Origin of the sequence: Pseudomonas sp. ERMR1:02 (assembly GCF_002277815.1) — a bacterium.
Classification (GTDB): Bacteria; Pseudomonadota; Gammaproteobacteria; order Pseudomonadales; family Pseudomonadaceae; genus Aquipseudomonas.
Genome location: NZ_NKJI01000003.1, coordinates 459,272 through 516,942 on the forward strand (window position 1 = coordinate 459,272; position 57,671 = coordinate 516,942).

Annotated in this window: 51 protein-coding genes and 7 pseudogenes (2 of these 58 running past the window's edge); 48 read left to right on the forward strand and 10 right to left on the reverse strand. The window is 58.8% G+C overall.

Translation table 11 applies throughout. From position 1 onward, the window contains the following. The 3 genes from CES87_RS08250 to phhA all read right to left on the reverse strand — a co-directional run. Positions 1-431: the beginning of an amino acid aminotransferase gene (locus CES87_RS08250; RefSeq protein WP_128605745.1), read on the reverse strand. It extends 763 nt beyond the left edge of the window; the window shows 431 of its 1,194 coding nt (coding positions 1-431); it begins with the start codon at positions 429-431; its stop codon lies off the left edge, out of view. After that, entirely contained in the window at positions 431-787 is a 357-nt protein-coding gene (locus CES87_RS08255; protein WP_128605746.1) for a 4a-hydroxytetrahydrobiopterin dehydratase, read from the reverse strand. The genes CES87_RS08250 and CES87_RS08255 overlap by 1 nt, the downstream gene beginning before the upstream one ends. 118 nt (positions 788-905) lie before the next feature. Next, positions 906-1,697, reverse strand: coding sequence for a phenylalanine 4-monooxygenase (phhA, locus tag CES87_RS08260; protein ID WP_128605747.1), 792 nt, complete (start codon positions 1,695-1,697; stop codon positions 906-908). Between the two features lie 361 nt (positions 1,698-2,058). Here phhA and CES87_RS08265 point away from each other — a divergent pair, with 361 nt between their 5' ends. From CES87_RS08265 to flhB, 35 genes and pseudogenes are all read left to right on the forward strand, one after another. Continuing rightward, on the forward strand, positions 2,059-3,624 hold the full coding sequence (locus CES87_RS08265) for a sigma-54-dependent transcriptional regulator (protein ID WP_128605748.1): 1,566 nt from the start codon (positions 2,059-2,061) through the stop codon (positions 3,622-3,624). A 366-nt stretch (positions 3,625-3,990) separates the two neighbouring features. Continuing rightward, positions 3,991-4,731, forward strand: coding sequence for a flagellar basal body rod protein FlgF (locus CES87_RS08270; protein ID WP_128605749.1), 741 nt, complete (start codon positions 3,991-3,993; stop codon positions 4,729-4,731). Positions 4,732-4,776: 45 nt separating this feature from the next. Next, a complete protein-coding gene (gene flgG / locus CES87_RS08275) occupies positions 4,777-5,562 on the forward strand; it encodes a flagellar basal-body rod protein FlgG (protein ID WP_128605750.1) in 786 nt (261 codons plus the stop codon). A 52-nt stretch (positions 5,563-5,614) separates the two neighbouring features. Further along, a pseudogene (gene flgH / locus CES87_RS08280) lies at positions 5,615-6,309 on the forward strand (flagellar basal body L-ring protein FlgH). Between the two features lie 18 nt (positions 6,310-6,327). Then, positions 6,328-7,437 (forward strand): flagellar basal body P-ring protein FlgI, encoded by a 1,110-nt coding sequence (locus CES87_RS08285; RefSeq protein ID WP_128605798.1) that lies wholly within the window; start codon positions 6,328-6,330, stop codon positions 7,435-7,437. 11 nt (positions 7,438-7,448) lie between these two features. Next, a pseudogene (flgJ, locus tag CES87_RS08290) lies at positions 7,449-8,740 on the forward strand (flagellar assembly peptidoglycan hydrolase FlgJ). 23 nt (positions 8,741-8,763) lie between these two features. Further along, positions 8,764-10,776 (forward strand): flagellar hook-associated protein FlgK, encoded by a 2,013-nt coding sequence (gene flgK / locus CES87_RS08295; RefSeq protein WP_128605751.1) that lies wholly within the window; start codon positions 8,764-8,766, stop codon positions 10,774-10,776. Positions 10,777-10,789: 13 nt separating this feature from the next. Continuing rightward, a pseudogene (locus CES87_RS08300) lies at positions 10,790-12,372 on the forward strand (flagellar hook-associated protein 3). 469 nt (positions 12,373-12,841) lie between these two features. Next, on the forward strand, positions 12,842-13,771 hold the full coding sequence (locus tag CES87_RS08310) for a ketoacyl-ACP synthase III (protein ID WP_128605753.1): 930 nt from the start codon (positions 12,842-12,844) through the stop codon (positions 13,769-13,771). 250 nt (positions 13,772-14,021) lie between these two features. After that, a complete protein-coding gene (locus CES87_RS08315) occupies positions 14,022-15,473 on the forward strand; it encodes a flagellin (RefSeq protein WP_128605754.1) in 1,452 nt (483 codons plus the stop codon). A 74-nt stretch (positions 15,474-15,547) separates the two neighbouring features. Further along, positions 15,548-15,901 (forward strand): flagellar protein FlaG, encoded by a 354-nt coding sequence (locus CES87_RS08320; protein ID WP_128605755.1) that lies wholly within the window; start codon positions 15,548-15,550, stop codon positions 15,899-15,901. A gap of 81 nt (positions 15,902-15,982) precedes the next feature. Next, the gene (fliD, locus tag CES87_RS08325) at positions 15,983-17,368 is read left to right on the forward strand and encodes a flagellar filament capping protein FliD (RefSeq protein ID WP_128605799.1); all 1,386 of its coding nucleotides are present in this window, start codon (positions 15,983-15,985) and stop codon (positions 17,366-17,368) included. A 157-nt stretch (positions 17,369-17,525) separates the two neighbouring features. Then, positions 17,526-17,915 carry a flagellar export chaperone FliS gene (gene fliS / locus CES87_RS08330; protein WP_128605756.1) on the forward strand — a complete coding sequence of 130 codons (390 nt, stop codon included), beginning with the start codon at positions 17,526-17,528 and terminating at the stop codon, positions 17,913-17,915. A gap of 24 nt (positions 17,916-17,939) precedes the next feature. After that, positions 17,940-18,236 carry a flagellar protein FliT gene (gene fliT, locus CES87_RS08335; RefSeq protein WP_128605757.1) on the forward strand — a complete coding sequence of 99 codons (297 nt, stop codon included), beginning with the start codon at positions 17,940-17,942 and terminating at the stop codon, positions 18,234-18,236. 171 nt (positions 18,237-18,407) lie between these two features. Continuing rightward, positions 18,408-19,883, forward strand: coding sequence for a sigma-54 dependent transcriptional regulator (locus tag CES87_RS08340; RefSeq protein ID WP_128605758.1), 1,476 nt, complete (start codon positions 18,408-18,410; stop codon positions 19,881-19,883). A 110-nt stretch (positions 19,884-19,993) separates the two neighbouring features. Beyond that, positions 19,994-21,229, forward strand: coding sequence for a PAS domain-containing sensor histidine kinase (locus CES87_RS08345; RefSeq protein ID WP_128605759.1), 1,236 nt, complete (start codon positions 19,994-19,996; stop codon positions 21,227-21,229). A 5-nt stretch (positions 21,230-21,234) separates the two neighbouring features. Next, positions 21,235-22,614 (forward strand): sigma-54 dependent transcriptional regulator, encoded by a 1,380-nt coding sequence (locus tag CES87_RS08350; RefSeq protein ID WP_128605760.1) that lies wholly within the window; start codon positions 21,235-21,237, stop codon positions 22,612-22,614. 253 nt (positions 22,615-22,867) lie between these two features. Continuing rightward, positions 22,868-23,197: a flagellar hook-basal body complex protein FliE gene (gene fliE / locus CES87_RS08355; protein ID WP_084320560.1), complete on the forward strand. Its 330-nt coding sequence runs from the start codon at positions 22,868-22,870 to the stop codon at positions 23,195-23,197. A gap of 15 nt (positions 23,198-23,212) precedes the next feature. Then, positions 23,213-25,000, forward strand: coding sequence for a flagellar basal-body MS-ring/collar protein FliF (gene fliF, locus CES87_RS08360; RefSeq protein ID WP_128605761.1), 1,788 nt, complete (start codon positions 23,213-23,215; stop codon positions 24,998-25,000). After that, positions 24,993-26,012, forward strand: a complete 1,020-nt coding sequence (gene fliG, locus CES87_RS08365) for a flagellar motor switch protein FliG (RefSeq protein WP_128605762.1) — start codon at positions 24,993-24,995, stop codon at positions 26,010-26,012. The genes fliF and fliG overlap by 8 nt, the downstream gene beginning before the upstream one ends. A gap of 4 nt (positions 26,013-26,016) precedes the next feature. Further along, the gene (fliH, locus tag CES87_RS08370) at positions 26,017-26,802 is read left to right on the forward strand and encodes a flagellar assembly protein FliH (RefSeq protein ID WP_128605763.1); all 786 of its coding nucleotides are present in this window, start codon (positions 26,017-26,019) and stop codon (positions 26,800-26,802) included. Beyond that, a complete protein-coding gene (fliI, locus tag CES87_RS08375) occupies positions 26,792-28,150 on the forward strand; it encodes a flagellar protein export ATPase FliI (RefSeq protein WP_128605764.1) in 1,359 nt (452 codons plus the stop codon). Before fliH ends, fliI begins: the two co-directional genes overlap by 11 nt. 6 nt (positions 28,151-28,156) lie before the next feature. Then, the gene (fliJ, locus tag CES87_RS08380) at positions 28,157-28,606 is read left to right on the forward strand and encodes a flagellar export protein FliJ (protein ID WP_128605765.1); all 450 of its coding nucleotides are present in this window, start codon (positions 28,157-28,159) and stop codon (positions 28,604-28,606) included. A gap of 205 nt (positions 28,607-28,811) precedes the next feature. After that, complete coding sequence (locus CES87_RS08385) at positions 28,812-29,111, forward strand: STAS domain-containing protein (protein WP_128605766.1); 300 nt, start codon at positions 28,812-28,814, stop codon at positions 29,109-29,111. Between the two features lie 65 nt (positions 29,112-29,176). Next, positions 29,177-30,822, forward strand: a pseudogene (locus tag CES87_RS08390) (SpoIIE family protein phosphatase). A 30-nt stretch (positions 30,823-30,852) separates the two neighbouring features. After that, complete coding sequence (locus tag CES87_RS08395) at positions 30,853-31,221, forward strand: Hpt domain-containing protein (protein WP_128605767.1); 369 nt, start codon at positions 30,853-30,855, stop codon at positions 31,219-31,221. An 83-nt stretch (positions 31,222-31,304) separates the two neighbouring features. Beyond that, a complete protein-coding gene (locus CES87_RS08400; RefSeq protein ID WP_128605768.1) occupies positions 31,305-32,663 on the forward strand; it encodes a flagellar hook-length control protein FliK in 1,359 nt (452 codons plus the stop codon). Between the two features lie 222 nt (positions 32,664-32,885). Beyond that, positions 32,886-33,386 (forward strand): flagellar basal body-associated protein FliL, encoded by a 501-nt coding sequence (fliL, locus tag CES87_RS08410; protein WP_128605769.1) that lies wholly within the window; start codon positions 32,886-32,888, stop codon positions 33,384-33,386. Between the two features lie 9 nt (positions 33,387-33,395). Then, positions 33,396-34,364 carry a flagellar motor switch protein FliM gene (gene fliM / locus CES87_RS08415; protein WP_128605770.1) on the forward strand — a complete coding sequence of 323 codons (969 nt, stop codon included), beginning with the start codon at positions 33,396-33,398 and terminating at the stop codon, positions 34,362-34,364. Between the two features lie 76 nt (positions 34,365-34,440). Further along, positions 34,441-34,899, forward strand: coding sequence for a flagellar motor switch protein FliN (fliN, locus tag CES87_RS08420; RefSeq protein WP_128605771.1), 459 nt, complete (start codon positions 34,441-34,443; stop codon positions 34,897-34,899). Continuing rightward, positions 34,900-35,349: a flagellar biosynthetic protein FliO gene (gene fliO / locus CES87_RS08425; RefSeq protein ID WP_128605772.1), complete on the forward strand. Its 450-nt coding sequence runs from the start codon at positions 34,900-34,902 to the stop codon at positions 35,347-35,349. Beyond that, positions 35,349-36,107, forward strand: coding sequence for a flagellar type III secretion system pore protein FliP (fliP, locus tag CES87_RS08430; RefSeq protein ID WP_128605773.1), 759 nt, complete (start codon positions 35,349-35,351; stop codon positions 36,105-36,107). Before fliO ends, fliP begins: the two co-directional genes overlap by 1 nt. Beyond that, complete coding sequence (fliQ, locus tag CES87_RS08435; protein WP_007948918.1) at positions 36,104-36,373, forward strand: flagellar biosynthesis protein FliQ; 270 nt, start codon at positions 36,104-36,106, stop codon at positions 36,371-36,373. The genes fliP and fliQ overlap by 4 nt, the downstream gene beginning before the upstream one ends. A gap of 3 nt (positions 36,374-36,376) precedes the next feature. Beyond that, entirely contained in the window at positions 36,377-37,162 is a 786-nt protein-coding gene (gene fliR / locus CES87_RS08440; RefSeq protein WP_128605774.1) for a flagellar biosynthetic protein FliR, read from the forward strand. A 3-nt stretch (positions 37,163-37,165) separates the two neighbouring features. Continuing rightward, positions 37,166-38,305 carry a flagellar biosynthesis protein FlhB gene (flhB, locus tag CES87_RS08445; protein WP_128605775.1) on the forward strand — a complete coding sequence of 380 codons (1,140 nt, stop codon included), beginning with the start codon at positions 37,166-37,168 and terminating at the stop codon, positions 38,303-38,305. 147 nt (positions 38,306-38,452) lie between these two features. Here flhB and CES87_RS08455 read toward each other — a convergent pair whose 3' ends face one another. The 5 genes from CES87_RS08455 to CES87_RS08470 form a co-directional block, all read right to left on the reverse strand. Next, the gene (locus CES87_RS08455; protein WP_128605776.1) at positions 38,453-38,815 is read right to left on the reverse strand and encodes a DUF6124 family protein; all 363 of its coding nucleotides are present in this window, start codon (positions 38,813-38,815) and stop codon (positions 38,453-38,455) included. Further along, positions 38,712-38,981: a hypothetical protein gene (locus CES87_RS34200; RefSeq protein ID WP_371858190.1), complete on the reverse strand. Its 270-nt coding sequence runs from the start codon at positions 38,979-38,981 to the stop codon at positions 38,712-38,714. The genes CES87_RS08455 and CES87_RS34200 overlap by 104 nt, the downstream gene beginning before the upstream one ends. A 372-nt stretch (positions 38,982-39,353) precedes the next feature. Further along, positions 39,354-40,385 carry an RHS repeat-associated core domain-containing protein gene (locus tag CES87_RS08460; protein ID WP_128605777.1) on the reverse strand — a complete coding sequence of 344 codons (1,032 nt, stop codon included), beginning with the start codon at positions 40,383-40,385 and terminating at the stop codon, positions 39,354-39,356. Between the two features lie 528 nt (positions 40,386-40,913). Further along, the gene (locus CES87_RS08465; RefSeq protein WP_128605778.1) at positions 40,914-41,618 is read right to left on the reverse strand and encodes a transposase; all 705 of its coding nucleotides are present in this window, start codon (positions 41,616-41,618) and stop codon (positions 40,914-40,916) included. A 414-nt stretch (positions 41,619-42,032) separates the two neighbouring features. Further along, complete coding sequence (locus CES87_RS08470; protein WP_128605779.1) at positions 42,033-42,908, reverse strand: RHS repeat-associated core domain-containing protein; 876 nt, start codon at positions 42,906-42,908, stop codon at positions 42,033-42,035. Between the two features lie 178 nt (positions 42,909-43,086). Between CES87_RS08470 and CES87_RS08475 the strand changes: the two are divergent. After that, positions 43,087-43,371 (forward strand): annotated as a pseudogene (locus CES87_RS08475) (EscU/YscU/HrcU family type III secretion system export apparatus switch protein); the annotation flags it as partial. 43 nt (positions 43,372-43,414) lie between these two features. On the opposite strand, the gene CES87_RS08480 reads toward CES87_RS08475, so the two are convergent. Further along, positions 43,415-44,275, reverse strand: a complete 861-nt coding sequence (locus CES87_RS08480) for an RHS repeat-associated core domain-containing protein (protein WP_256590849.1) — start codon at positions 44,273-44,275, stop codon at positions 43,415-43,417. Beyond that, positions 44,269-44,520: a hypothetical protein gene (locus CES87_RS32980; protein WP_256590850.1), complete on the reverse strand. Its 252-nt coding sequence runs from the start codon at positions 44,518-44,520 to the stop codon at positions 44,269-44,271. Before CES87_RS32980 ends, CES87_RS08480 begins: the two co-directional genes overlap by 7 nt. Positions 44,521-44,960: 440 nt before the next feature. Here CES87_RS32980 and flhA point away from each other — a divergent pair. The 12 genes and pseudogenes from flhA to CES87_RS08540 form a co-directional block, all read left to right on the forward strand. Further along, a pseudogene (gene flhA / locus CES87_RS08485) lies at positions 44,961-47,050 on the forward strand (flagellar biosynthesis protein FlhA). Between the two features lie 11 nt (positions 47,051-47,061). Beyond that, positions 47,062-48,385: pseudogene (flhF, locus tag CES87_RS08490) on the forward strand (flagellar biosynthesis protein FlhF). A 116-nt stretch (positions 48,386-48,501) separates the two neighbouring features. After that, positions 48,502-49,332: a flagellar synthesis regulator FleN gene (gene fleN, locus CES87_RS08495; protein ID WP_007983353.1), complete on the forward strand. Its 831-nt coding sequence runs from the start codon at positions 48,502-48,504 to the stop codon at positions 49,330-49,332. Continuing rightward, positions 49,329-50,069 carry an RNA polymerase sigma factor FliA gene (fliA, locus tag CES87_RS08500; RefSeq protein WP_018925059.1) on the forward strand — a complete coding sequence of 247 codons (741 nt, stop codon included), beginning with the start codon at positions 49,329-49,331 and terminating at the stop codon, positions 50,067-50,069. The genes fleN and fliA overlap by 4 nt, the downstream gene beginning before the upstream one ends. A 166-nt stretch (positions 50,070-50,235) precedes the next feature. After that, positions 50,236-50,607 (forward strand): chemotaxis response regulator CheY, encoded by a 372-nt coding sequence (locus CES87_RS08505; protein ID WP_003183998.1) that lies wholly within the window; start codon positions 50,236-50,238, stop codon positions 50,605-50,607. A 19-nt stretch (positions 50,608-50,626) separates the two neighbouring features. Further along, positions 50,627-51,415 carry a protein phosphatase CheZ gene (locus CES87_RS08510; RefSeq protein ID WP_128605780.1) on the forward strand — a complete coding sequence of 263 codons (789 nt, stop codon included), beginning with the start codon at positions 50,627-50,629 and terminating at the stop codon, positions 51,413-51,415. A 70-nt stretch (positions 51,416-51,485) separates the two neighbouring features. Further along, the gene (locus tag CES87_RS08515; protein ID WP_128605781.1) at positions 51,486-53,771 is read left to right on the forward strand and encodes a chemotaxis protein CheA; all 2,286 of its coding nucleotides are present in this window, start codon (positions 51,486-51,488) and stop codon (positions 53,769-53,771) included. A 49-nt stretch (positions 53,772-53,820) separates the two neighbouring features. Next, complete coding sequence (locus CES87_RS08520) at positions 53,821-54,963, forward strand: chemotaxis response regulator protein-glutamate methylesterase (protein WP_128605782.1); 1,143 nt, start codon at positions 53,821-53,823, stop codon at positions 54,961-54,963. Then, positions 54,963-55,703, forward strand: coding sequence for a flagellar motor protein (locus CES87_RS08525; RefSeq protein ID WP_128605783.1), 741 nt, complete (start codon positions 54,963-54,965; stop codon positions 55,701-55,703). Before CES87_RS08520 ends, CES87_RS08525 begins: the two co-directional genes overlap by 1 nt. Before the next feature lie 12 nt (positions 55,704-55,715). Then, positions 55,716-56,606 (forward strand): flagellar motor protein MotD, encoded by an 891-nt coding sequence (motD, locus tag CES87_RS08530; protein ID WP_128605784.1) that lies wholly within the window; start codon positions 55,716-55,718, stop codon positions 56,604-56,606. Between the two features lie 39 nt (positions 56,607-56,645). Further along, positions 56,646-57,434 carry a ParA family protein gene (locus tag CES87_RS08535; RefSeq protein ID WP_128605785.1) on the forward strand — a complete coding sequence of 263 codons (789 nt, stop codon included), beginning with the start codon at positions 56,646-56,648 and terminating at the stop codon, positions 57,432-57,434. 124 nt (positions 57,435-57,558) lie between these two features. After that, a protein-coding gene (locus tag CES87_RS08540; protein WP_128605786.1) for a CheW domain-containing protein crosses the window boundary here: on the forward strand, positions 57,559-57,671 show its 5' portion. It continues 802 nt past the right edge of the window; the window shows 113 of its 915 coding nt (coding positions 1-113); its start codon is at positions 57,559-57,561; the stop codon falls past the right edge of the window.

The window sequence follows — 57,671 nt, forward strand, 5'->3', positions numbered from 1 at the left end:
TTGACTCCTGCCGTGGCGAAAATGGTTTCGTGGATCGGCCAGGTCGGATTACTCAGCCAAACGCCACGGCCCGGCAGGCACTGGGCGATGAAGTCTGCGCTCAAGCGCAGCGCGCCGGTGCCGCCCGGGGTCTGGGTGGCGCCGGCACGTTTATCGCGGATCAGTGGCGATTCGGCGCCAAGCACCAGCTCATTGATAGCCTTACCGAACGCCGGTTCGCCGTGACCGCCAATGTAGGTCTTGGTGGTCTGACGATCCACCAATCGCGCCTCGGCCAGTTTTACCGACTGAGGAATCGGCGTCAGGCCCTGTGCGTCTTTATAGACACCGACGCCAAGGTCGAACTTGCGCGGGTTCGGATCCTGCGCGTAGGCCTCCATCAGGCCGAGGATCGGATCGCCGGGCACCCGGCCAATGGCGTCGAAGTGCATTACTTGCGTCCTTCTGCAGTCTTGGCCACTTCGTCAGTGCGCGCGGCCATGATGAAGTCATTGCGGTGCAGGCCTTTGATCGAGTGGCTCCACCAGGTCACGGTGACTTTGCCCCACTCGGTCAGCAGGCCCGGGTGGTGACCTTCGGCCTCGGAGATTTCGCCGACAGCGTTAGTGAACGCCAAGGCGTGCTTGAAGTTTTTGAACAGGAATACTTTTTCCAGCTGCATGATGCTGTCGCGTACTTCGATGTTCCAGTCCGGGATCTGCTTGATCAGGATCGGCAACTCTTCGTCGCTGACTTGAGGGGCGCCGGCTTGGCAGGCTTCGCAGTGGGCTTGGTTCAATGTGGACATGTTGAATTCCTGAAATCGAAAAAATGGAAATCGGTCGTCATGCAACTGGATTAAGAGCGACCACGCTAACGCAAAGCGCGGTTTCCAGACAGACTCACTTGATCGTAAAAGCAGCGGTTCAGGCGGCTTTTGGCTTTGGCGGAAATTTCGGTGCATGCAGACCCATCTGCATCGCTTGCTTGACCATGCCCATGATGTCTTCGTGGGCCAAGTCGAACAGGCGCTTGAGGTTCGGCAGGACAAAGTACAGTGGCTGCAGGATATCGATGCGGTACGGCGTGCGCATGCATTCCAGCGGATTGAACACCTGATGCTCAGGCTCGTCCGACAGGCAGTACACGGTTTCTTTGGGCGAAGACAGGATGCCGCCACCGTAGATGCGCTGGCCTTGCGCAGTATCGAGCAGGCCGAACTCAATGGTCATCCAGTACAGACGCGCCAGGTACACGCGCTCTTCCTTGGAAGCCTGTAGGCCAAGTTTGCCGTAGGTGTGGGTGAATTCGGCGAACCAGGAATTGGTCAACAACGGACAGTGGCCGAAGATCTCATGGAAAATGTCCGGCTCTTGCAGGTAATCCAGCTCTTCGCGGGTACGAATAAAGGTCGCCACTGGAAACTGCTTGCTGGCGAGCAATTCAAAAAAGGTCTGGAAAGGGATCAGCGCGGGAACGCGGGCGACCTGCCAGCCGGTGGTTTCACCGAGGACCTTGTTGATCTCGTCCAGTTGCGGAATGCGGTCGTGGGGCAGACCGAGTTTTTCGATACCGTCCAGATATTCCTGGCACGCACGCCCTTCGATCACCTTCAGTTGACGAGTGATCAGCGTGTTCCACACCGCGTGTTCTTCGGCGGTGTAGTCGATAAAACCATGCGCATCGGGCTCGCGAGCCACGTATTGCGTCTGCTTCATGCTGCTCTCCTGCTAGGGGATTCGTTCTTGTTATGTACTGCTATGGACTTAGGAATACCTCAAGGATTGCGCCGTTGCAGCAGGTGATTCCCGCGATGCGTGGGAAAAATCGCCGGTTTTCGTAAATTTTTCGTTACGGATTGGTGTCTATTGCGCAGTTGTTGAGTTTTCCGGGTTTGAAAAAGATCATAGCTGTCACATAATCTTGACGACTATCTGAGCGCTTCAGCAAAAAATAATCCCTGTAGGAGCGAGCTTGCTCGCGATGGAGTCGAGGGCAACGCGTTTATTCAGGAAGACCGCGTTTTTGTTAACGTCCATCGCGAGCGAGCTCGCTCCTACATTTTTTTCGGGCCTTTATATGCGTATCAAAGTCCACTGCCAGAACCGCATCGGCATCCTGCGCGACATTCTCAATCTGTTGGTGGAGTACGGCATCAACGTTGCTCGCGGTGAAGTGGGTGGTGAGCATGGCAACGCCATCTACCTGCACTGCCCGAACCTGATCAACATTCAGTTCCAGGCGCTGCGTCCGAAATTCGAGGCAATCGCCGGGGTATTCGGCGTCAAGCGTGTAGGACTGATGCCCAGCGAACGTCGGCATATGGAGCTCAATGCGTTGCTCGGCGCCCTGGAGTTTCCGGTGCTGTCGATCGACATGGGCGGTTCCATCGTCGCAGCCAACCGTGCGGCGGCGCAGTTGTTGGGCGTGCGTGTGGATGAAGTGCCGGGTATTCCGCTGTCGCGGTATGCCGAAGATTTCGATTTGCCGGAACTGGTGCGCGCCAACAAATCGCGGATCAATGGGCTGCGGGTCAAGGTCAAGGGCGACGTCTTCCTGGCCGACATCGCGCCGCTGCAATCGGAGCATGACGACAGCGAAGCCATGGCCGGTGCGGTGCTGACGCTGCACCGCGCCGACCGGGTGGGGGAGCGCATCTATAACGTGCGCAAGCAGGAGTTGCGTGGCTTTGACAGCATCTTTCAAAGCTCGAAAGTGATGGCAGCGGTGGTGCGCGAAGCCCGGCGCATGGCACCGCTCGATGCGCCGCTGTTAATAGAAGGTGAAACCGGGACCGGTAAAGAGTTGTTGGCGCGCGCCTGCCATTTGGCCAGCCCGCGCGGGCAATCGCCGCTGATGGCGCTCAACTGCGCCGGCCTGCCCGAATCCATGGCCGAGACCGAACTGTTTGGCTACGGCCCCGGTGCCTTCGAAGGGGCGCGGGCCGAGGGCAAGCTCGGGCTGTTGGAGCTGACTGCGGGCGGTACGCTGTTTCTCGACGGTGTCGGAGAAATGAGCCCGCGCTTGCAGGTGAAATTGCTGCGCTTCCTGCAGGACGGCTGCTTCCGGCGTGTCGGCAGCGATGAAGAGGTCTACCTCGATGTGCGGGTGATCTGCGCGACTCAGGTCGACCTGTCCGAATTGTGCGCGCGCGGCGAGTTTCGCCAGGACCTGTATCACCGTTTGAACGTGCTGTCGCTGCACATCCCGCCGCTGCGCGAGTGCCTCGACGGGTTGCCGCCGCTGGTGGAGCACTTCCTCGATCAGGCCAGTCGACAGATCGGTTGCCCGCTGCCCAAACTGGCCCCGGCGGCCATGGATCGACTCAGTCATTACCATTGGCCGGGCAATGTCCGACAATTGGAGAACGTGCTGTTCCAGGCGGTTTCTTTGTGTGACGGCGGGACGGTCAAGGCTGAGCATATTCGTTTGCCGGACTATGGCGTACGCCAGCCGCTCGGTGATTTTTCGCTGGAGGGTGGGCTGGACGAGATTGTCGGGCGCTTTGAAAAAGCAGTGCTGGAGCGGTTGTATTCGGAGCATCCGAGTAGTCGGCAACTGGGCAAGCGTCTCGGTGTTTCCCACACCACGATTGCCAACAAGTTGCGTGAATACGAAGTTGGCAAAGAAACGGGCGGCGCCTAGGTCCGTGTAGCAGCTGCCGAGCCTGCGAGGCTGCGTTCGGCTGCGAAGCAGTCGCGAAATCAGGCGCCGCGGTGTGTCAGAAGTAGTGTGCGTGCAGGGTTTACGACGGCTTCGCCGCCGAACGCAGCCTCGCAGGCTCGGCAGCTGCTACAAGGACAGTGTTAGCCCCGAGAAGTCGACCCTTGCCGTAAACGGCAGAACACCGCCGGTTTTTCGTCTCTGACACAATTCCCCAATCCCCTCCGAATCCCTCAAGTCCTTTGTTTGCCGGGCTTCGCGCCGCAATAAACAAGTTGGTCTGCAAATTGCTTATGGCTCATCAGTACAGCAGTGGGCGGCAAACGTCCGGCAGGCAGAGGAAAGATTGTGGACAAGTACCTTTATGTGGCAATGACCGGCGCCAGCCAGAATGCACTGGCGCAAAAGGCTCATGCCAACAACCTGGCGAACATCTCCACCAACGGTTTCCAGAAAGACCTGGAGCAGGCGCGTTCGATGCCGGTGTTCGGTGACAGCTTTCCGGCGCGTGCGTTTGCCATGTCCGAACGCCCGGCCACCGACTTCTCTCCAGGCGCTCTGGTGGAAACCGGCCGCGACCTCGATGTCGCCGTGCAAGGCAGCGGCTGGCTGGCGGTGCAGAACCCTGATGGCGGTGAAAGCTACGTGCGCACTGGCAGCCTGGTGGTTGACGCGCTTGGCGTGCTGCGCGCCGGCAACGGCATGCCGGTGATCGGCAATGGCGGTCCGATCGCCGTGCCGCCCGAGCAGCAGATCGAAGTGGGCGAGGACGGCACCATCAGCATTCGTGCGATGGGCGAAGGTCCTCGCGTCATGGCGGAAGTCGATCGCATCAAACTGGTCAATCCGGACATCAAGAACATGACCAAGGGCCTGGACGGATCAATCCAGACCAAGGACGGCAAGCCGGCGCAAGCCGATGCCAACGTCAAGCTGGTGTCCGGGTTCCTTGAGTCGAGCAACGTCAATGCCGTGGACGAAATGACCTCGGTGCTGGCCTTGTCCAAGCAGTTCGAGCTGCACATCAAAATGATGAACACCGCCAAAGAAGACGACCAGGCCATGGCTCGGGTCTTGCAGATCAGCTAATTACCAGAACGTCGCGTCGTAAAACAGGCGCACGAGGAGAATCGAATGCTTCCGGCTCTATGGGTTGCCAAAACCGGTCTGTCCGCCCAGGACACCAACCTGACCACCATCTCCAACAACCTGGCCAACGTGTCGACTACGGGTTTCAAACGTGACCGCGCCGAGTTCCAGGACCTGCTCTACCAGATCAAGCGTCAGCCAGGCGCCCAGTCGACCCAGAACAGCGAACTGCCGTCGGGTCTGCAACTGGGTACCGGTGTGCGCATTGTCGGCACCCAGAAAAACTTTACCGCCGGCAGCCTGCAAACCACCGATCAGCCACTGGACATGGCCGTCGACGGTCGCGGTTTCTTCCAGATCCTGCAGCCCGATGGCACGACTGCCTACACCCGTGACGGTACGTTCCATCTGGACTCCAACGGCCAGATCGTCAACGCCAGCGGCTTCGCCCTGGAACCGGCCATCGTCATTCCTAACGACGCGCAGACCTTCACTGTTGGCAAGGACGGCACCGTGTCCGTCACCGTGCCCGGCAACGCGGCTTCCCAGGTGATCGGCAATCTGCAAACCGCCGACTTCATCAACCCGGCCGGCCTGCAAGCAGTGGGTAACAACCTGTTCCTGGAAACCGCCGCCAGTGGCGCGCCGCAAGTCGGCACCCCAGGCCTGGCCGGTTTTGGTACCACGCTGCAGAACACCCTGGAAACCTCCAACGTCAGCACTGTTGAGGAGATGGTCAATATGATCACCACTCAGCGCGCCTACGAGATGAACTCCAAGGTGATCTCGACCGCCGACCAGATGCTCTCGTTCGTAACGCAGAATCTGTAATCAAGTCTAAGAGGCGGTCATGAGGCCGCCTGCAACACTGTGAGGTAGGGTCATGAAACGCTTCGTCTCTGTTCTGGCATTGAGTGGGATCACCGCGCTGGCGGGTTGCGTCGCGCCGACGCCCAAGCCCAATGACCCTTACTACGCTCCGGTGTTGCCGCGCACACCGCTGCCAGCTACGGCGAACAATGGCTCGATCTATCAGGCCGGGTTCGAGCAGAACCTCTACAGCGACCGCAAGGCGTTCCGGGTCGGTGACATCATCACCATCACCCTGAACGAAAGACCCAAGCCAGCAAAAATGCCAACTCGCAAGTGGCGAAAAACAGCAAGACCGGCATCGGCCTGACCTCGCTGTTTGGCTCTACGCCCAACACCAATAACCCGTTCGGCAGTGGCGACCTGAGCCTGAACGCCAGCTATGAAGGCGACCGCGCGACCAAGGGTGACAGCAAGGCCGCGCAGGGCAACACATTGACCGGTTCGGTCACCGTGACCGTTGCCGACGTCTTGCCCAACGGCATCATCGCGGTACGAGGCGAGAAGTGGATGACGCTCAATACCGGCGATGAGCTGGTACGGATTGCCGGTCTGGTCCGCGCCGATGACATCTCCACCGACAACACCGTGTCGTCGACCCGTGTCGCTGATGCGCGCATCACCTATTCGGGCACCGGTTCGTTTGCCGATGCGAGTCAGCCAGGCTGGTTCGACCGTTTCTTCCTCAGCCCGCTGTTCCCTTTCTAGGTGGCTTTCCAGGTGAGCATGTTGAATTTCAGAAGCCTAATGATGGCCGCTGTTTTGTTGTCCGCGGCCTTCAACGTTCAAGCCGAGCGCCTGAAGGACATCGCCAGTATTTCTGGCGTGCGTTCCAACCAATTGATCGGCTACGGCCTGGTGGTCGGGCTTAACGGTACCGGTGACCAGACGACCCAGACGCCGTTCACCCTGCAAACCTTCAATAACATGCTCTCGCAGTTCGGCATCAAGGTGCCACCGGGATCGGGCAACGTGCAGTTGAAGAACGTCGCGGCGGTGTCGATCAGTGCCGATTTGCCGGCGTTCGCCAAGCCGGGGCAGCAGGTCGACATCACCGTATCGTCCATCGGTAACTCCAAGAGCCTGCGCGGCGGTACGTTGCTGCTGACACCGCTCAAGGGTATCGACGGCAACGTATACGCGGTGGCGCAAGGCAATCTGGTGGTCGGCGGTTTCGATGCCGAAGGTCGCGACGGTTCGAAGATCACTGTCAACGTTCCGTCGGCCGGTCGCATCCCTGGCGGTGCTTCGGTCGAGCGGTCAGTGCCTAGCGGTTTCAACCAGGGCAACAGCCTGACCCTGAACCTCAACCGGTCCGACTTCACCACCGCCAAGCGCGTCGTCGACAAGATCAACGACATGCTCGGCCCGGGCGTGGCTCAGGCCATTGATGGCGGCTCGATTCGCGTCACCGCGCCTCTGGACCCGAGCCAGCGTGTCGACTATCTGTCGATCCTCGAAAACCTCGAAATCGATCCGGGCCAGGCGGTGGCGAAAGTCATCATCAACTCCCGTACCGGCACCATCGTGATCGGGCAGAACGTCAAGGTTTCTCCGGCCGCCGTCACCCACGGCAGCCTGACCGTGACCATCACCGAAGACCCGATCGTCAGCCAGCCCGGCGCTCTGTCCAATGGTCAGACGGCGGTCGTGCCGCGCTCGCGGGTCAACGCCCAGCAGGAGGCCAAGCCGATGTTCAAGTTCGGCCCTGGGACCACCCTCGACGAAATCGTGCGTGCGGTAAACCAGGTCGGCGCGGCGCCGGGTGACTTGATGGCCATCCTCGAAGCATTGAAACAGGCCGGCGCGCTGCAAGCCGACCTGATCGTGATCTGAGGACGGCGACCATGGACATGTACAAGAGCGGTCGGGTCAGCAGCAGCGATTCGGGCTCGTATTCGGACCTGAACCGGTTGAACCAGCTCAAGGTCGGCGACAAGAACAGCGACGGCAACATGCGCAAAGTCGCGCAGGAATTTGAATCGCTGTTCCTCGGCGAGATGCTCAAGTCCATGCGTTCGGCCACCGAAACGCTGGGAAAGGACAATCCGCTCAATACGCCTGAAGCCAAGCAGTATCAGGAAATGTACGACCAACAGTTGGCCGTTCCATGTCCCGCCAAGGCGGCGGTATCGGCCTGGCGGACGTGCTGATGCGGCAGATGTCGAAGAACAAGCCGCTGGCGCCGGGTGAGGCTGCAGCCTTGTCTGCCGCCAAGCAGGATGCCGCCAAGGCTGCCGCGCAAACACCGGTGGCCGCCGGTACGACGGCGATCAACGGGCCGCTGTCGCGGGTCAATGGCGAACGTCCGTTGTGGGCTTCGCGCTCGATCCATGCTCCGGCAGGCGAGGGCGCGCATCGCAATGACATGGCGCTGATCAATCAGCGTCGACTGGCATTGCCGCCGAAACTGGCTGATCGCTTGCTGGCGGGCCTGGTGCCTTCCGCCACGACAACCGCCTCGACGACTGCCGTGGCAGCCAGCAGGTCCCAATTGCCAGAGCGCACCACGACTACCGGTTCGGGCCCTCTGTTCAACGGTGACTGGCTGGCGAATGCGCAAGTCGCAGCCAACGGTGGTCTGCAGATTCATGGTCGTGCCATCGCGCAAATTCCACTGGCCCCGGCGAAGAAAGCCTTCAGTTCTGCCGACGAATTCGTCAACACCATGCTGCCCATGGCCAAGGAGGCTGCCGACCGCATTGGCGTCGACCCGCGTTATCTGGTGGCTCAGGCCGCGCTAGAAACCGGTTGGGGCAAATCGGTCATGCGCGCCCAGGACGGCAGCAGTAGTCACAACCTGTTCGGCATCAAGACCGGCAGCAGTTGGACGGGTGATTCGGCGCGAGCGATCACCAGCGAATTCAGAAATGGCGAGATGGTCAAGGAGACGGCCGAGTTCCGTTCTTACGACTCTTACAAGGACAGCTTCCATGACCTTGTAACGCTGCTGCAATCCAACAATCGCTATCAAGATGTTGTGAAGTCGGCCGATAACCCGGAACAGTTTGTACGCGAGTTGCAAAAGGCCGGTTACGCAACCGACCCGAACTACGCGAGCAAGATTTCGCAGATAGCCAGGCAGATGACGGGTTACCAAAACTACGCCGCGGCGGCCGCTTCCACGACGCCTTTATAGACACAAGGTATAAGGTCTGAATCATGAGTTTGCTCAACATCGGAATGTCGGGTCTGGCCGCTAGCCATGCATCGTTGGTGACTACGGGTAATAACATTTCCAACGTCGATACCGTCGGGTACTCGCGCCAACAAACCGTACAGAACAGCAAAAATTCTATTCAGTACGGTAATGTGTTTATTGGCACCGGCACCACGCTGGCCGATGTGCGCCGGGTGTACAACAGCTACCTCGATGCGCAATTGCAGACCTCCACCTCGCTCAACAGTGATGCGCAGGCTTATCTGGGGCAAGCCACCCAGGTCGACAAGCTGCTGTCCGACAGCGGCACCGGTGTCACCAAAACACTGCAGTCATTCTTCGCGTCCTTGCAAACCCTGGCTGGCAACTCCAACGACAATGCAGCGCGTCAGGCGCTGCTGACCAATGCCCAGGGCCTGAGCAGCCGCTTCAATGCCATCTCTCAGCAGTTGACGCAGCAAAACACCTACATCAACGATCAATTGGGTTCGATGGCCGACCAGGTCAACAAACTGGCGTCGACCGTTGCGGCCTACAACAAGAAAATTGCCGAAGTCGGCAACTCGGGTGGCACGCCCAACGAACTGCTTGATCAGCGCAATGAAACCGTTCGCCAGCTCAACGAGCTGGTCGGCACGAAGGTCACGGAAACCGACGGTCGGCTCGACATTTACCTGGGCAGCGGTCAGCCGCTGGTTGTTGGCGATGTCGTCAATAAATTGCGCGTGGCGCCGGACCCGTCTGATCCAACCCGTTCCTCGATCATCATGGATCGTAACGGTTCCTCGATCGACCTCACCAACGTGATGAGCGGTGGTGAAATGGGCGGGCTGGTGCGTTATCGCAATGACGTGCTGACGCCAGCGGTCAATGGCCTGGGGCGTATCGCCATGGTCGTGGCCGATCAGGTCAACAAACAGTTGGGCCAGGGCCAGGACCAGAACGGCAATTTCGGCGCGGCGCTGTTCAATAACATCAACAGTGCGGCAGCTATCAGCCAGCGCAGCATCGCTAGTGCGAACAACAATCCGGCTTCCGGCAACCTGAACGTCAGCATCAAAGACACCAGCAAAGTGATGGCCAGCGACTATCAGGTGTCCATCACCGCCACGGGTTACAACGTGCGTCGCCTGTCGGACAACACCGACATGGGCAACTTCGCCTTCGCCACGCCTCCTGCTGCTGATCCGGTCATCGATGGTTTCAGCCTGAGCATCAACGCTGGTACGGTCGCTGCCGGCGACACCTTCAAGGTCACCCCGACCCGCAGTTCTGCCGCGGACATGGCCACGGTCATGACCGACACCAAAACCCTGGCCACTGCCGCTCCACTGACGTCCACCAAGGCCTCGGGCAATAACGGCACCGGCGCTGTCAGTCAGCCGAACCTGAGCACCGCCCTGGACATTTACGATCCGGTTCAGCGCCTCGAAGTGCAGACGGCGGTCAAGACTTCGATGCCGGTTCGCCTGCTCATGACCAGCGCCACCGCCTACCAGGTGTTCGACTCCAAGGGCGTCAGCATCGGCACCGGCAGCATCGTGCCCGGCCAGAACAATGATCTGAACATTGGCGTGCCTTACACCGACGCCGGCGGCGTCGCCAAATCCTTCAATGTGGCGATGACCGTCAGCGGCAGTCCTGCATCGGGAGACAGTTTCAATATTTCCATGACTTCGGCCAGCAGCACCGACAACCGCAACGGCCAGGCACTGCTCGGTCTTCAATCGAAGTCGACGATCGGCGCCACTGCCACCAGCCCGGGCGTGAGCTTCACCGAAGCTTATGGTGGTCTGGTGACGACCGTAGGTTCCCTGGCCAAGCAGGGCCAGCTGGATGCCACGGCCACCGACACCATCGTGACCGGCGCACGCAACGCCCGTGATTCGCTGTCGGGTGTCGATCTCGATGAAGAGGCGGGCAACCTGACCAAGTATCAGCAGTACTACACGGCCTCTTCGCAGATCATCAAGACTGCGCAGGAAATTTTCAGCACTCTGATCAACGCCCTTTAAGGAGCCGTAGAACATGCGCATTTCTACAGCACAGTATTACGCTACGACGGCTGCCAACTACTCTCGCAACTTCAACAACGTGATGAAGTCGGCTGAGCAGGCCAGTAGCAACCTTAAAATCACGACAGCCGCGGATGATCCGGTCGGTGCCGCGCGCTTGCTGCAACTTGACCAGCAAAAAGCCATGTTGGGTCAGTACACCACCAACATCAACGCGTTGAACACCGCTCAGGCGCAGGAAGAGAGCGTGTTGGACAGCATCAACAACACGCTGCAGAAAGTCAGTGAACTGGCCGTGCGGGCCGGTGGCGGTTCGTTGAACGACGATGACCGTAAATCCATTTCGGCCGAGCTCAAGCAGTCGGAAGAACAAGTGCTGAGCCTGATGAACAGCAAGGACGCCAACGGCAAGTACATCTTCTCGGGCGCCAGCAACAACACCCAGCCGTTGTGCGCAACAGCGACGGCACCTATAGCTACCAGGGTGATCAGACTCAGCTTGAGCTGAAGATCGGTGACTCGATGTCGCTGGGCCTGAACGATACCGGTTGGGATGTATTCCAGCAGGCGATCAACGCCGCGCGCAGCTCGACCACCATGCTCACGCCGCCGGTCGATGACGGACGCGTGAAAGTATCGCCTGGATTGGTGAGCTCCGGTCCAACCTTCGATGCGAACTTCCGTGGCGGCGAGCCCTACAAGTTACAATTCACAAGCAGCACTCAGTACGTGATCACGGATGCCGCCGGCGTCGACAGGACCGCCGAGGCGGCCGGGGGAGGCGTGTTCGACCCGAATGCCAAGGGCGGTTCCGACATCAGCTTCCGTGGTGTGACGTTCAAGCTGGACATCACCCAGCAGCCTGGCGACAACGCCAACAACATCGATGGCTTCATTGCCACGCACAGTTTCCAGTTGTCGGCCAAGCCCGACAGCTTCGTCAGCAACCGTGCCCCGGGCAACACATCGACGGCTATCGTGAGCCAGACTGCGGTGACCAACGCCACCGATTACAAGAGCTTTTTCCCGGAAGGCGGGGCTGTCCTCAAGTTCACCGGCCCCGGTACCTTCGAGCTGTATGCTCGCCCGTTTACCGCCGGTAGCACACCGGTAACCACCGGCTCCGTGGTAGCTGGCGTGGCGACGGCGGCGGGTGTCAGCTTTACCCTCGGTGGCACGCCGCCAGTTCCGGCGGCAGGTGATCAGTTCGATATCGCGGTCAACACCCACCAGACCCAGAACGTACTCGACACCATCAGCCAGCTGCGTACGGCGCTTGACGCGCCGACCGATGGCAATCCGACTGCGCAACGTTTTCTGTCAGACACGATAGCGTCATCCATCGCGAACCTGAACAACTCCAAAAACCAGGTCGACATGGCGCGCGGTGCGATCGGCGCCCGGGGTAATGTGATGGATATGCAGAGCGAGCAAAATACAAGCAGCGGCCTGATCAACGAATCGACCACGAGCGGTATCAGAGATGCCGACCCGGCGGAAGTGCTGACGCGCCTGACCCTGCAACAGACCATGCTGCAGGCCGCGCAACTGGCGTTCGCCAAGGTTTCCCAGTTGAGCCTGTTCAACAAGCTTTGAGTCGGTCCTGACCGCTCGCGGCCAGCTCCTGTCATAGGGGCTAATGCCGATCAGAAACTGTAGGAGCGAGCTTTGCTCGCGATGGACGTCAACGATAACGGGCGCTGTCTGAATGCTCGCGTTATCCGGACGTTTTTCGCGAGCGAGCTCGCTCCTGCAGGGGCCCAGGCCCGCTCACTGATTTGCATTAGTCACAAGGGGCTGGCTTTTTTTTGCTTTTTTTTGCATGGAGCGAAGCAGGGTAGGGCGGGATCCGGGCCGCAAAATCAAATAAAGCACCGATCTCTGAGTGACCCGTCAGTCAAAACGCGCATCTTCACTGTATCCTGTCTGCGGGCGGTGAAGGTGGCGGGCTGTTCAAGGTGCTTCTTGATTCCCGATGTTGCCTCCTTTGGGGCCTGGCTCCGACTGTAGACGCCCTCGATTCAGCGAGCGGCGATGTTCAGCTGTTTATTATTGGGAAGCCATAATGATTGGCATAAAAAATATAGCGAGTTACGTGCCGACAGCCGGGGTTGATAACTACGCCCAGGGTGCAAAGTTCGACAAGGACGAAACCTTCATTCTTGGCAAGATCGGTTCGGCGTTTTTGCCCCGCATGGATGCCGATCAGGAAACTTCCGATCTGTGTGTCGCAGCAGCCAATGCGCTGTTCGCCGCCAATCCCGAACTCAAACGCGAATCTATCGACTGCTTGATCGTCGTCACCCAGAACGGTGATGAAGAAGGCTTGCCGCACACCTCTGCAATCGTGCAAGACAAGTTGGGCTTGCCAACCAATGTCGCCGCTTTCGATATTTCCCTGGGCTGTTCCGGTTATGTCTACGGCCTCTACGCGATCAAAGGCTTCATGGAAGCGACAGGGCTGAAAAACGGCCTGCTGATCACCGCCGACCCTTATTCGAAGATCGTCGACCCCGAAGACCGCAACACCACCATGCTGTTTGGCGATGCCGCGACCGCGACCTGGATGGGCGAAAACGCGGTCTGGCAACTGGGCAAGTCGAAGTTCGGCACCGACGGTTCCGGCGCTCCGCACTTGAAGGTCAGCGATGGCGTGTTCTTCATGAACGGCCGCCAGGTCTTCAATTTTGCCTTGCTGAAAGTCCCGGCGCATTTGCATGAGTTGCTGGACGAGTCGAATTTGCAGGCCAGCGATATCAATGCCTTCTGCATTCACCAGGGCAGTGCGGCCATTGTCGATGCCGTGGCGCGCCGCTTCGAGGAAGGCGAGCCGGAGAAGTTCGTCAAGGACATGCTCGAAACCGGTAACACGGTGTCATCGAGCATTCCGCTGCTGTTGCAGAACCATGTGTTCGATTCGAAGTGGACTCGCGTAGCTATCAGCGGTTTCGGCGTAGGCCTGTCGTGGGGCTCGGCGATTCTCTATCGCGGCTGATTGGCCCGATTGCAGTAGCAATAGAAAACGCTCGGAAATTCAGGTTTCCGGGCGTTTTGTTTTTTCTGGCGCCGATTTTCTGGCTCTAAAGCCTTGAAAATAAAGGGCTGGCACCCTGCCACTAAAAATTTGCAAAAAACCCCTCAAGCAAAGCCTCATCACGACGATAACTATTACGTAGGTTCTCTAGGCCACACCCGGCGGTAGCCAGGGCCGGAAGCCGCAGTATCCATCCAACGAGGATTTCGTCATGGCTTTAACCGTAAACACCAACCTTGCTTCCTTGACCGTTCAGAACAACCTGAACAAGGCTTCCAGCAATCTGCAAACTTCGATGCAGCGCCTGTCCTCCGGCCTGCGTATCAACAGCGCTAAAGACGACGCTGCCGGCCTGCAAATTTCCAACCGCCTGACCAGCCAGATCAACGGCCTGGGCACTGCCATCAAGAACGCCGGTGACGGTATCTCCATCGCGCAAACTGCTGAAGGCGCGATGCAGGAATCTACCAACATTCTGCAAAAAATGCGTACCCTGGCCCTGGCTTCCGCCAACGGCTCGCCAAGCGATGACGACCGTAAGTCGAACAACGCCGAATACTCTGCACTGACCGCGGAACTGACTCGTATCTCCAGCACCACTACCTTCGGTGGTCGTAACCTGCTGGACGGTTCCTTCGGTACTACCCAGTTCCAGGTAGGCTCCAACGCCAACCAGACCATCAACATGACCCTGGGTGACGTGTCGGCCAACAACATTGGCTCCCAGCAGATGAAAACCAAGGCAATCGTACCGAACGCAACCGGTGTGGCTGCTGGTGCTATTACTCTCGTTGGCGGTGGCCAGACCGCTAACTTCAACGTTGCAGCAGGCGATTCGGCCAAGACTACTGCTTCCCAGATCAACCTTGCAGCTGTTGGTGGTGTGACCGCGACTGCTAGCACCGAAGCCAAATTCGCTGTCAACACTGCTGCCATCCTGGGCGCAGTTCCAGCCAGCGCCAACTTCAGTATTAACGTAGGTGGCGTGGCTGGCGTTGGCGGTACCACAGTATCCATGGTGGGTGTGACCACCACCGCTGAACTGGCGGACCAACTGAAGTCCAACGCCGCTAAATTGGGCATCAGCGTTAACTACGATGCCAAGGCAGGTAGCCTGTCGGTTAAATCCGACACCGGCGATAACATCGCTCTGAACGCTGGTGACGCTGGTGCAATCGCTGGTATCACTATTGCCGCCAAAGACGGTGCCGGTAACTTTGGTGCTGGTGTGGCTGCAGCTGCAGGCGTTATTCAAGTGACTGGTGCTATTTCCCTGAACTCCGCCAACAGCTACTCGATGAGCGGTGCTGGTGTGGCTGGTCTGTTCGCTTCTGGCAGCTCGGCAAAAACCACCGTTGCCAACACTGACGTGACCACTGCAGCCAACGCTCAGAACGCGATCGACGTGATCAGCCAGGCTATCTCGGGCATCGACTCCCAGCGTGCTGACCTCGGTGCGGTACAAAACCGTTTCGACAGCACCGTGTCGAACCTGCGCAGCATCTCGGACAACTCCACCGCTGCTCGTGGCACAATCCAGGACGTTGACTTCGCTTCTGAAACTGCCCAGCTGACCAAGCAGCAAACCCTGCAACAGGCATCCACCGCGATCCTGTCCCAGGCGAACCAGCTGCCATCGGCTGTGCTGAAGCTGCTGGGTTAATTCCGGCGCTTGGTAACTGACGGAAGGGCGCGTTTACGCGCCCTTTTGTCTTTTTCATAATCAGGAGATTGGGCATGGATATGAGCGTCAAGTTGAACCTGTCTTATCCCGCCGCCGTTGCCCCGCAGGGCGCAACGCCGACTGTCACCGCCAGCCAGGATCAGCCCAAGGCTGAAGACGTCGCAAAGTCGGGTTCCGAGCCCAAGCGCGACGAACTTGAAAAGGCCGTGACCGATATTCAGGAATTCGTCCAGGCTGCCCAGCGCAATCTGGATTTTTCCATTGATGATTCCACTGGCCGGGTCGTGGTCAAGGTCATCGCCACCGAAACGGGTCTCGTGATTCGTCAGATCCCGTCGGAAGCTGCACTAAAACTGGCCCAGAGCCTGTCGGACGCCAGTAGTTTGTTGTTTGACGACAAAGTCTGAACTGGCATGAATTTTGTTGCTGTCGCTGTTTAAGATGTTTACGGTCAAGAAAACGGCAGCCACTGGATAAGGAGAGAGATGATGGCGGGTACATCGGTTAGCGGTGTTGGTTCGAACATCGATACCCAGGCGATTGTGAAGTCTTTGGTGGACTCTGAAAGAGCGCCAAAACAGACGCAGATCAACAATCAGACGTTGAAAGCAACCACCTCGCTGTCGTCGATCGGCAAAATCCAGGCGGCGCTGGATGCCTTCCGTGGCGCAATGGATAACATGAAGACCGCCTCCAGCTTCAGCGGGTTGAGTGGTACGTCCTCCGATGAAAAAGTCGCCACCGTGACCACCGGTAACGGTGCGGCGGCGGGTAATTTCTCGCTGTTGGTTACTCAGCTGGCAACTGCATCGAAAATTTCCAGCAAGGTGTTCACCGACGGCGCTTCTGCGGTAGTCAACGCAGGTTCAGTGCCGTCCACGCTGAGCATCAAGCAGGGCAGCGACACCTTCGACGTCAGTATTCCTGCCGGCGCGACGTTGCAGCAGGTCCGCGACTCGATCAACTCCCAGTACGCGAACCAGGGCTTGAGTGCCAACATCCTGACCGACGCCAACGGTTCTCGCATGGTGCTGACTTCCAGCAAAACCGGTGTCGGTTCGGACCTGAGCCTGACGGGCAATTCCGGTCTCGAAACCGGCACCTCGGTTCTCGCTACCCCGCAGAACGCCAAGTACTCGCTCGATGGCGTGCCGATGGAATCCAAGACCAATACCATTGCCGACGCTGTGAGCGGGATCACCGTCAAGCTGACGGGTGTTTCTCCGGTTCCGTCCGGCGGCGGTGCGGCAACGCCAGCCACTATCACGGTGTCTGCCGACACTTCGACGCTGAAGTCGGCGGTCAAGGGTTTTGTCGATACCTATAACGCACTGATCAAGGCTGCCAGCGCCGAGACCCAGGTCACGACCAATGCCGATGGATCGTTGACAGCGGGGACTCTCACGGGCGACGCGTCTCTGCGTTCGTTGCTGTCGTCGGTACGCACCGAGTTGAACGCCATGAGCGGCACCGGCCAGATGAAATCCCTCGCTCAGTTCGGTGTCCAGACCGACCAGAAAAGCGGATTACTATCTATCGATGACAAAGTATTTGGTGCTGCGGCACTCACCAATGCCGCCGATATCAACGGGATCTTTTCGGGCGATACCGGTTTGCTGGCGCGCATGAAGTCCGCCACCGACAGCTTCGCGCAGAAAACTACCGGAGTTTTTGCGGCGCGTTCGTCGAGCTTGAGTGCCAGCCTGACTGACCTGAAGAAGCAGCAGGACGCCCTTGATGCGCGGATGGCCAGCTTGCAAACGAGCCTGACGGCCAAATACACGGCAATGGACTCCCTGGTAGCCAAGCTGCGCGCACAGAGCGACAGCATCATGACCACGCTCAATGCGCTGAACAATCCGAAGTCGAACTGATTCGAATCACGCATAAAAAAAAACCCAGGCACGCCGTAATGACAGCGCCTGGGTTTTTTTATTGGTGGAATGTCCGCGTTAAAGTTATGTGTCGATCAGTCGACATAAAGATCAGAGCCCACCTAATTCAAGCTGTTGTCTGTCACGAGGTAGAAACATGAACCCCATGAGAGCCCTTCGCCAATATCAGAAGGTCAATTCCCATGCCCAGATCTCTGAAGCCAACCCTCATCGCCTGGTGCAGATGCTGATGGAGGGCGGGCTGGACCGAATGGCACAGGCCAAGGGGGCGCTGGAGCGGGGTGACATCGCACTCAAGGGGTTGATGCTGGGCAAGGCCGTGGACATCATCATCGGCCTGCGCGATGGCTTGAATCCGGAAAAGACCGAAGATCCGGCGTCCTTGCAGCAGCTCGACAATCTGTACGCCTACATGATGACGCGTCTGATGGAAGCCAATCGCGATAACAACGCGGCGATCATCGACGAAGTTTCGGGTTTGCTTGAAACCCTGAAAAGCGGTTGGGATGCAATTGCCGATCAATAGGCCCAAGGGTCTGAGGAAGACGTCATGAGTCAAGCACTGCGTCGAATAGAAGAAACCCGCGAAGCCCTGATCGACGCCCTGGCGGCGCGCAACTGGGATGCCATCGGTGAGCTGGATACGACCTGTCGTGAATGCGTCGACGAAGTGCTCAGTGAAGCACCTATCGACGAAGAAGCACTTCGGAATAATCTGGAAGGACTGTTGGCCGTTTACAAAGAGCTGCTGACTGCAACGATGGGAGAGCGTCAGGCGATAGTTGACGAGATGTCGCAGATCACCCAAGCACAAAAAGCGTCAAAGGTTTACCATCTGTTTGGTTAATTGACGACGGTTAATCCAAACATAGCGCGCCATAAATTTGACTGTGCACGTTTTTTTGACTTAACTAGTGGCTGGTTCCAGATTTCAGTCGTCTTCAGGCATATCTTGCCTGCAAGCGTTTAGCTTGCCCCAGCATTTGGGCATTGAGTTGACTAGGGAAGTTGCTATTGCATGTGGCGTGAAACCAAAATACTTCTAATAGACGACGATAGCGTCCGCCGCCGCGACTTGGCGGTGATTTTGAATTTTCTCGGTGAAGAAAATTTACCCTGCGGCAGTCACGACTGGCAGCAGGCGGTCGGGTCTTTGTCATCTAGTCGTGAAGTGATCTGCGTCCTTATCGGGACGGTCAATGCTCCTGGCGCGCTTTTGGGCTTGCTAAAGACACTCTCGAGCTGGGATGAGTTCCTTCCTGTTTTGCTAATGGGCGATAATTCTTCCAGCGACCTGCCGGAAGATCAGCGTCGCAGGGTGCTTTCGACCCTCGAAATGCCACCCAGCTACAGCAAATTGCTCGATTCGCTGCACCGTGCCCAGGTCTACCGTGAAATGTACGACCAGGCCCGTGAGCGCGGTCGTCACCGTGAACCCAATCTTTTCCGCAGTCTTGTCGGCACCAGCCGGGCGATCCAGCACGTCCGTCAAATGATGCAGCAAGTCGCCGATACCGACGCCAGCGTGTTGATCCTCGGTGAGTCCGGGACCGGCAAGGAAGTGGTTGCGCGCAACCTGCATTACCACTCCAAGCGCCGTGAAGCGCCGTTCGTGCCGGTGAACTGCGGGGCAATTCCGGCGGAGCTACTGGAAAGCGAATTGTTCGGTCACGAGAAGGGCGCATTCACCGGGGCGATCACCAGTCGCGCCGGGCGTTTCGAACTGGCCAACGGCGGCACCCTGTTCCTCGACGAAATCGGCGATATGCCGCTGCCGATGCAGGTCAAGTTGCTGCGCGTGTTGCAGGAACGCACCTTCGAGCGCGTGGGCAGCAACAAGACCCAGAGTGTCGACGTGCGCATCATTGCGGCGACCCACAAGAATCTCGAAAGCATGATCGAGATCGGCACGTTCCGTGAAGACCTGTACTACCGCCTGAACGTGTTCCCGATCGAGATGGCGCCGCTACGTGAGCGTGTCGAAGACATTCCGCTGCTGATGAACGAGTTGATCTCGCGCATGGAGCACGAGAAGCGTGGTTCGATCCGCTTCAACTCCGCAGCCATCATGTCCCTGTGTCGTCACGGCTGGCCCGGCAACGTCCGTGAGCTGGCGAACCTGGTGGAGCGCATGGCGATCATGCATCCGTACGGTGTGATCGGTGTGGTCGAATTGCCGAAGAAATTCCGCTATGTCGATGACGAAGACGAGCAAATGGTCGACAGCCTGCGCAGCGATCTTGAAGAGCGGGTGGCCATCAATGGCCATACCCCGGACTTCGCCGTCAACGGCATGCTGCCGCCGGAAGGCCTGGACCTGAAGGACTACCTCGGCGGTCTGGAGCAAGGGTTGATTCAACAGGCGCTGGATGATGCCAATGGCATTGTGGCCCGCGCTGCCGAACGCCTGCGTATCCGCCGCACCACGCTGGTGGAAAAGATGCGCAAGTACGGCATGAGCCGTCGTGACGGAGATGAGCAGGCGGATGATTGACGCCTGTTTTTCAACCTCTTCATTTATAGGCAGTTTTTTTTAGGCACGGGTATTGCTACGTCCCTCGCAACGTTCCGTTTCACTGACGGTCAGCCAAGCGAGAGAGCACGATGCCCCAAGCCGCCCAGAAGTCTCCTGCTCCAGATACCTTTGGGGACACCCTGGGGCAACCGTCGTCCGTAGAGCAGGCAAGCCGGCTTGGCCTCGAGCAGGCTTTCGCCCTGTTCAACCAGATGTCGAGCCAGCTGACCAGTTCCTACAGCATGCTCGAAGCCCGGGTCACCGAACTCAAGGGTGAGCTGGCAGTGGTCAGCGCTCAGCGCATGCAGGAACTCGCGGAAAAAGAACGCCTGGCCAACCGCCTGCAAAATCTTCTCGACCTGTTGCCCGGTGGCGTCATCGTCATCGATGCCCAAGGCATTGTGCGCGAAGCCAACCCGGCGTCCTGTGAGTTGCTCGGTCTGCCGCTCGAAGGCGAGTTGTGGCGTCACGTCATTGCCCGCTGCTTTGCCCCTCGCGAAGATGACGGCCATGAAATCTCCCTCAAAGATGGTCGGCGCCTGTCGATTGCCACGCGCTCGCTGGATGCCGAGCCGGGTCAGCTTGTGCTGTTGAATGACCTGACTGAAACCCGTCACCTGCAAGATCAACTGGCCCGCCACGAGCGTTTGTCGTCCCTGGGGCGAATGGTGGCGTCGCTGGCCCATCAGATTCGTACACCCCTGTCCGCTGCCTTGCTCTACGCCAGTCATTTGACTGAGCAGGAACTGCCAGTCGAGACCCGGCAGCGTTTTGCCGGACGCCTGAAAGAGCGTTTGCATGAGCTGGAGCATCAGGTGCGCGACATGCTGGTGTTCGCGCGCGGCGAATTGCCGTTGACCGACCGTGTAACCCCCAAACAGCTTATGCAAACGCTGCAGGCGGCAGCGCTGACCCATGTGCAGGGCCTGCCAATCCGCTGGCAGTGCGACAGCCATGCCGGTGAGCTGCTGTGCAGTCGCGACACGCTGGTCGGAGCCATCCTCAACCTCATCGAGAATGCTATTCAGGCCTGTGCCGGTGATGTGCGCTTGAAGGTCCATCTGTATACCCGCGACAAGCTTTTGCGCGTGTGCGTGAGCGACAGCGGCAGCGGTATCGACAGTGTCGTGCAGGCGCGTCTGGGTGAACCATTTTTCACTACCAAGGCTACCGGAACCGGCCTCGGCCTGACCGTGGTCAAAGCTGTTGCCCGTGCTCATCAGGGAGAATTGCACCTGCGCTCGCGCCTCGGTCGCGGCACATGTGCGCAGGTGATTCTGCCGCTTTTTTCTGATGAAAAACGCAGCACTCAGGGAGCGCAGTGAACGTCATGAGCATCAAGGTTTTATTGGTTGAGGATGACCGCGCGTTACGCGAAGCATTGGCTGACACGCTGCTGCTCGCCGGCCACGATTACAAAGCCTTCGGTTCGGCGGAGGAGGCCCTGGCTGCGGTCGAAGTCGAGGCATTCAATCTGGTGGTCAGCGACGTCAACATGCCGGGCATGGACGGTCATCAGCTGCTTGGCCTGCTGCGGGCACGCCAGCCGCAACTGCCGGTGTTGCTGATGACGGCTCACGGTGCCGTGGAGCGGGCGGTGGATGCGATGCGCCAGGGCGCGGCGGACTATCTGGTCAAGCCGTTTGAACCCAAGGCGTTGCTCGATCTGGTCGCGCGGCATGCCCTGGGCAGCCTCGGCACCGCTGACAGCGAAGGGCCGGTAGCCTTCGAGCCGGCCAGTGCGCAGCTGCTGGAATTGGCCGCGCGCGTCGCCCGCAGTGATTCCACGGTGCTGATCTCCGGCGAGTCCGGGACCGGCAAGGAGGTGCTGGCGCGCTACATTCACCAGCACTCCCATCGCGCCAGCCAACCCTTCATAGCGATCAACTGTGCGGCGATCCCGGACAACATGCTGGAAGCCACGCTGTTCGGTCACGAAAAAGGCTCGTTCACCGGCGCCATTGCGGCGCAGGCCGGCAAGTTCGAGCAGGCCGATGGCGGGACCATCCTGCTCGACGAAATTTCCGAAATGCCTCTGGGCCTGCAAGCCAAATTGCTGCGGGTGCTACAGGAGCGCGAGGTCGAGCGGGTCGGCGCACGCAAGCCCGTCACGCTCGACATTCGCGTGGTTGCGACCACCAACCGTGACCTGGCCGGGGAAGTGGCGGCGGGGCGTTTCCGTGAAGACCTTTACTATCGCCTGTCGGTATTTCCGCTGGCCTGGCGTCCGTTGCGCGAGCGCACCGCCGATATCCTGCCGCTGGCCGAGCGTCTGCTGGCCAAGCACGTCAATAAAATGAAGCATGCCGCGGCGCGACTGTCGCCCGAGGCGCAGGCATGCCTGATCAGTTATCCGTGGCCGGGCAATGTGCGCGAACTGGATAACGCTATTCAGCGCGCGTTGATCCTGCAACAGGGCGGCCTGATTCAGCCTCAGGATTTCTGTCTGTCTGGTCCGGTCGCCTGTGCACCGTTGCCATCACTCGCACCAGCGCGGGTTGTGGAGGTTGAAGCCGAATCTGCCGGGGCACTGGGTGATGACCTTCGTCGTCGCGAGTTCCAGATGATCATCGACACCCTGCGCACCGAACGCGGCCGACGCAAAGAGGCCGCCGAACGCCTGGGCATCAGCCCGCGCACCCTGCGCTACAAACTGGCGCAGATGCGCGATGCCGGAATGGACGTGGAAGCCTACCTGTTCGCCACCTGATTCGTAGACGGGATAACAATTCATGGCGCAAACGCGATTCCTGTAGGAGCCGGCTTGCTGGCGAATCGATGGTGGCCGTTACGACGCCTTCGCTGGCAAGCCAGCTCCTACAAAGGCGAACGTCTTTGGGGCGGGCTTTTGTTTGGCGTGGACACCGAGCTGGCACCCTTGTTGCTAACACCTCTCTACCCGCCGAGTGAGTGTCAAAAAATTGCGGGTCGTTAAAGACGTAGCTTCGTCAAAGAGAGAAACCATGAGCCAAGGTATTGAATTCAATCGGTTGATGCTGGACATGCGTTCCATGCAAATGGATGCCATGTCTGCGCCGAAATCGACTGCCGCCGTCCCGGAACTGAATGGCAGCAGCTTTTCCGACATGCTCGGTCAGGCCGTCAATAAAGTGAACGATACCCAGCAGGCTTCCAGTCAGTTGGCCAATGCCTTCGAGATCGGCAAAAGTGGCGTCGACCTGACCGACGTAATGATTTCCTCGCAGAAGGCCAGCGTGTCTTTCCAGGCGCTGACCCAAGTGCGTAACAAGCTGGTTCAGGCATACCAAGACATCATGCAGATGCCGGTTTAAGGACGAGATTGAGTCATGGCAGAAGCAACCGTCGATAATGTTCCGGCCAAGGCCACTCCGATAGACGGCAAACCGCCGCTGTTCGGGTTGTCTTTCCTGGAAAACCTTTCCGAAATGACCATGTTGCGTCAGGTGGGCCTGTTGGTCGGCCTGGCGGCGAGCGTGGCGATTGGTTTTGCCGTGGTGTTGTGGTCCCAGCAGCCGGACTACCGCCCACTGTACGGCAGCCTTGCCGGTATGGACGCCAAGCAGGTCATGGACACCCTGGCCTCCGCCGATATTCCCTATAACGTCGAACCCAATTCCGGTGCCTTGCTGGTCAAGGCCGATGACCTGTCCCGTGCGCGCCTGAAACTGGCGGCCGCTGGTGTCACTCCCAGCGACGGCAACATCGGTTTTGAAATTCTCGATAAGGACCAGGGCCTGGGCACCAGCCAGTTCATGGAAGCCACCCGTTATCGTCGTGGTCTCGAAGGCGAACTGGCCCGGACCATTTCCAGCCTGAACAACGTCAAGGGTGCCCGCGTGCACCTGGCGATTCCGAAGAGTTCGGTGTTCGTGCGCGATGAGCGCAAGCCGAGTGCTTCGGTTCTGGTGGAGCTTTATTCCGGCCGCTCGCTTGAGCCAGGCCAGGTCGTGGCCATCATCAATCTGGTGGCGACCAGCGTTCCCGAACTCAGCAAGTCGCAGATCACCGTGGTCGACCAGAAGGGCACTCTGCTCTCCGATCAGGCGGAAAACTCCGAGCTGACCATGGCCGGCAAGCAATTCGATTACAGCCGCCGCATGGAAAGCATGCTCACCCAGCGTGTGCACAACATCCTGCAACCGGTGCTGGGCAACGACCGCTACAAGGCTGAAGTCTCGGCCGATGTGGACTTCAGTGCCGTCGAGTCGACATCCGAGCAGTTCAACCCGGACCAACCGGCGTTGCGCAGCGAGCAGTCGGTCAACGAACAACGTACCGCCAGCAATGGCCCGCAAGGTGTACCGGGTGCCTTGAGCAACCAGCCACCGTCGCCGGCCTCCGCGCCGCAAACCACCGGCGGCGCCAGCGCGTCGGCGGGCATGGTGCAGCCAGGCCAGCCATTGCTTGATGCCAACGGCCAGCAAGTCATGGACCCGGCCACCGGTCAGCCGATGCTCGCCCCGTACCCGGCGGACAAGCGTTCACAATCGACCAAGAACTTCGAGCTCGACCGCTCCATCAGCCACACCAAACAGCAACAGGGTCGTTTGAATCGCCTGTCGGTGTCGGTGGTGGTCGACGATCAGGTCAAGGTCAACCCGGCCAATGGCGAAACCACCCGTGCGCCGTGGAGCGCCGATGAATTGGCGCGCTTCACTCGTCTGGTCCAGGACGCCGTCGGTTTCGACGCCAGCCGTGGCGACAGTGTCAGCGTGATCAACATGCCGTTCTCTGCTGAACGCGGTGAAATGATTGCCGATATTCCGTTCTACACCCAGCCCTGGTTCTGGGACATCGTCAAGCAAGTGCTGGGTGTCTTGTTCATCCTTGTGCTGGTGTTCGGCGTGCTCCGTCCGGTGCTCAACAACATTACTGGCGGTGGCAAAGACAAGCAGCTGGCTGGCTTGGGAAGCGACGTCGAGTTGGGTGGCATGGGCGGCCTGGAAGGCGAACTGGCCAACGATCGCGTCAGCCTCGGCGGTCCGACCAGCATCCTGCTGCCAAGCCCGAGCGAAGGCTATGACGCACAGTTGAACGCAATCAAGAGTCTGGTGGCAGAAGACCCGGGTCGTGTGGCCCAAGTCGTGAAAGAGTGGATTAACGCAGATGAGTGATAACCGAGCCGTTGCCGCCAAGCTATCCAAGGTCGACAAAGCCGCGATTCTGCTGCTGTCCCTTGGCTCTACCGACGCCGCCCAAGTGCTGCGCCACATGGGGCCTAAAGAGGTCCAGCGTGTGGGCGTGGCCATGGCCCAGATGGGCAACGTGCACCGCGAGCAGGTCGAGCAGGTGATGAGCGAGTTCGTCGACATCGTCGGCGACCAGACCAGCCTGGGCGTAGGTTCCGACGACTACGTGCGCAAAATGCTCACCCAGGCCCTGGGCGAGGACAAGGCCAACGGCCTCATCGACCGAATCCTGCTGGGTGGCAACACCAGTGGTCTGGACAGCCTGAAATGGATGGAGCCGCGCGCCGTCGCCGACGTGATTCGTTATGAGCACCCGCAGATCCAGGCGATCGTGGTGGCTTACCTCGATCCGGATCAGGCCGGTGAAGTGCTCGGCAACTTCGACCACAAGGTGCGACTGGACATCATTCTGCGGGTTTCCTCGCTGAACACCGTACAGCCTGCAGCCCTGAAAGAGCTGAACCAGATTCTCGAGAAGCAGTTCTCCGGCAACTCGAACGCCGCGCGCACCACCCTGGGCGGTATCAAGCGCGCGGCCGACATTATGAACTTCCTCGACAGTTCGATCGAAGGTCAACTCATGGACTCGATTCGCGAAGTCGACGAAGACCTGTCCGGTCAGATCGAAGACCTCATGTTCGTGTTCAACAACCTGGCCGATGTCGACGACCGTGGCATCCAGGCACTGTTGCGCGAAGTGTCCTCCGACGTGCTGGTACTGGCCCTCAAGGGCTCGGACGAAGGCGTCAAGGAGAAGATCTTCAAGAACATGTCCAAGCGTGCGGCCGAACTGCTACGCGACGACCTCGAAGCCAAGGGCCCAGTGCGCGTCAGCGACGTGGAAACCGCGCAGAAGGAAATCCTCACCATCGCCCGCCGTATGGCCGAAGCCGGAGAAATCGTTCTCGGCGGCAAGGGCGGCGAGGAAATGATCTAACACCATGGCCAAGCATGATGATTCTCCCACTGACCTGATCCGGGCCAGGGATGTCAGTGGCTTCGATACCTGGGCGCTGCCCAGCTTCGATCCGCCGGAACCCGAACCAGAACCTGAGCCGGAACCTGAACCGCCGGAAATGGAAGAAGTGCCGCTGGAAGAAGTCCAGCCACTGACCCTCGAAGAGCTCGAAAGCATTCGCCAGGAAGCCTACAACGAAGGCTTCGCCGTGGGCGAGAAAGAGGGATTCCACAGCACCACCCTCAAGGTTCGTCAGGAAGCGGAAGCGGCGCTGGCCCCCAAAATCGCCGGGCTGGAGCAATTGATGGCGCACCTGTTCGAGCCCATCGCCGAACAGGACACCTTGATTGAAAAGTCCTTGGTCGACCTCGTGCAGCACATCACCCGGCAGGTGATTCAGCGCGAACTGGCCATCGACTCGACGCAGATCGAACACGTCATGCGTGAAGCCCTCAAGCTTCTGCCACTGGGCGTGGGCAATGTGCGGCTGTACATCAATCCGCAGGATTTCCAACAGGTCAAAGCCCTGCGCGAACGCCATGAAGAAACCTGGCGCATCGTCGAGGACGAGGCGCTGTTGCCTGGCGGCTGCCGGGTCGAGACCGAACACAGCCGTATCGATGCCACGGTGGAAACCCGTGTTGCGCGGGTGATGGACAAGCTGTTCGATCAGTTGCACGAGCAGGCATTGCACCCGGCCGCGCCGGACGTGAGCCTGGAACTGCCGATCGACAGCAAGCCGGTTCCGGACATTGCCGATGCGCCTTGAACGCACCAGTTTCGCCAGGCGCCTGGGCAGTTATGCCGAGGCCACGCAATTGGAAGGCGCGCCGATCCTCGAAGGTCGCCTGTTGCGCATGGTCGGGCTGACCCTTGAGGCCGAAGGCTTGCGCGCGGCCATGGGCAGTCGCTGCATGGTCATCAACGACGACAGCTATCACCCGGTGCAGGTCGAAGCCGAAGTCATGGGCTTCTCCGGCAGCAAAGTCTTCCTGATGCCGGTCGGCAGCGTCGCCGGTATTGCGCCGGGCGCCCGCGTCGTTCCGCTGTCGGACAGCGGTCGCTTACCGATGGGCATGAGCATGCTCGGCCGGGTGCTTGATGGCGCTGGTCGCGCGTTGGACGGCAAGGGCGGGATGAAGGCCGAGGACTGGGTGCCGATGGACGGTCCGACCATCAATCCGCTCAAGCGTGAACCGATCAGCGAGCCGCTGGATGTGGGCATTCGTTGCATCAACGGGATGTTGACGGTCGGTCGCGGTCAGCGGCTCGGGCTGTTCGCCGGTACCGGCGTGGGTAAGTCGGTGTTGCTGGGCATGATGACCCGCTTCACCGAGGCCGACATTATCGTCGTCGGGCTGATCGGTGAGCGGGGTCGTGAAGTCAAGGAGTTCATCGAGCACATCCTCGGTGAAGAAGGGCTCAAGCGTTCGGTGGTGGTGGCGTCCCCTGCGGACGATGCACCGCTGATGCGTCTGCGCGCGGCCATGTACTGCACACGAATCGCCGAGTATTTCCGCGACAAGGGCAAGAACGTCCTGTTGCTGATGGATTCGCTGACCCGTTTCGCCCAGGCCCAGCGGGAAATCGCCCTGGCTATCGGCGAGCCGCCAGCCACCAAGGGCTATCCGCCGTCGGTGTTCGCCAAGTTGCCGAAACTGGTGGAGCGGGCCGGTAATGCCGAGAAGGGCGGTGGTTCGATTACCGCGTTCTACACCGTGCTGTCCGAAGGCGATGACCAGCAGGACCCGATTGCCGACTCGGCGCGAGGCGTGCTCGACGGGCACATCGTGCTGTCGCGGCGCCTGGCCGAGGAGGGGCATTACCCGGCCATCGATATTGAAGCGTCCATCAGCCGGGTGATGCCGGCGGTGGTGTCGCCAGAGCACATGACCCGCGCGCAGTATTTCAAGCAATTGTGGTCGCGTTATCAGCAGAGCAGGGATTTGATCAGCGTCGGTGCCTACGTTGCCGGCGGCGATCGCGAGACCGATCTGGCGATTTCCCTGCAACCGCAGTTGGTCAAATACCTGCGTCAGGGCCTCAATGACAGTATCAGCCTGGGCGAAAGCGAAGCGTACCTCGCGTCGATCTTCGCGCCTGCGGCGGGCGGTTAACCGGCCATGGCCCAGACTCGCGCAGGGCGCCTGGCCCCCGTGGTGGAAATGGCCGAGAAGGCCGAGAAAACCGCGGTCCAGCGCCTGGGACACTTCCAGGGGCAGGTGCGTCTGGCGCAAAGCAAACTCGATGATCTCGAAGCCTTTCGCCTCGATTATCAGGAACAGTGGATCGTGCGCGGCAGCGGTGGTGTGTCGGGCCAATGGTTACTGGGCTATCAGGGGTTCCTGGCGCAACTGGGCACGGCCATCGATCAGCAGCGCCAGAGCCTGGCCTGGCACCAGAACAACCTGAACAAGGCGCGCGAAACCTGGCAACAGGCGTTTGCCCGGGTCGAAGGTTTACGCAAACTGGTTCAACGTTACATGGATGAAGCGCGGGCGCTGGAAGACAAGCGCGAGCAAAAGCTGCTGGATGAGTTGTCCCAGCGCTTGCCGCGTCAGGATCAATATTGAATCCGCGTTATCGTTCATCGCGGGCAAGCCACGCTCCCACAGGTTTTGCGTCGTTCGCAAAATCATGTACGACGCATAACCTGTGGGAGCGTGGCTTGCCCGCGAAAGCGATCTGACAGGCGCCACAATTTACAGCCTTGCCCCAACCTCTACCCAATGCTAAACCTTGTACAAGCAGGTTTACCAATGACAAGGAAGCCATGACATGTCAGTCGTTACAGAAATCTCCCCGGATGGGCAAAAGCTGACGATATCGGTCAAGGGACGATTCGATTTCGCCAAACATCAGGAATTTCGTGAATCCTACGAAGACAAGGATCTAGCCGAGGTCGTGATCGACCTGAAAGAGGCGACCTACCTCGACAGTTCCGCGCTGGGCATGCTGCTTCTGTTGCGTGATCACGCCGGTGGCGACGATTCCGATATTCGCGTCGTCAACAGCAGTTCCGACGTCAGGAAAATCCTCGCCATCTCCAATTTCGACAAACTGTTCGACATCAGTTGATCGCCGTGCAATCTGCGCTCGAACCGTTGACGATCCTGATCGCTGAAGACAGCGCGGCCGATCGCATGCTGTTGTCGAGTATCGTCCGGCGCCAGGGGCATCAAGTGCTGATGGCGGCCAATGGTGCCGAAGCGGTCGATGCGTTTCGCCAGCAACGCCCGCAATTGGTGTTGATGGACGCGATGATGCCGGTGATGGACGGCTTCGAGGCGGCCCGGCAGATCAAGGAACTTGCCGGGGAAACCCTGGTGCCGATCATCTTTCTCACCTCGCTGTCCGAAAGCGAAGCCTTGGCCCGCTGCCTGGAGGTCGGAGGCGACGATTTTCTGGCGAAACCGTACAACCAGGTGATCCTCGCCGCCAAGATCAAGGCGATGGACCGTTTGCGGCGGTTGCAGGCGACCGTGCTGAAACAGCGTGACCAGATCGCCCGGCACCAAACTATTTACTCAACGAGCAACGGGTAGCCAAGGCCGTGTTCGACAAAGTGGCCCACTCCGGCTGCCTGAACGCCCCCAACATCCGCTACCTGCAATCACCTTACGCACTGTTCAATGGCGATCTACTGCTGGCCGCGTTCACTCCGGCCGGTGACATGCATGTGCTGCTCGGCGATTTCACCGGCCATGGGCTGCCGGCCGCAGTCGGTGCGATGCCCCTGGCGGAAGTCTTTTACGGCATGACCGCCAAGGGCTATGGCCTGGCGGAAACCTTGCGAGAGATGAATGCCAAGCTCAAGCGCATCCTGCCGGTGGACATGTTCTGTTGCGCAACGCTGCTGTGCCTGAGTTTTCAGCGCCGCTCGGTGGAGGTCTGGAACGGTGGCATGCCGGACGGCTACCTGCGCAGCATTGCTACGGGTGAGCGCACGCAGCTGAAGGCCCGGCATTTACCGCTTGGTGTGTTGAGCCCGCAAACATTCGATGACCGCACCGAAGTGTTCCCGATGGCGCTCGGGGATCGGGTGTTTCTGTTGTCCGACGGTGTGATCGATACCTGCGATGCCAGCGATCAGTTGTTTGGCGTGCAGCGGTTGCAGCAGGTGTTTGCTGCCAATCGTCAGCCGGATGCATTGTTCGAGGAAATAGAGCAGGCGCTGCGGGATTTTCGCGGCGAAGCCCGCGACGATGTCAGCATGGTCGAAATCAGCCTGTTGGACCTGGCGCAGTTGAGTCCGCCGGCCCCGGTTTATTCCGATAGCGGCCAGTCTTGCCCGCTGGACTGGTCGGTGAGTTTCGAGTTTCGCGCCGCTACGCTCAAGCGCTTCAATCCGCTGCCATACCTGTTGCAACTGCTGCTTGAGGTTCACGGTCTGCGGGCGCAGAGCGGAGCGCTCTACAGTGTTCTGGCCGAGCTGTACTCCAATGCGCTGGAGCATGGCGTGCTGGATCTGGATTCAAGCCTCAAACGCGATGTCGCGGGTTTTGCCCGTTATTACCAGCAGCGCAATTCGCGCCTGGACGAGCTGCAGGATGGCTATGTGCGGGTGCATTTGCAGGTCACGCCGCAAGTCGAGGGTGGTTGCCTGGTGATTCGCGTCGAGGACAGCGGCAAGGGATTTGATGTAAAGCGAGTGATGGAGCGTCCGATCGATCCTGTCCGTTTGTCGGGTCGCGGCGTCAGTCTGATTCGTCAGTTGGGGCGTAACGCCAGTTGGTCCGACGATGGTCGAAGTGCCCGCGTGGAGTTTTTCTGGAAGCCTCTGGCATAATCCTCGCATTCTTGATCAAGGAGTGAGCAAGTGACTGATATACATTTGGACCCAAACGTGCTCAGCACGTTGCGGGAAGTCATGGAGGACGAGTTTTCGACATTGGTCGATACCTTCCTCGCAGATGCCGAAGAGCGGTTGCAAGGCTTGTCCGTGGCTGTCAATGCCACACAGATTCTTGAGACCGCCCACAGCTTCAAGGGCAGCAGCAGCAACATGGGGGCGATTCGCCTGGCTGAGCTGTGTCATGACCTCGAGCAGCGCGCCAAAGAGAAAAACCTTTCTGGTATTGAAGTGCTGGTCGCTGAAATTGCCCGCGAATTCGCGGTTGTGCGGCCACTTTATGAAGAGGAGCGCCAGCGTTCTCTCTTTGCCAGCGATAGTGTTCGGCCCTATTGACCACTGTTGAGCAAAACTGGCGCGACCTTTGCAGTCAACTCTCCCAACTGTACCTACGACCCCAGTGCAGCGGAGACCGTTAAATGCCCGTTACCCCCAATATTCTTCTTCAGGCCGCCGCGCAGGCCAAGACTCAAGCCGCCTCCGCCAATTCCACGGCGCCGGCCGCTGAGCCCGGGGATAAAGCCTCCAGCTTCGCTCAGGTCTACGCCAAACAAGCCCAGAACAAGTCTGTCGCGACCGCTGATGGTTCGGTCAAGCCAGTGCGTGACAAGACCCCGGACAGCGCCGCCAGGAAGGATGTCGCCGACGACAAATCTGCCGCGCCGGAACCTGCGGTTGCCGATAGCGGCAAATCCTTGCCCGCCGATAAACCGGCGCAGCCTGATGACAAAACCGCCAGTGATGATTCGACCGACACCGCGCAGACACCGGTCGCCGATGCCGCGCCGGTCGATCCGACGCTCGACCCTGCCTTGTTGCAGGCGGTGCAGCCAGTCGTCACTGCGCCAGTACCGGCAGCGCCACCCGTGGTCGATACGGCTCAGACACCAATCGAGGCACCGGTAGCCGCAGCGGTCACGGCAGCAACGACAGCGGCCGTCGCCACCACCGATAGCGATTTCGATCCCGAAGCCGATCCTCTCGACGCACTACCTGCCTTGCGCATGGCTATGGAGCAGAGCGGGCACGTTTCCGCATCCAGTCAGGCACAGCCCAAAGCCGCACCGACGCCTGCCCAGGCTCAGGCTGATGGCGAACAGACCTCGGCGCAGAACTTTGCCGCTGGCATGGCCAATATGCTCGATGTGCAGTCCAGCAAGGACAGCACCAGTCAGGGTGGCGACAAGGCGTTCAGCGGCCTGATTGATGACGGGCTCAAGGATCTCAAATCGGCCAGCAGCGATACCCGGGTCGACGATTTCGCCAACCGTCTGGCGGCACTGACGCAAGCGGCCACGCCGAAAACCGCTAACGCGTTGCCAGTGAACCAGCCGATCGCCATGCATCAGAGCGGCTGGACCGAAGAAGTCGTGAATCGGGTCATGTACCTGTCCAGCGCCAATCTCAAGGCGGCTGACATTCAGTTGCAACCGGCAGAGCTTGGGCGCCTCGACATTCGGGTGAACATGGTTCCCGATCAGCAGACCCAGGTGACGTTCATGAGCGCACACCCAAGTGTCCGTGAAGCGCTGGACGGGCAGATGCATCGCCTGCGTGACATGTTCGCGCAGCAGGGCATGGGTCAGGTTGACGTCAACGTGTCCGACCAGTCTCGGGGTTCGCAGCAGGGGCAGGAGCAGCAGAACCAAGGCGCACGTGTCAGTCGCGGCGGCGGTCGGCTCGATGCCATGGATGACGAACTGGCTCCAGGCATCACCGAAGTCGCTGCCGCACCCACCAGCGTGATCGGCTCCAGCGCCGTCGATTACTACGCCTGATCAACCACAAACCCCCCCGTAGGAGCGAGGCTTGCCCGCGAAGAACGATAATGCGGTTTGCCTGAATAACCGCAGCGTCTGTTTCGCGGGCAAGTCGGGTCGCCGCACCGCTCGCTCCTACAGTTGATCCGTTGTCTTCAATGCCCTCCCCACATCTGGCATAACACTTGCTCTTGCCTATCCGTGCGACTGTGAAAACCCGAATAGTGACGGATTATTGGCATGGCGAAGAGCGACGCAGCAGTAAAAGACCCCGCAACCAAAGGCAAACTCAAGCTGATCATCGTGATCGTGGTGGCCGTGCTGCTGGCGATCGGTTTGTCCGTGGGGGCGACCTGGTACTTCATGCATAGCGCACAGAGCAAGCCTGCCGCTGTGGCTGAAACGACGCCGGTCGGCAAGCAGCCAGCGATTTTCGAGTCGATGGCGCCAGCGTTTGTCGCCAACTTCAATCAGAACGGCCGTCAGCGCTACATGCAGGTGAGCATCACCATGCTCGCGCGCAATCAGGCGGACCTGGATGCGCTCAAGGTTCACATGCCAGTGATCCGCAATAACCTGGTCATGCTTTTCTCCGGGCAGGACTTCCCCACGCTCGCGTCGCCAGTCGGCCAGGAAATGCTGCGCCAGAAAGCCACGGCCAGCGTCCAGGAAGTAGCGCAGAAAGAACTCGGCAAAGTGGTCGTCGAACAGTTGCTTTTCACTAATTTCGTACTGCAGTAGGAACACGACATGGCCGTGCAGGACCTGCTGTCCCAGGATGAGATCGACGCGCTGTTGCATGGCGTGGACGACGGTCTGGTACAGACCGATATCGCTGCCGAACCCGGCACCGTCAAAAGCTACGACCTGACCAGCCAGGATCGCATCGTCCGTGGACGCATGCCGACCCTGGAAATGATCAACGAACGTTTTGCCCGCTACACGCGCATCAGCATGTTCAACATGCTGCGACGCTCGGCAGACGTGGCGGTTGGTGGCGTGCAGGTGATGAAGTTCGGCGAATACGTGCACTCGCTGTACGTGCCGACCAGCCTCAACCTGGTCAAGATCAAACCCCTGCGCGGCACCGCGTTGTTCATCCTCGACGCCAAACTGGTGTTCAAGCTGGTGGACAACTTTTTCGGCGGCGACGGCCGTCACGCGAAGATCGAAGGGCGTGAATTCACCCCGACCGAACTGCGTGTGGTGCGCATGGTGCTGGAACAGGCCTTCGTCGACTTGAAGGAAGCCTGGCAGGCGATCATGGAAGTCAATTTCGAGTACATCAACTCGGAAGTGAACCCGGCCATGGCCAACATCGTCGGCCCGAGCGAAGCGATTGTGGTGTCGACCTTCCACATCGAACTCGATGGCGGCGGCGGTGACCTGCACGTGACCATGCCGTATTCGATGATCGAGCCGGTGCGCGAAATGCTAGACGCCGGGTTCCAGTCCGACCTCGATGACCAGGACGAGCGCTGGGTCAATGCCTTGCGCCAGGACGTCCTGGACGTCGACGTGCCGATCGGTGCCACGGTGGCTCGCCGCCAGTTGAGGCTGCGCGACATCCTGCACATGCAGCCGGGGGACATCATCCCGGTGGAAATGCCCGAAGAAATGATCATGCGCGCCAACGGCGTGCCGGCCTTCAAGGTCAAGATGGGCTCGCACAAAGGCAACCTTGCGTTGCAAGTGATCGAGCCGATCGAGCGCCGCTGACCGACGCTGACTGGCGCTCCAACCCTATTTGAAATGACTGCTCCTGATTGAGCAGTTGCTCGCCGAGGACACATTGATGGCTAACGATATGAATACCCAGGACGACCAGGCGCTGGCTGACGAGTGGGCTGCGGCCCTGGAAGAAACCGGTGATGCCGGGCAGGCGGATATCGATGCGCTGCTGGCCGCCGATACGGGTGTTTCGGGCTCCAACCGCCTGCCGATGGAAGAGTTCGGTAGCACGCCGAGAAACAACGATCCGGTCACCCTCGATGGCCCGAACCTGGACGTGATCCTCGATATCCCGGTGTCGATCTCCATGGAAGTGGGCAGCACCGACATCAACATTCGCAACCTGCTGCAACTCAACCAGGGTTCGGTGATCGAGCTTGATCGCCTGGCCGGTGAGCCGCTGGACGTGTTGGTTAACGGCACACTCATCGCCCATGGCGAAGTAGTGGTGGTCAACGAGAAGTTTGGCATCCGCCTGACCGACGTGATCAGCCCAAGCGAACGCATCAAGAAGCTGCGCTGAGTGAAAAGGTATCTTGCAGGGCTGCTGGCGTTGCCGTTCAGCGTGCTGGCGGCCGAGCCTGTTGCGACAGTCGCTACCACAGCCGTTGCGCCAGCGGTCAGCAGCGGAGTGGCCGGGCAGTTGACGCAACTGGTGTTAGGTCTGCTGCTGGTGCTGGGGCTGATTTTCTTGCTCGCCTGGCTGTTGCGCCGGGTTCAGCAGGCCGGACCTGCCGGCAAAGGGCAGGTGATTGAGCTGATCGGTTCCCGCGCGCTGGGTCCGCGTGACCGTTTGATGCTGGTGCAGGTCGGCAACGAGCAGATCCTGCTCGGTCTCAGCCCCGGTACGATCACCGCGCTGCATGTGCTCAAAGAGCCGATTGAAGTGCCGACCAGCGCCGAAAAAGCGACTCCGGAGTTTGCCCAGCATCTGATGAAGATACTCGGCAAGGATCAGAAGGATAAGAAGTAATGGGTGCGTTACGCATCGTCTTGACGCTGGCCCTGATGCTGGCCGCGCCGCTGGCGTTCGCCGCCGATCCGTTGTCGATCCCGGCGATCACCCTGGGCACCAACGCACAGGGCGCCCAGGAATATTCGGTCAGCCTGCAGATCCTGCTGATCATGACCGCGCTGAGTTTCATCCCGGCGTTCGTCATGCTGATGACCAGTTTTACCCGGATCATCATCGTCTTCTCGATCCTGCGTCAGGCACTTGGTTTGCAGCAGACGCCGTCGAACCAGATCCTCACGGGCATGGCGCTGTTCCTGACCCTGTTCATCATGGCGCCGGTGTTCGATCGGGTTAACCAGGACGCCTTGCAGCCGTATCTGGCGGAAAAAATGACCGCTCAGGACGCCGTGGCCAAGGCTCAGGTGCCGATCAAGGACTTCATGCTGGCCCAGACCCGCACCAGCGATCTGGAGCTGTTCATGCGCCTGTCCAAGCGCACCGACATTGCTTCGCCGGATCAGGCGCCGTTGACAATCCTGGTGCCGGCGTTCGTGACCTCCGAACTGAAAACCGCATTCCAGATCGGTTTCATGATCTTCATCCCGTTCCTGATCATCGACCTGGTCGTGGCCAGTGTGCTGATGGCAATGGGCATGATGATGCTGTCGCCGCTGATCATTTCTCTGCCGTTCAAAATCATGCTGTTCGTCTTGGTCGATGGCTGGGCGCTGATCATCGGCACCTTGGCCAGCAGCTTTGGTGGTGTATCGCCATGACGCCAGAAGTTGCCGTCGACATCTTCCGTGAAGCGCTGTGGCTGACCACCATGATGGTCGCAGTGCTGGTGATTCCAAGTCTGCTGGTCGGCCTGTTGGTGGCGATGTTCCAGGCCGCCACCCAGATCAACGAACAGACCCTGAGCTTCCTGCCGCGTTTGCTGGTGATGCTGGTGACACTGATCGTCGCCGGCCCGTGGTTGGTACAGACCTTCATGGAATACATCCTGCAGCTGTACGGCAGTATTCCGCAGGTCATCGGCTAAGCCATGTCGTCGCTGCTGCAGTTGACGGATACCCAGATCAGCACCTGGGTGGCGACCTTCATGTTGCCGCTGTTCCGCATCGGATCCTTGCTGATGGTCATGCCGGTGTTCGGCACCTCCCTGGTACCCAAGCGCATCCGTCTGTATTTCGCCCTGGCCATCACCGTGGTCATCGCCCCGGGCCTGCCGCCCATGCCGCCAGTGAGTGCGCTGGACTTGAGCGGGCTGCTGCTGATTGCCGAACAGATCCTCGTCGGCGCGATCCTGGGCTTCTCCCTGCAACTGTTCTTCCAGGCGTTCGTGGTGGCGGGGCAGATTGTCGCGATCCAGATGGGCATGGGCTTCGCCTCCATGGTCGACCCCACCAACGGCGTCTCGGTAGCGGTGATCGGGCAATTCTTCACCATGCTGGTGACGCTGATGTTCCTGGCCATGAACGGTCATCTGGTGGTGTTCGAAGTGCTCACCGAGAGCTTCACCACGCTGCCGGTGGGCAGTGGATTTATGGTCAATCATTTCTGGGAGCTGGCCGGCAAACTCGGCTGGGTACTCGGCGCGGCGCTGTTACTGGTGCTACCGGCGATCACCGCGTTGCTGGTGGTCAACATCGCGTTTGGCGTGATGACCCGCGCGGCACCGCAACTGAACATTTTCTCCATCGGCTTCCCGCTGACCCTGGTGCTCGGCATGTTTATCGTCTGGGTCGGGCTGGCGGACATCGTTAATCAGTATCAACCGCTGGCCACTGAGGCCCTGCAGTTTTTACGCGAACTGGCGAAGGCGAGCTGAGTCATGGCTGAGAGCGAAAGCGGTCAGGACAAAACAGAAGACCCCACGGACAAAAAGAAAAAGGACGCCCGTGAGAAGGGCGAGATTGCTCGTTCCAAGGAACTCAACACCCTGGCGATCATGCTCGCCGGTGCTGGCGCGCTGCTGATTTTCGGTGGCGCGCTGGCCCAGGAAATGATGGACCTCATGCGCCTGAATTTTTCCCTGTCGCGGGACGTGGTGCTGGACCAGCGCTCGATGGGCATCTACCTGCTGCACTCGGGGCAGATTGCCTTGCTGGCGATTCAGCCGGTGATGATCACCTTGCTGCTGGCCGCACTGATCGGCCCGATCTCCCTCGGTGGCTGGCTGTTCTCCGCCGGCACCATGGCCCCCAAGTTCAGCCGCATGAACCCCGGCGCAGGCCTCAAACGCATGTTTTCAGCCAAGGCCCTGGCCGAGCTGCTCAAAGCCCTGGCGAAGTTCTTCATCGTCTTGTTCGTGGCCCTCATGGTGTTGTCGGCGGACATCGACGACCTGCTGCGCATCGCCCATGAACCGCTGGACCGGGCCATCACCCACAGCCTGCAGGTAGTCGGCTGGAGCACCCTGTGGATGGCCTGCGGGCTGATCATCATCGCCGCCGTCGACGTGCCGATTCAGCTCTGGGAAAGCATCAAGAAACTGAAGATGACCAAACAGGAAGTGCGTGACGAGCACAAGGATCAGGAAGGGCGGCCGGAGGTCAAACAGCGGATTCGCCAGCTGCAGCGTGACATGTCCCAGCGGCGGATGATGGCCGCCGTTCCTGACGCCGACGTGGTCATTACTAACCCGACTCACTACGCCGTGGCGCTGAAGTACGACCCGGACAAGGGCGGGGCGCCGATGTTGATTGCCAAGGGTAGCGACTTTTTGGCGCTGAAGATTCGGGAAATTGCGGCGGCTAACGAGATCCTGTTGCTGGAATCGCCGGCGCTGGCGCGGTCGATTTATTACTCGACGGAGCTGGAGCAGGAAATTCCGGGTGGGTTGTATCTGGCCGTTGCTCAGGTGTTGGCCTATGTCTATCAGATTCGCCAGTACAAGGCGGGCAAGGGCAAGCGGCCGGATCCACTGAAGGATGATCTGCCTATTCCGCCGGATTTACGCCGCGATTCCTGACAGTCCAAGCCAGCTAGCACACACAAAACCTGTGGGAGCGGGCTTGCCCGCGAAGAGGCCATCCCAGCCAATAAAGATCTCGACTGACACACCGCCTTCTCGAGCAGGCCAGCTCCCACATGAATTGTGCCTAAATTGAACCCTTAACTAGCCCTGCGGATCGATGTTATCCAGCGCCCGATTTACAGCCAGCTCACCCAACATGATGATCTGCGAAATCGCCAACATCGTATTGCGCTGAGAACCCTTCAGACACCCAGCAAAGTCTTCAGCCACGACCCTGGCCGACGCAAGAGATTCGCAGGTATTGGCCAGCAGGCTCTCGGTGTCGATACCGGGCGCGATGATGAACATCGTGCTGGGCTTTCGCTCGATGGCGTTTATACGGGTAGACAGTTTGATGTACTCATCGAGGGCGCGGTCGGCGGCTTCGTGGAGTTTTTGCGTATCGATTGAGGTGTCTGGGGAGCCGTCTTCGGCTTCCGGCGGATTGGGCGTTACTTTGAACATATTTGAAACTCCAAGTCAGAAAAGAGGAGCCATCACCTTCGCTACCAAACGAATGTGGTGGTGGCCATACGCGGGTTGGTAGACCGGTGACTTGGAGAACCGGCGCGCCCGAAGGCGCCCTGCGCATGGCCACCATAAAGACACAGACCGCAAAGGCCTGATTCAGGTGTGCTACGCACTAAGTCTACCGGGCTACCAAACCCGATCGCTGTTTTTCAGCGACCGGGAAACGATAGAGCCCGGCCCTCAGGCGCACAAGCCGGCGGATTCTGGCGTAGTCGTAGGCTGCGGCGCAAGGATGTGTAGGTTCTTTAGGTATCTAGAGATGTTGATTAAACACAGTTGTTTAAAATCGAAAGGTCGTTGCGTCCGGTGATCCTGGATCGATCAGCAAAACGGTTTACAGAAAAGGGATCCTGTTTTACTTACTGATAGTAGATTTATCTCCTTATATACATAAGCATTTTATGGCTGCGTATGCTGGTTTTTGTGGCATCAAATGTTTTGATTTTATTAAGGAGTTTTGTTGCTTCTGTGGTTATCGTGTGTTGAGAGACGGAAAATGGAAAATAAATTCTCCGGTTGAAATTCCTATAAGTTTGTTGTGATCAAAGCGTTCCGTATTTACGCCATAAAAGGGCTGATCCTGATTTAAGTACTCAAGTAAGGCGTGCTGGTTAAAAGTTTTAGATGGGGTGTGGGCGGCGCTTTGTAGTGTGGGTGGAAGATCGTCTATAGGAAGGTTGGATGTTTGAATTTTATTTATAGATAGTTTTTGTAGTGTTTGGTGTCGAGTGCTGTTTCTCGCTGATGTTAGGGTGTTTTCGAAATTTGCCTGCATTTCATAAAGGCGTAAATTGTCCAGGTGAGTTGCACGCGACCTAAGTTGTGCGGCTCGGGTTGGGGATACGTTGCTCGAAAGCGGGACTTTAGATAGTGATCGGTCAGGGTATAGTGCTATAGAGTTTGTTTTGGTCGCGACTTTTGCCACTGCCCTTCTTGCCCAATTTTGCATCTTGACTGTTAAGGCGAAGCTGATGTGTCCATTTGGGTCATGCCGATTAATTGGATCTCCTAGGCAGTATGTAAATGAGTTCAATCCGCCTTTTTCGAACGGGCTCAAGCTATCTGGACTGGTAAATCTCATCAATACTGGATTAAACGCCCGATACCCGTTCCCCAGCAAGTAACTCCCGGTCACCGGATCCGGCCGTTCGCCGTTGAAGCCGAGCAGGCTGAGTAATGCCCCCCCAACGGGACGGTGACCATAGGGTGCATACGCGATGGGATGTCGCGGGTGATTGGCCTTGAGCGTGTTCAGTATCGAACGGTGTTGATCGGTGGCCGGTAGCGTGGTCTCGAGTGCATCGCCCTCGCTCTGCTGTTGTGCGAGCAACCAGTCGTCGTACTGGACGATGGAATAGCGCACCGCGCCGCGTATTTCGGTGGCCAAGCGGCTTCTGCAGTAGAAACGTTGGTGCTCGGGCTCGTTAGGCAATGCATTAGCGATCAACCTGTCGAGGGCGTCGTAGCTGTATTGGCAGAGCCGGGTTTCGCGTGGCGATTGCATGAGTGAGTGCTCCGAAGGTCCGAAGTGCTGGCGCTCAGTATTGGTGGTTTTGTGTGGGGTTGGGTACTAGCAGATCTGATAGGTTTGGTGGGATTGGTTCGTTGAATGGGCTCTTCGCCGGGCTTGAGTCCGCAAATCTATGGCACGAAATAAAAGTAATGCGCTGACAGGTACGGCCCCATTGCGGGCAAGCCCGGCTCCCACAGGTTGTGTGGTTAGCGCTGTTTTCGCGGCCAGACTCGATCACTGTGGGAGCCGGGCTTGCCCGCGATGGGGCCGGCACTGCCTATACCGTACCTCCTGACAACCCCTCTATTCCAAACCCCCCGCAAAAGTTGCAAAGCTTCTTGCAGTAGCCCCCCCGCGCCCGAAATGCGGACGATTCGAAATGGGGACACGAAATGGGGACAGCTTTATTTTCGCGAAATGGGGACCGCGAAATGGGGACAGATTTATTTCGGATTGAAAATAGACCGCGAAATGGGGACAGATTTATTTCGGATTGAAAATAAGCGGATGGTGACCGCGCTAATTCGCTTGGTTTTTTTTCGAGGGCCTGCCTTGTCCACGGCCAATTATCCGAAGCCCTGTGATGTGTTCTATTTCTTCTACAAAGCGTGAGGATCCCGTCAGTTGCCCACGTTGAAGTGCACTTCGTATTAGCTCCACTTCCCCCTTCGGAGCGACCTGCTCTAAAAATTCTTTATATCGATTACGGCGAGCGAGCTCAGTTGTTCCGAGTGCGTTGAAGCATGGGTCGTGATCCAGCCAGTTATTTTTGGCTGACTCTTCTACTCGAAGGCGATAACTCGACCAAGGATAATCCTCCGCCCTCGATACAATATGAGCCCTCACGGGATTCAGTTCGATATATCGGGTACATGCCAAAAGATAGGTGTCGGATTGAACAAGACTGGATTTGTAACGGCTTTCCCATAAGGTCCCCGAGCGTCCTTCCAGCCTGTTTCGGTAGCGGGTCATACGAGCCGCTAGGGCTTTCATCAGCTGCCCCAAGCTCGATGGGGTGTCGCTTGGTACAAGTAGAAGGTGGACATGATTAGTCATCAAGCAATAGGCATAAACGCTTACGCCAAAGGAGTCTTTCAATTCACGCAGGTCGGAGAGGTAATGCTCAAAATCATCCGCGGTTGCGAAAACGACCTGTCGATTGTGACCTCGCTGTACGACATGGTGAGGGAAATTGGGCAATACAACGCGTCCGGTCCTAGGCATAGATCCTCCTGTATTTTTGTGATGACGAGGGAAGCCTAGTGAGAGCGGTTAATTTCGTTAGGGTTAGTTGTAAGCGGCTTTTTCAGTTCTCCACGTAAGGCACTTAAATAAATCTGTCCCCTTTGTCCGTTCTTTGTCCGTTGTCCCTTTTTGGTTTCATCTGAATCGGTGTCCCCTTTTTGCTCCTATTTATTGGTTAAATCTATTTGCGAATGTTCATTGCGTGGAGTGCAGGTTCGTTGCTGGTTAGTAAAAGACTCTCGTATGCAGGAGGGGGCTCTAATGGCGTATATGGCGGTGGCGGGTCATAGCGCGCGGCTCTACCCGGCGTTATAAGGGGGCGGCGAGGAGTGATGCGGGGCGATTGCGTAGAAAGTGAGTAGACGTTCCCCAAGGCGGCGTTTTGGAGCGCCATCAAAGCGTTGCGCGTCGTCGAGGGGGGATACTGTTGAGCATCTCTATTTGCCTTGCACTGGCTTCTGCTTCGGCCCGAAGTGAACTTTGCGTCGGAGTGAAATATGAATGAGTACTGTCTGTTGAACTCGACCTGACCTTTCGTAAAGGGGCACCGGGCTCTCTCGTCCGCAATGGTATGCGGGCACTAACACTTGGAAGTGTTGCTGGGAGAGGGGGAGGTGTGGGGATAGCATTGGTTATGGAATCTGTAGCGGAGATGGATCTAGAAATCAGTGGCTCGTTAGGGAGCGGTCTTTTCAGGCGTTTGAAAACCCCCAATGGTTTGACTAGCCAGTAAGGCCAATGCCCAGTCGGGTCATTTTTGTTGATCGGATCACCTTGGCAATAGGCATAACAATTGAGTCCTCCTTTGCCAAACGGACTCAAACTATCCGGACTGGTAAACACCATCAACACCGGATTAAACGGCCGATACCCATTTCCCAGCAAGTACCATCCCGTCACCGGATCCGGCCGTTCGCCGTTGAAGCCGAGCAGGCTAAGTAATCCGCTTGCAGCGGGGCGGTGGCCGTAGGGTGTGTAAGCAATAGGTTGTCGCGAGTGATTCGCCCCTAGTGTGTTCAACACCGAACGCTGTTGATCGGAGGCTATCAGTCTGCTGTTGAGTGCATCGCCTTCCGTTTTCTGTTCCGCCAGCAGTTGAACGTCATGCCGGATAATGGAATGGCGCGTCGCACCGTGGATCTCGGTGGTCAAGCGGCTTTTGCAATAGAAGCGCTGGTGTTCTGGCTCGTTCGGAAATGTATTGGCGATCAATTGGTCGAGGGCGTTGTAGCGATATTGGCTGAGCAGGGTTTCGTCGGGCGATTGCATGAATGAATGCTCCGAGGGTGCGAAGTGCTGGTGCTCAGTAACGATGGTTTTGTATAGGGTTGGGTACTAGCAGATCTGATAGGTCTGTTGCGGTTGGCTCGTTGGATTTGTTCCTCCGCCATGCTGGAGATCCCGGATCTATGGTGTGATTCATGAAGGATGCGCAGGCAGCGAGCGTAGAAATGGGGACCCTCTTTTCAAGGGTAGTGATTTCCTGGCCTTGAAGATTCGTGAAATCGCTGCGGCCAACGAAACTCTGTTGCTGGAGTCGCCGGCGCTGGCGTGGTCGATTTACTACTCCACGGAACTTGAGGAGGAAATTTCGGGTGGGTTATATCTGGCCGTTGCTCAGGTACTTGCCCATGCTTATCAGATTCGGCAGTGCCGGGCGGGCAAAGGAATGCGGCCGGATCCGTTGAAGGATGATTGGCCGATTCCGCCGGATTTAAGGCGGGACTTTTAGAGATATCCTTGGTTTTGATCCTTTAGCACTCTGTTACAGAGTATTAAAGGCTCCGCACAGTGCTGACCCTAATACCTAGTTCTTCCAAGTGCTCTTTCACTGGAGTAAGAGAGTCGAAGCTCGGATGAAAATGTCCGGAGCCGTTTGTGATTTTCGCGCTTTCACTTCCTATTTTTGTTATTTCACCTGCGCTAATAACATATGGAGATCCTGTCATGTCGCTTAGATATTGATGGCGGGTACTCGAAACAAAAAGCTTTCTCTTCGATGTGTAAATAAAATTGAGTTGGCGCTTCTGGTTGAAACGTACTTCATATTCGGTTCTGCTGAGGGATTCCATTGCCTTTTCATCTGGTATTTTTCTAAAGTCATCCAAGCTGGATATTTTTTTTATTTGGATATCTCGTGGCATTTTTAATGAGCGATGGTCTTTCATGCGTTTTTCGTGAGGATAAAAATTTTCAAGCCAATCTAGGACTTTATATTGTTTGTGTTGTGTTGCTTCTGAGCTTGCAGTTAAAGCTTTATTGTATTTGTCACCAGCTTTCGCTTTGGTAGCGCTCCACGCTATAGCCTGATCTCTCCACTTGGCGAGTTTCACCACCATGCGGAAGGATAAGTGTCCATTTGGATCGTAGCGATTGATTGGGTCTCCCAGACAGTATGCATATGGGTTCAACCCACCCTTCCCAAACGGACTCCAACTGTCTGGTTTAATAAAGCGCATCAACACTGGATTAAATGCCCGATATCCAATCCCCAACAAATAACAGCCTGTCACCGGTTCCGGCCGTTCACCATTGAACCCGAGCCGGCTGAGTAATCCACTTGCAGTGTCTCGGTGACCATAAGGCGTATACGCGATGGGTTGTCGCGGTTGATTGGCATTGAGCGTGTTCAGCACCGAGCGCTGTTGATCGGGGCCAACAGCGTGGTGTCGAATGCATTGCCTTCAGTCTTCTGTTCCGCCAGCAGTCGGTCGCCATGTTGGACTATGGAGTGATGCACCACGCCCTGTATCTCGGTGACCAGGCGGCTTTTGCAGTAGAAGCGTTGGTGCTCGGGTTCGTTCGGCAATGCATTAGCGATCAACCTGTCGAGGGCGTCGTAGCTGTATTGGCAGAGCCGGGTTTCGCGTGGCGATGGCATGAGTGAGTGCTCCGAAAGTCCGAAGTGCTGGCGCTCAGTATTGGTGGTTTTGTGTGGGTTGGGTACTAGCAGATCTGATAGGTTTGCTGAGGTTTGGTCGTTCGATTTGTTGTTCGGTCAAGCGGTAGCTTCCGGACCTGCGGTGTGATCCCTGAGGGGGCGTTGGCAATGATGGCCTCTTCGCGGGCAAGCCTCGCTCCTACAGGATTGATGCCGTCCGTAAGAACAATGACAACCTGTAGGAGCGAGGCTTGCCCGCGAAGGCGTCGGTTCTGATGACGCACTTTTTCGATGTAACCCCTCTATTACACCTCCCACCAAAGTTGGAAAGCTTCTTGCAGTAGCCCCCCTGCGCCCGCTTCAGGCGTCAAAAGTTTGCTTCAAAGGAACGGGGATTACCGGTGGATCGCTCTCAGTTACTCAACAGTACTCGCACGCACATGGCAGACCTCAGTCGAGGCAATCTGGGTGTGCCGCTGTTGCTGCTGGTCATGTTGGCGATGATGATGTTGCCGGTGCCGCCGTTCCTGCTGGACGTGTTTTTCACCTTCAACATCGCCCTGTCGATTGTCGTGCTGCTGGTCTGCGTCTACGCCTTGCGGCCGCTGGATTTTGCGGTGTTCCCGACGATTCTGCTGGTGGCGACGCTATTGCGGCTGGCGCTGAACGTGGCTTCCACGCGGGTGGTGATGCTCCACGGCCAGGACGGCCACGCCGCTGCCGGTAAGGTGATCCAGGCCTTCGGCGAGGTGGTGATCGGCGGTAACTACGTGGTCGGTATCGTGGTGTTCGCGATTTTGATGATCATCAACTTCGTCGTGGTGACCAAGGGTGCCGGGCGGATTTCCGAGGTGAGCGCGCGTTTCACCCTCGATGCGATGCCCGGCAAACAAATGGCCATCGACGCCGACCTCAACGCCGGCCTGATCGATCAGGCCCAGGCCAAGGCCCGCCGTTCGGAAGTCGCCCAGGAAGCCGAGTTCTACGGTTCCATGGACGGTGCCAGCAAATTCGTGCGCGGTGACGCCATCGCCGGTTTGCTGATTCTGTTCATCAACCTGATCGGCGGCATGGCGGTCGGTATCTTCCAGCACAACATGACCTTCGCCGATGCCGGCAAGGTTTACGCACTGCTGACCATCGGTGACGGTTTGGTGGCGCAATTGCCCTCACTGCTGTTGTCCACCGCGGCGGCGATCATGGTGACCCGTGCTTCCGGCTCCGAAGACATGGGCAAACAGATCAACCGCCAGATGTTCGCCTCGCCCAAGGCCCTGGCCGTGTCGGCTGGCCTGATGGCGGTGATGGGCCTGGTGCCCGGCATGCCGCACTTCTCCTTCCTGAGCATGGCCGCCCTGGCGGCGGGTGGTGCGTACCTGTTCTGGCGCAAGCAGAACATGGTCAAGGTCCAGGCTCTGCAAGAGGTCAAACGCCAGCAGGAACTGCTGCCGTCGCCGGCCCGCGCGCAGGAAACCAAGGAGCTGGGCTGGGATGACGTGACGCCGATCGACATGATCGGCCTGGAAGTGGGCTATCGCCTGATCCCGCTGGTGGACCGCAACCAGGGTGGTCAATTGCTGGCGCGGATCAAGGGTGTGCGCAAGAAGCTGTCCAGGACCTGGGCTTTCTGATGCCGACCGTGCACATCCGCGACAACCTCGACCTGGCGCCGAGTGCCTATCGCCTGACCCTGATGGGCGTGATCCTCGCTGAAGCGGAGATTTATCCGGATCGCGAACTGGCGATCAACCCCGGGCAGGTCTACGGCACGCTCAACGGCATTACCGCCAAAGATCCGGCTTTCGGGCTGGAAGCGGTGTGGATCGAAATCAGCCAGCGCGCCCAGGCGCAATCGCTGGGCTACACGGTGGTCGATGCCAGCACCGTGGTCGCAACTCACTTGAACCAGATTTTGTACAAGCACTCCAGCGAGCTGATCGGCCACGAGGAAGTGCAGCAACTCATGCAATTGCTGGCGAAAAACTCGCCGAAACTGGCCGAAGAACTGGTGCCGGGTGTGCTGTCGCTGTCGCAATTGCTCAAGGTCCTGCAAGCCCTGTTGGCCGAGCAGGTGCCGGTACGCGACATTCGTAGCATCGCCGAAGCCATCGCGAATAACGCTTCCAAGAGTCAAGATACTGCCGCATTGGTGGCTGCGGTGCGCGTTGGCGTATCTCGCGCTATCGTCCAAAGCATTGTAGGCACTGACTCGGAGCTGCCAGTGATCACGCTGGAGCCAAGGTTGGAACAGATATTGCTCAATAGTCTGCAGAAGGCAGGACAAGGCTCGGAAGAGGGCGTTCTGCTGGAGCCAAGCATGGCCGAGAAACTGCAACGCTCGCTGATCGATGCGGCGCAGCGCCAGGAGATGCAAGGTCAACCGGTGATTCTGCTGGTAGCCGGTCCGGTCCGCGCGATGCTCTCGCGATTCGGCCGACTGGCAGTCCCGGGTTTGCATGTGTTGGCTTATCAGGAAATACCTGACAACAAGCAAGTGACCATCGTTGCGACAGTAGGGCCCAACGGCTGAGGTAGTGGTTTATGCAAGTTAAGCGTTTTTTCGCCGCCGATATGCGTCAGGCCATGAAACTGGTTCGTGATGAGCTGGGCGCCGAGGCCGCCATCATTGGTAACCGCCGGATCGCCGGTGGTGTCGAACTGACGGCTGCCCTGGATTACAAGCTGTCGGCGCTGGCGCCACGTGTGCCGAACATGGAGCTCGAAGACGAGCTGCGCAAGACGCAGTCGCGGATCGTCACCGCCCAGGCCGAACTGAGCCTGCGCAGCGAAGGCGAGAGCGACAACGCCACCAATCGCCAGTTGTTCGCCGGCCTGCCGCTCACCGCCGCCGAGCCGCTGATCGAACCGACCTACGCCGAGCCTCGTCGCCCTGCGCCAGCACCTGCTGCCGCGCCTGCTGTCGACCAGCGTGTGTTCGACTCGATGCGTTTCGAACTAAACGGCCTGCGTGAATTGCTCGAAGTTCAGCTTGGCTCTTTAGCGTGGAATCAGCTGCAAGGCAGCCGTCCGGACCAGGCGAACCTCTGGCGCCGCCTGCAACGCATCGGCCTCTCCGGCCCGTTGTCGCGGGACTTGCTGGCGCTGATTACCGATATCCAGGAGCCCCGTCAGGCCTGGCGCATGTTGCTGGCGCACCTGGCGCGAATGATCGCTACGCCGGAAATCGAACCGCTGGAAGAGGGCGGGGTGATTGCCATGGTCGGCCCTGCCGGCATGGGCAAGACCACCACCCTGGCCAAGCTGGCTGCCCGTTACGTGCTCAATACGGCGCGCAAAACATCGCGCTGGTGAGTATGGACAGCTACCGTATAGGTGCCCAGGAGCAGCTCAAGACCCTCGGTCGGATTCTGAATGTGTCGGTGACGCACGTCGATCCGGGTCAGTCGCTGGTGCAGGCGCTGGATCCGCTGCTGCGCAAACGCGTCGTGCTGATCGACACCGCGGGCCTGCAGGCCAGCGATCCGGCACTGCGCATGCAGCTCGAAAGCCTGGCCGGGCGCGGCATCAAGTCAAAAATTATCTGGTTCTGGCAACCACCAGCCAGAAGCAGGTTCTAACCGCCGCTTATCACAGTTACAAGCGTTGCGGGCTCGCTGGCTGCATCCTGACTAAACTGGATGAAACAGCGAGTCTGGGCGAGGTGTTGAGCCTTGCCATCAGCCATGAATTACCGGTGGCTTATCTGACCGATGGCCCGCGGATTCCGGATGATTTGCATCTGCCGCGTCGTCATCAACTGGTCAGTCGCGCCGTCAGTGTACAAATGCAGGAAGAGCCCAGCGAAGAAGCCATGGCTGACATGTTCGCTGATATCTACCACAGCCCCACCAAGCAGGTAGGCTGAGGTAACAATGAATAGTTTTTGTACCTACATCGATGGTCTGCCATGCATTGTTCCTTTTGTGAACGCGCAGCCAGTAATGTGGCCTCCGTCTATGCAAGACAAGGTAAAGAAATAACATGGGCAGCATGCATCCCGTACAGGTGATCGCGGTGACCGGCGGCAAAGGTGGCGTCGGGAAGACTAACGTGTCAGTGAACTTGTCCCTGGCTTTGGCTGAGCTTGGCCGGCGCGTCATGCTGCTGGATGCCGATCTGGGGCTGGCGAACGTCGACGTTCTGCTGGGCCTGACACCCAAACGTACCCTGGCCGACGTGATCGAAGGCCGCTGCGAGCTGCGTGACGTCCTGTTGCAGGGGCCTGGCGGCATCCGCATCGTTCCGGCCGCGTCCGGCACCCAGAGCATGGTGCATCTGAGCCCCGCGCAGCACGCCGGCCTGATCCAGGCGTTCAGCGACATCGGCGACAACCTCGACGTGCTGGTGATTGATACCGCTGCGGGTATCGGTGACTCGGTAGTCAGTTTCGTGCGCGCGGCGCAGGAAGTGTTGCTGGTGGTCTGCGATGAACCGACCTCGATCACCGACGCCTACGCGCTGATCAAATTGCTTAACCGCGACTATGGCATGAACCGCTTCCGCGTCCTGGCCAACATGGCGCAGAGCCCGCAGGAAGGTCGCAACCTGTTCGCCAAGTTGACCAAAGTCACGGACCGCTTCCTCGACGTCGCCCTGCAATACGTCGGTGCCGTGCCTTACGACGAAAGCGTGCGCAAGGCCGTGCAGAAGCAGCGTGCCGTCTACGAAGCTTTCCCGCGTTCCAAGTGTTCGCTGGCGTTCAAGGCCATCGCACAGAAGGTCGATACCTGGCCACTGCCCGCCAACCCGCGCGGGCACCTGGAGTTTTTCGTCGAGCGCCTCGTGCAACAAACGGCAGGACCCGTGATATGACAGCCAGCGGTTACAACCTATACAAGCAGTCGGCGCGTGACGCGCAGTACGAGCTGATCGAGCGTTACGCGCCACTGGTCAAACGCATTGCCTACCACTTGCTGGCGCGTCTGCCGGCCAGTGTCCAGGTCGAAGACCTGATTCAGGCCGGGATGATCGGCCTGCTTGAAGTGTCGACCAAATACGACGCCAGCAAAGGCGCGAGTTTCGAGACGTACGCGGGCATCCGCATCCGCGGCGCCATGCTCGATGAAGTGCGCAAGGGGGACTGGGCGCCACGTTCGGTCCACCGCAATACCCGGATGGTCAGCGACGCCATTCGCTCGATTGAAGCTAAAACAGGCCGTGACGCTAAAGATCACGAGGTTGCGGCCGAACTCCAATTGAGTCTTGACGATTACTACGGGATTTTGAACGACACCCTCGGTAGCCGCTTATTCAGTTTCGACGATCTATTGCAGGACGGCGAACACGAAGGGCTGCACGAGGATGGCGCGAGTGCTCATCTCGAGCCGTCACGCGATCTGGAAGATGAACGCTTCCAGGCAGCGCTGGCGGACGCGATTGCCAATTTGCCGGAGCGTGAGCGACTGGTGTTGGCGCTGTACTACGACGAAGAGTTGAATCTCAAGGAAATCGGTGAGGTCCTGGGGGTCAGCGAATCTCGGGTCAGCCAGTTACACAGCCAGTGCGCGGCCCGTTTGCGGGGGCGTTTGGGAGAGTGGCGAGCGCGCTGAAGGCAGTGTGGGGGCACTGCGACGTGGCTGGTGGGGTGATGAACCGCGCCGGTCTCGATCCGCTGTACTCCAGACAGTCATCGAGTGCTTTGCCAGATTGATTGAAATGGCGCGTCCAGGTGCTGGGCGCGTTTTAGTCTGCTTGGAGGTCGAATTGGACAAGAACATGAAAATCCTCATCGTTGATGACTTCTCAACGATGCGGCGGATCATAAAAAACCTGTTGCGTGACCTTGGGTTCACCAACACGGTCGAGGCTGACGATGGCACCACCGCCATTCCGGTACTCAACAGCGGGAGCATCGACTTTCTGGTAACGGACTGGAACATGCCTGGCATGACCGGTATCGATCTGCTGCGCCACGTGCGTGCCGATGAAAAGCTCAAACACCTGCCGGTGTTGATGGTGACCGCCGAAGCCAAGCGCGAGCAGATCATCGAAGCGGCCCAGGCCGGTGTAAACGGCTATGTGGTCAAACCCTTCACGGCCCAGGCGTTGAAAGAAAAAATCGAAAAGATTTTCGAACGCATCGGTTGAACTGCGCCACGGGGGAGCTATGGGGCATAACGAATCTTCGCAGGGCGATTTTGAATCGACCCTGAAAAAACACGCCGTCGAACTGGTCGCGAGCCTTGAAAAAGGCAGGTTCGGCGATGCTGTGCAATTGATCCATGAGCTCAACCAGACCCGTGACCGCGGCCTGTATCAGGAAGTGGGCAAGCTCACCCGCGAACTGCATAGCGCGATCGTCAATTTCCAGATTGACCCGCACATGCCGCAAGCCGAGGAAGTATCACAGATCACCGATGCCACCGAGCGTCTGGGGTATGTGGTCAAGCTGACCGAGGCCGCGGCCAACCGCACCATGGACCTGGTGGAAAACGCCACGCCGCTGGTCAACCGCCTGAGCGATGAAGCCCAGGCGTTGAGCACGGACTGGGGACGGTTCATGCGTCGCGAGGTCGGGGCTGAAGAGTTCCGCGAACTTGCCCGGCGAGTCGACGGTTTCCTGGCGCGCAGCGCCGAAGACGGCCGTGCGGTGTCGAGCAACCTCAACGACATTCTGCTTGCCCAGGATTACCAGGACCTCACAGGTCAGGTGATCAAGCGTGTGACCCAGCTGGTCACCGAAGTTGAAAGCAACCTGCTCAAGCTCGTACTCATGGCCAGCCAGGTGGACCGCTTTGCGGGCATTGAACATGACCATGAAGCGATGCTTGCCGAAAAAGATCCACAAAAACATCTCTCTCAGGGTGAAGGTCCGCAGATTCATGCCGATAAAAGAGAAGACGTTGTGTCCGGTCAGGACGATGTGGACGATTTGTTATCCAGCCTGGGATTTTAGAGTTTTAGCTTTCTAGAGTTTTAGAATTTTAGGTTTTTTGGGTTTTTAGACCTGTAGGAGCACACCCTTAATGAGCTTCGGCGCCGATGAAGAGATCCTTCAGGATTTCCTGGTTGAGGCCGGCGAGATTCTAGAGCAACTGTCCGAGCAACTGGTCGAGCTGGAAAGCCGACCGGATGATGCAGACCTGCTCAATGCAATTTTTCGCGGTTTTCACACTGTAAAAGGGGGCGCCGGCTTCCTCCAGCTCAACGAGCTGGTGGAGTGCTGTCACATCGCCGAGAACGTGTTCGACATCCTGCGCAAGGGCGAACGACGCGTCGACTCTGAATTGATGGACGTGGTTCTCGAAGCGCTGGACGCGGTGAACAGCATGTTCAGCGAAGTCCGCGAGCGCAGCCCGATCACGGCTGCCACGCCTGAATTGCTCGCTGCCCTGGCCCGTCTGGCCGAGCCGCAAACGGCTGATGAGGCGGAACCTGCGCCCGTAGCCGAGGTGGTTGAAGAGCCTGTCGCTGAAAGCGAATCGGGTGACATCACCGACAATGAATTCGAACAACTGCTGGACTCGCTGAACGCCGTCAAGGCTCAGGCCGAGGCGCCGGCGGCTGTTCCAGCGCCGGCCAGCGATGCTACTGCCAGCGACGAAATCACCGATGCCGAGTTCGAGTCGTTGCTCGATCAACTGCACGGTAAAGGCCAGTTCGCCGTCGATGCGGTGGTGGCACCTGCTGCTCCTGCCACACCAGAAGCGCCGAAAGCCGCGGGCGACAGCTCGGATATCACCGACGACGAATTCGAAGCTCTGCTCGATCAGTTGCACGGCAAGGGCAACTTTGCCGTCGAAGCCTTGGAATCGGCGATTGCTTCGGTGCCGACGCCTGCTGCGCCAGTCGCTGCGGCGGCCGGTAGCGACCTGATCAGCGATCACGAATTCGAATCGCTGCTCGACGAATTGCACGGCAAAGGCAAGTTCACTGAAGTCGGCGCCAAATCTGGAACCGCATCCGGCGCCAGCGCTCCGGTCGCAACGCCAGTGGCCAAGGCTGCGGCACCTGCACCTGCACCTGCACCTGCACCTGCGGCCAAGGCGCCCGAGCCGAAAACTGAAGCTCCAGCGGCCGCTGCCGCGCCAACTCCAGCCCGTGCTCCAGCGTCGCCACCCGCTGAAAAACCGGCCAGCGAAGCCGAGACCACCGTGCGGGTCGATACCGCGCGTCTCGACGAAATCATGAACATGGTCGGCGAGCTGGTACTGGTGCGTAACCGTCTGGTTCGCCTTGGCGCCAACAGTGCTGACGAAGCCATGTCCAAGGCCGTGTCGAACCTCGACGTGGTCACGGCCGACCTGCAAACCGCGGTCATGAAGACCCGGATGCAACCGATCAAGAAAGTCTTCGGGCGCTTCCCGCGCCTGGTACGCGACTTGGCTCGCCAGCTCAAGAAAGAGATCAACCTGGAACTGGTCGGCGAAGAAACCGACCTCGACAAGAACCTCGTCGAGGCCCTTGCCGATCCCCTGGTCCACTTGGTGCGCAACGCGGTCGACCACGGCATCGAGTCGCCGCAAGAACGCGAAGCTTCGGGCAAGGCCCGTGGCGGCAAGGTGATCCTGGCCGCGGAACAGGAAGGCGACCATATCCTGCTGTCGATCTCCGATGACGGCAAAGGCATGGACCCGAACGTCCTGCGTTCCATCGCCGTGAAACGCGGTGTGATGGACAAGGACGCGGCCGATCGCTTGAGCGATACCGAGTGCTACAACCTGATTTTCGCCCCGGGCTTCTCGACCAAGACCGAGATCTCCGACGTGTCCGGCCGTGGCGTGGGCATGGACGTGGTGAAAACCAAGATTTCCCAGCTCAACGGCTCGATCAACATCTACTCGACCAAGGGCCAGGGTTCGAAGATCGTCATCAAGGTGCCGTTGACCCTGGCGATCATGCCGACGCTGATGGTCATGCTCGGCAACCAGGCGTTTGCGTTCCCACTGGTGAACGTCAACGAGATCTTCCACCTCGACCTGTCGACCACCAACGTGGTGGATGGCCAGGAAGTGGTGATCGTGCGGGACAAGGCGCTGCCGTTGTTCTACCTCAAGCGCTGGCTGGTCAGCTCCGCCGCTCACGAAGAGCAGCGCGAAGGCCATGTGGTGATCCTTTCGGTGGGCATCCAGCGGATCGGCTTCGTCGTCGATCAACTGGTAGGCCAGGAAGAAGTGGTCATCAAGCCATTGGGCAAAATGCTCCAGGGAACCCCGGGCATGTCGGGCGCCACCATTACCGGTGACGGTCGCATCGCGCTGATTCTCGATGTACCGAGCATGCTCAAGCGTTACGCCACGCGGCGTATTTGATTCTGGTGGAGCGGGGCGACTGAGCCTCGCTCCATCTAACGGAGTGTTTATGGCAGTTAAAGTCCTGGTGGTGGATGATTCGGGTTTTTTCCGCCGCCGCGTCTCGGAAATTCTTTCAGCGGATTCGAATATCCAGGTCGTCGGTACCGCGACCAACGGAAAAGAGGCGATCGATCAGGCGCTGGCGCTCAAGCCAGATGTGATCACCATGGACTACGAGATGCCGATGATGGACGGCATCACAGCGGTGCGGCACATCATGCAGCGCTGCCCAACCCCGGTCTTGATGTTTTCTTCGCTTACCCACGAAGGCGCCCGAGTGACCCTCGATGCGCTGGACGCCGGCGCAGTGGACTTCCTGCCGAAGAATTTCGAAGACATCTCGCGCAACCCCGAGAAGGTCAAGCAACTGCTGTGCGAGAAGATTCTCAGCATTTCGCGCAGCAACCGTCGTGTCAGTGCCTACAGCACGCCGGCTCCTGCTTTGAATCCAGTGTCCGCTCCTGCGCCAACGCCTGCACCTTCAAGCCTCGGTAGTTACGGCAGCAGCGCGCCTGTACGTCCGGCTCCGGCACCGATCCCTGCGCGTACACATGCGCCAGGCTCTTCGTCGCCTGCGCCAAAACGCAAAGCCTACAAACTGGTCGCCATAGGCACTTCCACTGGCGGCCCGGTTGCCCTGCAGCGGGTACTGACCCAACTACCAGCCAACTTCCCGGCGCCGATCGTGCTGGTCCAGCACATGCCGGCGGCTTTCACCAAGGCCTTCGCCGAGCGTCTGGACAAGCTCTGCCGCATCAGCGTCAAGGAAGCCGAGGACGGCGACATCCTGCGTCCGGGCCTGGCGTTGCTGGCACCGGGTGGCAAACAGATGATGATCGACGGCCGTGGCGCGGTGAAAATCCTGCCGGGCGACGAGCGTTTGAACTACAAGCCCTGTGTGGACATCACCTTCGGCTCAGCGGCGAAAACCTACGGTGACAAAGTTCTGGCGGTGGTATTGACCGGCATGGGCGCCGACGGACGCGAGGGCGCACGTCTGCTGAAACAGGGCGGTAGTTCGATCTGGGCTCAGGACGAAGCCAGCTGCGTGATCTACGGCATGCCGATGGCCATTGTCAAAGCCGAACTCGCCGATGCGGTGTACAGCCTGGATGACATCGGCAAGCACCTGGTCGAGGCCTGTGTCTGATGGATGTTCTGAGCCTTATCGGCATCATCATGGCGTTCGTTGCCATCATCGGGGGCAACTACCTCGAAGGCGGGCATCTTGGTGCGCTGGCCAATGGTCCGGCGGCGTTGATCGTACTTGGCGGGACCATCGGCGCGGCATTGCTGCAATCGCCGATGAGCGCTTTCAAGCGTGCCATGCAGATTCTGGCGTGGATTCTGTTTCCACCGCGCGTTGACCTGGCCGGCGGCATCGATCGCGTTGTCAACTGGAGCCTGACCGCGCGCAAGGAAGGCTTGCTCGGGTTGGAAGGGGTGGCCGACACCGAACCCGACAACTATTCGCGCAAGGGCTTGCAATTGCTGGTGGACGGCGCCGAACCGGAAGCCATCCGCAGCATTCTGGAAGTGGATTTCTACACCCAGGAAAGCCGCGACGTCGAAGCGGCCAAGGTCTTCGAAAGCATGGGCGGTTACGCGCCGACCATCGGCATCATCGGTGCGGTGATGGGCCTGATTCACGTGATGGGTAACCTCGGTGATCCGTCACAACTGGGCAGCGGTATCGCCGTGGCCTTCGTCGCCACCATCTACGGCGTGGCCAGTGCCAACCTGGTGCTGCTGCCGATTGCCGCCAAACTCAAATCCGTTGCATTGCGCCAGTCGCGTTATCGCGAAATGTTGCTCGAAGGCATCCTGTCGATCGCCGAAGGTGAAAACCCTCGCTCCATTGAGTTGAAGCTTCAGGGCTTCATGGATTAAGGGAATAAGCTCATGGCACGTCGTCGCCAGCATGAAGAGCATGTAAACCACGAGCGCTGGCTGGTGTCCTACGCCGACTTCATCACCTTGCTGTTCGCGTTTTTCGTGGTGATGTACTCGATCTCGTCGGTCAACGAAGGCAAGTACAAGATCCTTTCCGAAGCGCTGATCGGAGTCTTCTCCGATACCGATCACGCCCTAAAGCCGATTCCCATCGGCGACGAGCGGCCGAAGACCGTGACCCCGGCCAAGCCGCTGGTCAAGGACAGCGATCAGGTGGATGCCGGGGTTGCCGGCGCCAGTGATCCGCTGAAAAGCATCGCCGACGACATCAGCGCGGCGTTCGGCGACCTGATCAGCTCCAACCAGATGACCGTGCGCGGCAACGAGCTGTGGGTCGAGATCGAACTCAACTCCAGCCTGTTGTTCGGCAGTGGCGATGCCATGCCCAGCGACGTCGCGTTCAACATCATCGACAAGGTCGCGAAAATTCTGAAGCCGTTCGACAACCCGATTCACGTCGAAGGATTTACGGACGATCAGCCCATTCGTACCTCGCAGTACCCGACCAACTGGGAACTGTCGTCGGCCCGTTCGGCGAGCATTGTGCGCATGCTGGCGATGCAGGGGGTAAACCCCGGACGGCTGGCTTCGGTGGGCTACGGCGAATTCCAGCCCGTGGCCAATAACGCCACGACCGAGGGCCGGGCACGCAACCGTCGCGTGGTGCTGGTGGTGTCGCGCAATCTCGATGTGCGTCGCAGTCTCACCGGGACCGGAACCGCTCATTCCACACCGGATGCCGCATTGAAGCGTGCTGGCACACAAACTGCACCGACCAAGGTCAAGTCGCCGGTACGAGAGAGCGCCGTCAATTCTCCGTCACCCGCATTAACACGTTGAGCTATTTCCCGATCGAACCGATTGGGAGGAACAATCCGAATGAGAGTCTGGGCAGTCGCCAATCAAAAGGGTGGTGTCGGTAAAACCACTTCCTCCATCGCTTTAGCCGGTTTGCTGGCCGAGGCGGGCAAGCGCGTGGTCGTGGTCGATCTGGACCCCCACGGCTCGATGACCAGCTATTTCGGTTACGACCCCGACAACCTGGAACACAGCAACTACGACTTGTTCCTGCACAAGGGCAATGTGCCGCAGGGCTTGCCCGGGCAATTGTTGCTGTCCACCAGTGACGAACGCATTTCCCTTTTACCGTCCAGTACCGCGCTGGCGACCCTTGAGCGCCAAACGCCGGGTCAGAGTGGCCTGGGCCTGGTAATCGCCAAGAGTCTGGCGCAGTTGTGGCAAGATTTCGATTACGCGGTGATCGACAGTCCGCCGTTGCTCGGCGTGCTGATGGTCAATGCCTTGGCCGCGAGCCAGCAACTGGTGATCCCGGTGCAGACTGAACACTTGGCGGTCAAGGGGCTGGAACGCATGGTCAATACGCTGGCGATGATCAATCGCTCGCGCAAACAAGCGCTGCCGTTCACCATCGTGCCAACCCTGTTCGATCGCCGCACGCAAGCGTCCCTCGGCACGCTGCGGGTATTGCGCGACAAGTTTCCGGAAGAAATCTGGCAAGGCTACATCCCAGTGGACACCCGCCTGCGCGATGCCAGCCGTGCCGGGCTGACGCCTTCGCAATTCGACGGCAAGAGCCGTGGCGTACTCGCTTATCGTGCGCTGCTCAAGCATCTGCTTGCGGCACAACTCGTTGCGCAGGTGGCATGAAGATGACACATACCCCCGTAGGAGCGAGGCTTGCCCGCGAAGAATACGCCGCAGATTCTGCAGGCACACCGCGTTATCGTTCTTCGCGGGCAAGCCACGCTCCTACAGAAGCAGGGGGGCGTGCATGAGTCGGCCAGTGAAGATCACTTCGCGCCCGCAACTGGCGCTTCAGTCATATTTGGAGAGCTTGCTGCAAGACATCACCGAGGAGTTGGCGCCGGAAATAGAAGCGCCTGA

Coding starts and splice junctions, on each gene's coding strand:
- CES87_RS08255 (WP_128605746.1), bottom strand. CDS start 787: ATGTCCACATTGAACCAAGCCCACTGCGAAGCCTGCCAAGCCGGCGCC.
- phhA (WP_128605747.1), bottom strand. CDS start 1,697: ATGAAGCAGACGCAATACGTGGCTCGCGAGCCCGATGCGCATGGTTTT.
- CES87_RS08265 (WP_128605748.1), top strand. CDS start 2,059: ATGCGTATCAAAGTCCACTGCCAGAACCGCATCGGCATCCTGCGCGAC.
- flgG (WP_128605750.1), top strand. CDS start 4,777: ATGCTTCCGGCTCTATGGGTTGCCAAAACCGGTCTGTCCGCCCAGGAC.
- CES87_RS08285 (WP_128605798.1), top strand. CDS start 6,328: ATGTTGAATTTCAGAAGCCTAATGATGGCCGCTGTTTTGTTGTCCGCG.
- flgK (WP_128605751.1), top strand. CDS start 8,764: ATGAGTTTGCTCAACATCGGAATGTCGGGTCTGGCCGCTAGCCATGCA.
- CES87_RS08310 (WP_128605753.1), top strand. CDS start 12,842: ATGATTGGCATAAAAAATATAGCGAGTTACGTGCCGACAGCCGGGGTT.
- CES87_RS08315 (WP_128605754.1), top strand. CDS start 14,022: ATGGCTTTAACCGTAAACACCAACCTTGCTTCCTTGACCGTTCAGAAC.
- CES87_RS08320 (WP_128605755.1), top strand. CDS start 15,548: ATGGATATGAGCGTCAAGTTGAACCTGTCTTATCCCGCCGCCGTTGCC.
- fliD (WP_128605799.1), top strand. CDS start 15,983: ATGGCGGGTACATCGGTTAGCGGTGTTGGTTCGAACATCGATACCCAG.
- fliS (WP_128605756.1), top strand. CDS start 17,526: ATGAACCCCATGAGAGCCCTTCGCCAATATCAGAAGGTCAATTCCCAT.
- fliT (WP_128605757.1), top strand. CDS start 17,940: ATGAGTCAAGCACTGCGTCGAATAGAAGAAACCCGCGAAGCCCTGATC.
- CES87_RS08340 (WP_128605758.1), top strand. CDS start 18,408: ATGTGGCGTGAAACCAAAATACTTCTAATAGACGACGATAGCGTCCGC.
- CES87_RS08345 (WP_128605759.1), top strand. CDS start 19,994: ATGCCCCAAGCCGCCCAGAAGTCTCCTGCTCCAGATACCTTTGGGGAC.
- CES87_RS08350 (WP_128605760.1), top strand. CDS start 21,235: ATGAGCATCAAGGTTTTATTGGTTGAGGATGACCGCGCGTTACGCGAA.
- fliE (WP_084320560.1), top strand. CDS start 22,868: ATGAGCCAAGGTATTGAATTCAATCGGTTGATGCTGGACATGCGTTCC.
- fliF (WP_128605761.1), top strand. CDS start 23,213: ATGGCAGAAGCAACCGTCGATAATGTTCCGGCCAAGGCCACTCCGATA.
- fliG (WP_128605762.1), top strand. CDS start 24,993: ATGAGTGATAACCGAGCCGTTGCCGCCAAGCTATCCAAGGTCGACAAA.
- fliH (WP_128605763.1), top strand. CDS start 26,017: ATGGCCAAGCATGATGATTCTCCCACTGACCTGATCCGGGCCAGGGAT.
- fliI (WP_128605764.1), top strand. CDS start 26,792: ATGCGCCTTGAACGCACCAGTTTCGCCAGGCGCCTGGGCAGTTATGCC.
- fliJ (WP_128605765.1), top strand. CDS start 28,157: ATGGCCCAGACTCGCGCAGGGCGCCTGGCCCCCGTGGTGGAAATGGCC.
- CES87_RS08385 (WP_128605766.1), top strand. CDS start 28,812: ATGTCAGTCGTTACAGAAATCTCCCCGGATGGGCAAAAGCTGACGATA.
- CES87_RS08400 (WP_128605768.1), top strand. CDS start 31,305: ATGCCCGTTACCCCCAATATTCTTCTTCAGGCCGCCGCGCAGGCCAAG.
- fliL (WP_128605769.1), top strand. CDS start 32,886: ATGGCGAAGAGCGACGCAGCAGTAAAAGACCCCGCAACCAAAGGCAAA.
- fliM (WP_128605770.1), top strand. CDS start 33,396: ATGGCCGTGCAGGACCTGCTGTCCCAGGATGAGATCGACGCGCTGTTG.
- fliN (WP_128605771.1), top strand. CDS start 34,441: ATGGCTAACGATATGAATACCCAGGACGACCAGGCGCTGGCTGACGAG.
- fliP (WP_128605773.1), top strand. CDS start 35,349: ATGGGTGCGTTACGCATCGTCTTGACGCTGGCCCTGATGCTGGCCGCG.
- fliQ (WP_007948918.1), top strand. CDS start 36,104: ATGACGCCAGAAGTTGCCGTCGACATCTTCCGTGAAGCGCTGTGGCTG.
- fliR (WP_128605774.1), top strand. CDS start 36,377: ATGTCGTCGCTGCTGCAGTTGACGGATACCCAGATCAGCACCTGGGTG.
- flhB (WP_128605775.1), top strand. CDS start 37,166: ATGGCTGAGAGCGAAAGCGGTCAGGACAAAACAGAAGACCCCACGGAC.
- CES87_RS08455 (WP_128605776.1), bottom strand. CDS start 38,815: ATGTTCAAAGTAACGCCCAATCCGCCGGAAGCCGAAGACGGCTCCCCA.
- CES87_RS08460 (WP_128605777.1), bottom strand. CDS start 40,385: ATGCAATCGCCACGCGAAACCCGGCTCTGCCAATACAGCTACGACGCC.
- CES87_RS08465 (WP_128605778.1), bottom strand. CDS start 41,618: ATGCCTAGGACCGGACGCGTTGTATTGCCCAATTTCCCTCACCATGTC.
- CES87_RS08470 (WP_128605779.1), bottom strand. CDS start 42,908: ATGCAATCGCCCGACGAAACCCTGCTCAGCCAATATCGCTACAACGCC.
- CES87_RS32980 (WP_256590850.1), bottom strand. CDS start 44,520: ATGCCATCGCCACGCGAAACCCGGCTCTGCCAATACAGCTACGACGCC.
- fleN (WP_007983353.1), top strand. CDS start 48,502: ATGGGCAGCATGCATCCCGTACAGGTGATCGCGGTGACCGGCGGCAAA.
- fliA (WP_018925059.1), top strand. CDS start 49,329: ATGACAGCCAGCGGTTACAACCTATACAAGCAGTCGGCGCGTGACGCG.
- CES87_RS08505 (WP_003183998.1), top strand. CDS start 50,236: ATGAAAATCCTCATCGTTGATGACTTCTCAACGATGCGGCGGATCATA.
- CES87_RS08510 (WP_128605780.1), top strand. CDS start 50,627: ATGGGGCATAACGAATCTTCGCAGGGCGATTTTGAATCGACCCTGAAA.
- CES87_RS08515 (WP_128605781.1), top strand. CDS start 51,486: ATGAGCTTCGGCGCCGATGAAGAGATCCTTCAGGATTTCCTGGTTGAG.
- CES87_RS08520 (WP_128605782.1), top strand. CDS start 53,821: ATGGCAGTTAAAGTCCTGGTGGTGGATGATTCGGGTTTTTTCCGCCGC.
- CES87_RS08525 (WP_128605783.1), top strand. CDS start 54,963: ATGGATGTTCTGAGCCTTATCGGCATCATCATGGCGTTCGTTGCCATC.
- motD (WP_128605784.1), top strand. CDS start 55,716: ATGGCACGTCGTCGCCAGCATGAAGAGCATGTAAACCACGAGCGCTGG.
- CES87_RS08535 (WP_128605785.1), top strand. CDS start 56,646: ATGAGAGTCTGGGCAGTCGCCAATCAAAAGGGTGGTGTCGGTAAAACC.